Origin of the sequence: Streptomyces sp. 2A115 (assembly GCF_052245575.1) — a bacterium.
Lineage (GTDB): Bacteria > Actinomycetota > Actinomycetes > Streptomycetales > Streptomycetaceae > Streptomyces.
On sequence record NZ_JBQQCG010000087.1, the window covers coordinates 1 to 50,292 of the forward strand.

Sequence of the window (50,292 nt, forward strand, 5' to 3'; positions counted from 1 at the left end):
ATCCAGGCGGTCATCGCGCTGGCCCGGCGACGGGCGAGCGTTCTGTGGGCACTGCTGCGTGACGGACGGGTCTTCACCTCCACCCCGCCGGTCACACAAGCGGCTTGACTTCGTCATTGAGACTCCTGTGACGGCGAACGGACGATCGGCAGTGCTCGACCGGATAGCGGCGCCGTTTGTGACAGCCCGGAGCATTTCTCGGCGTGAGGTCCGTCACAGCTGTTGAGATGCCAGGCTGTCTGCATGTTTTGTGGTGACTCATTAATGGATCGCCTGAAAGGCCAACCAATGAGGCATACGGGCAGGTAGCGGGAGAGATTGTGTACTTTCGTCGGCTGGGGCGGGTGAGCCGCGCACCCGTTACTCGACGAATCTGTCCGACGCAGAGTGGGAAATCCCGCGATCGCGTACTGGCTACCGGACGACGACATGCAGGCCCTGCAGCAGCTGTGTGCGCCGTTCCTGAGCCTGCTCGAAGAGCTGCCGGGACCCCAGCACGATGCCCTCCGCGTGGCGTTCGGGATGTCGGCCGGAGACCCGCCCGACCGGTTCCTGGTCGGCCTCGCCGTGCTGACTCTGCTCACCCGGGCCTCGGAGATCCGGCCGGTGCTCGTTCTGGTCGACGACGCCCAGTGGCTGGTCCAGGTGTCCCTGCAGACACTGGAGTTCGTGGCTCGGCGACTGCTCGCCGAGGCAGTCGCGATGGCGTTCGCGGTACGCGACCCCGAGGGGGAGGCCGCACTCGGCGGTCTGCCGGCGCTGCGGATCGGCGGTCTTGACACCCCTGCGGCCGGAGAGCTCCTTGAGGCCGCCGTCGGCGGGCGGCTGGAGAAACGGATCCGGGACCGGTTCGTGGCCGAGATGCACGGCAACCCACTCGCGCTGCTCGAGTTCTCCCGCGGCCGTAGCGCCGCCGAGCTGGCATACGGCCTGGACTCGAGTTTCCCGAGTGTCCAGGGGACGGTGTCGAGCCGTCTCGAACGGGACTTCGCCAGCCGGCTCGGTTCGCTGCCGGCGCCGACCCGGACGCTGCTGCTGATCGCCGCGGCGGAACCGGTCGGTGACGCACGCCTGTTGGTCCGCGCGGCCGCCACTCTGAAGATCACTCCCGATGCCGCACCGGCCAAGGCGGCCGGCCTGATCGAGTTCGGTGAGTCCGTTCGATTCCGACACCCGCTGGTCCGCTCTGCGGTCTACCATCAGGCCGACCTCGAAGAACGCCGAGCGGTGCACCGGGCGCTGGCCGCGGCCACGGACCCGGTCCTGGATTATCAGCCCACACACCGTGGAGTGGCACCTGCGGAAGGTGTACACGAAGCTCGGGATCAACTCACGTCGCGCGCTGCCGGGTGCCCTCGCGAGCGCCCCGGCCACGGATACCAGGGGCGCGGGCACGGGGCAATCCGGCTGAGAGCCGGAGCCGTACCTCGGGGGTCCCCGGAGCCGTACCCCCGGGGTCCCCTGGGCGGTACCCCCCGGGGTCCCTACGGCCTCGACTACGGGCTTTGAGGGCGCGGTGAGCGGTCCCGCGGACCGAGGGTGGAGCCATCGCCCTCGATGGGCGCCGTCCACGCAGAGGAGTCCCCGATGTCCGCGCCCAGCCTGGAGATGACGACGCCGACCGAACCCCCGGTCGCCCGGTCGACCAAGGACGACCTGGACCTCGCCCTCGACATCTTCCTGGCCCAGCGGAGACGACTGTTCCGCATCGCCTACCGGGTAATCGGCGACGTCTCGGGAGCCGAAGACGTGGTCCAGGAGATTTGGCTGCGCTGGCAACTCACCCACCGCGCGGAGATCGAAAATCCAGAGGCGTTCCTGACCACGGCCACCACTCGTCTGGCGATCAACGTCATCCGGTCCGCGCGACACCACCGCGAAACCCCGACCGAGTTGCAGTTGGTCGAACTCGTCGACCGGGCCGCCCAGGATCCCATGCTTCGTGCCGAGCAAGCCGCGGCGATCGAGGAGGCCTTGGCCCTGCTCATGGCGAGGCTGACGCCGGATGGACTGGCCGCCTACGTGCTGCGGAAGGGCTTCGGCTACGCCTACGCCGATCTTGCGGGGTTGCTTCGGATCAGCGTCTCGAACGCACGGGTGCTGGTCCACCGCGCGCAGGCCCGCCTCAAGAGTGGCCGCGAGCGGCCGGTTCCCGCTGAGTCACACCGTCGCCTCGTCGCCGCGTTCCAGGCCGCGGCCGACACCGGTGACCTCGAAGGCCTTACGCAGCTGCTCGCCGCCGACGGCCCTGTGCACCGCTTGCCATCGCCGGCCCCTCGATCGTCTCGTCCGGGCCACCAACTGGCCCGACACGCCGCGTGAGAGTAGGCGGCGAGGCGGACAGGACGCCGCGGAACCCTTCTCGATCACGCTGAAAACGTCTCGCACGAAGCGAACCCGGCACCGCTGCCCGGCCGCGCCGAGGAAGACCGTACGGATCGCGGCCACCAGGCCGCTGTTGCTGTCGGAGATGACCAGTTGGACGTTGTCCAGGCCGTGGGCCCGTAAGGAGCGCAGGAACTTCGTCCAGAACGGCTTCGACTCGCTGTCGCCGACCATCAACCCGAGAATCTCGCTGTGTCCGGTCGCGGAGATGCCGGTGGCGGTGAACACGCGGCCTGGGAGACAATCCGTTGGTTGACTTCGGCCTTGCAGTAGGTGGCGTCCCGGCAGACGTAGGGGAAGACGGTGTGGTCCAGCGGCCATTCCTTGAACGTGTCGAGTTCGGCGTCGAGCTCGCCGCAGATCCGCGACACCTCCGATTTCGAAATCCCGCTGTCCGCGCCGAGGGCTTTGACGAGGTAATCCACACTGCGGGTGGAGACGCAGTGCACGTATGGCTCCACCACGGCGAACAGGGCCCAGTCGATGCGTCGGCGCCTCTCACGCAGCGGGGGAAAGGTCGGAGTTCACAACCTTTTGCCGGCCGACAGTGTCAAGTTGGTCCTGGCAGCAGCCCCACCACCCCCGTCCTCACCGCAACCCCCACTTCACCGCGCCGCCCTCCACGTGCACCTACCCCCGTTGAAGCAGCTCTGCCCTGTGGTGTGACAACATGCGGGGCGATCACACTTACCGCCACCATCAAACACTGAAGAATTGCACGCGATTGTCCTAAGTGTCCCTGTAGTGGTACCCGGCGCGAGGCCCGCTCTGGCGCATGTCAACACCACACCTATACACAACATGTATACATCGCATGTATAGTCCCCAGGCATGTCAATCAGCAAAGCCCTTCTCGGACTGCTGGAGCCCTGCCCCTGCGCCTGCGCCTGCGCCTGCGCCTGCGCCTGCGCCTGCCACAGCCTCCAGCGCGCCTTCGACGAGAAGCTCGGCCACGACAGGCCCGCCGCCCACGGCCAGGTCTACTCGACGATGTCACACCTTGTGAAGAACGGACTTGGCGAGACCGACGGCTTGGAGTCCGGCGCCAGGCCCGAGCACGAGCGGTCCGCGATCACCAAGGCCGGTGTCACCGTCGTGCCCCAGACGGCTCTCGACACCCGAGAAATCGCAATCGTATCTCCAGCCGACCCTCACGAAGATCGTCCTGGCCTTTCTCGCCGCGACCGCAAGCGCCGCGGCGACCTCGCCGATCAACTCGTCCGCGCCCACGGGCTGTTCCGCTGCGGAGCCGATCCGTGCCGGCTGGAGTCGACCGCGGCCCTCAACGGTACGAAACGCAAGGACGCCGAGCGCACCGCCCTGCAGTGGATGAAGTGCCTGGAGGTCGCCGGCCTCGCCACCAAGCGCCCGGGGGAGGTCTCCGGCGGCCAAGGCCAGCGCGTCGCCATTGCCCGCGCCCTGGTCGCGAGCCCCCCTGTGATCTTCGCCGACGAGCCGACCGGCGCGCTCGACTCGGTCAACGGGGAGCGTGTGATGCACCTGATCACCGAGGCCGCCCGGTCCGCCAACGCCGCCGTCGTCCTCGTCACCCACGAGGCCCGCGTCGCCGCCTACGCGGACCGTGAGATCGTCGTACGCGACGGACGGTCCCAGGACAGGGAGCGCGTCGCATGACCCTCGACGCCCGAGCACACAGCACCGGTGCTCCCTCCTGCGCACCGAGCCGCTCCGCGGAGGGTTCCGGCGGAGCGAGAGCGTGGATCCGTGAACTCGGCATGGGCATACGCTTCGCCACGGCCGGGGGCCGCGGAGGCTGGGCAAGGGCCGCACTCACCGCAGCCGGGGTGGCGCTCGGCGTGGCGTTGCTGCTGCTCGCCGCGTCCGCACCCAACGTCCTGTCCGTCCGAACCGAGCGCGGCAACGCCCGCCAGCCCTCGAACGTCATGTCGTCGTCCTCGGTACCTCGGTCGGATTCCTCCTTCCTCTGGCTCTCGGGCGACACCGACTTCCGGTCCGACCGCGTGGGCGGGCTGCTGTTGCGCGCCGACGGCCCGCGTGCGCCTGCCCCGCCCGGCGTCGCGAAGACCCCTGCTCCCGGTGAGATGGTCGTCTCGCCGGCACTGAGGAAGCTGCTGGACACGCCGGAGGGCGCCTTGCTGAGAGAGCGTCTGGACTACCGGATCGTGGGCACCATCGCACCTTCGGGTCTGATCGAGCCGAGCGAGCTTCACTACTACGCGGGCAGCGACAGCATCAGCGTCGACGGCGAGGCCGTACGCGCCGCGCACTTCGGGTACGTCCCCCGCCACGCCCCCCTCAATGCGTTCCTGTACGTGCTGGTGGTGATGATCTGCGTCGTGCTCCTGGTACCGGTCGGCATCTTCATCGCCACTGCGGTGCGCTTCGGCGGCGACAGCAGGGACCGCAGGCTGGCAGCGCTGAGACTCATCGGCGCGGATCGACGCATGGTGGCCCGGATCGCCGCGGGCGAGGCCCTCTTCGGCTCGGTCGTCGGGGTCGTCCTCGGCGCGGCGCTCTTCCTGGTGGCGCGTCAGGCAGCGGGTTACATCACGCTGTGGGGCGTCAGCGCCCACCCGAGCGACATCGTCCCGAGCCTGGGGCTGGCCGTACTCGTCGCCGTCGCGGTGCCGCTCGCCTCGGTCGTGGTCACACTCTCCGCGATGCGCTCGGTATCCGTCGAGCCGCTCGGCGTCGTCCGAAACGCCCGCCTGCGGCGAAGGCGACTGTGGTGGCGACTGGTTCTGCCGGCCGGGGGCCTGGCGATCCTCCTGCTCTCCGACCAGGTCACCTCCGAGTCCCGGGGAGTCAGCCCGGTCCCTGTCGCCACCGGGGCGGGGCTGGTGCTGGTCGGCCTGGCCGGGCTGCTGCCCTGGCTGGTCGAGGGAGCGGTGGCCCGGCTGCGGGGCGGCCCCGTGCCGTGGCAGCTCGCGATTCGCCGTCTCCAGCTGTCCAGCGGGTCCGCGGCACGCGCCGTCAGCGGCATCATGGTGGCCGCGGCGGGAGCGATGGTCCTCCAGCTGATGTTCGGCGCGATGCAACGGGACTTCATGGCCCCCTCCAGCAGCGGTGGCGGCGCTCGGACGCCAGACCTCACCCTCGTGTCGCCGAACGGGAACCCTGCCCTCACCGCGCGGTTGGAGGAGGACTTGCGCCGCACGCCGGGCGTGACAGCGGCGTTCGCCATCACCGAGACGTACGTGTCCGGTCCCGAGCGGTCGGTGACGTCCCTGACCGTCGGCGACTGCGCCCAGCTGCGGAAATTGGCACGCCTGCCCTCGTGCCGCGACGGCGACACATTCGTGGCGCACAACCCTGGTGATGCCGCGGGCAGTCGGTACGTGGACGAGACGGCCAGGCCCGGCAAGGCCCTCACCCTCAACGACTACGGCTCCGACAACACAGGTCGCGGTAAGGCGCGGTGGACGCTGCCGGCAGACAGTCCAGTGGTCCTGACCGTGCCCGACCCGATGGGTGAGAGACACGACGGGATCCTGGCCACCCCAGGTGCACTCCCGGCCGGTCCTTTGCCAGGAGGCCAGACGTGGGCGGGAATTCACACGAAGCCCCGCGTGACCGACATGCCGGATGAGGTCCGCAACACGGCTGCCAGGCTGGATCCGGCCATCGAAGTGCGGGAACGACAGAACCGGCAGCGCGACAAGGACTACGAGACGGTCCAGACAGGCCTGCTGGTCGGCGGCACACTGACGATGGTCCTGATCGCCGCGAGCATGCTGGTGTCCCAGATCGAGCAACTGCGGGAGCGCAGGCGTTTGCTGTCGGTCCTCGTGGCGTTCGGTACACGACGCTCCACGCTGGCCTGGTCGGTGCTGTGGCAGACGGCCGTCCCGGTCTTCGTCGGCACTCTGCTCGCCTCAGCCGGCGGCCTGGCCCTGGGCCGTGTGATGCTCGACATGGTGCAAAAACCGGCCAAGGACTGGTGGGTCTCCCTGCCCTACGCGGGACTGGCCGGAGGGCTGGTCCTACTCGTCACCCTGGTGAGCCTGCCACCACTGTGGAGGATGATGCGACCGGAGGGACTGCGTACGGAGTGACAGTGCCGTGCCCCGCCGGTTCCGCACAGGGGAACGGCGGGGCGTGTCGATCAGCCAGTCGTTGGTCCGTAGGTGTCCGTGGCTGATACCCAGTCGGCGGGGATCGAGCCATACCCACGGACCGGACACTGAAGCGGGGCAGCCGACGGCGGTTCACCGTGAAGGAGTGCTTCGGCGTCGTCCTGATCACCCCAGTCCCGCTGAACAGCTCGCCCCAAGCGCGCCGGCGCCGGATTCGGCCGCACCGCATTCACCATCGACTGGGACGAGCGGCAGGCCACCTGCCCGCGCGGGAACACCAGCACCTGGTGGAGCCCCGCCAGCCAGCGCGGCACCAAGGCGATCGTGGTGAAGTCCGACAAGGAGACCTGCCGCCCTTGCCCGGTCCGTGACCAGTGCACCCGCTCGAAAACCGGCGGCCGGTCTCTCTCCCTGCAAGCATGAGACGCGCCCGCTACCGCGACCTGCGAAAGACCCACCTCGAGCACGTCTTCACCGCTGTCGCGCTCAACCTGATCCGCCTCGACGCCTGGTGGAGCGGGCATCCTCTGGACCGCACCCGCGTCAGCCACCTCGCCCGGCTCGACCTCTCCCTCGCCGCGTGACCCCCTGGTTCCGCTCACGAAGTCCGAACCGTCACACGGCATCATGAAGGCATGATCACCATTCATCTGAAGTACGAGGTCGACGCTGACAAGCTTGAGGATTTCGAGGAATACGGTCGCCGCTGGGTCCGGCTCGTCAACCGTTTCGGCGGGACGCACCACGGCTACTTCCTGCCGAGTGAGGGCGACAGCGACATCGCCTACGCCCTCTTCTCTTTTCCCAGCTTGGCTGCCTACGAGCAGTACCGCACGGACAGCATGTCCGACGCGGAGTGCCAGGAAGCGTTCGAACTGGCTCGTGTCACCCGCTGCATCAGGCGGTACGAGCGCCGCTTCCTCCGGCCGCTCGACGGCCTGTCCTAGGCCGCCGGGAGGCGCGTGGCGCGCCCCTGCCGCGCGGCGGTGCGCAGCGCTGCGATGACGGCCGTGGTCGTCGGGGTCGCTGTCTCGGTGTGACGCGTCGCGGCGAACAGCAGGCGCAGGATCGGGTGATCCTCGATGGGCGCCGTGCGGATTCCGGGTGTGGCCGGGTCGATGGCCGTTCGGGGGACGAGCGCGGTGGCGAGGCCGGCCCGTGCGAGGGCGAGTTGGGCAGCGATGTCGGCGGTGATGTAGCGCGTCGTGGGTGTGAATCCGGCCTGGTTGCAGGCGTGCAGGATGGCCTGTCCGCAGTCCGTGGTCGGCGGCGGCACGGCGAGGCTGTGCGTGGCCAGTTCCCGCAGGGCGACGGGCCGCTCGTCGGCTTGGTCGGCCGCGGTGACGACGAGCAGCGGATCGTCGAGCAGTGGCGAGACCTCGATGCCCCGGGGTGCGGTATCGGGCAGGTGAAGATACCGCTGTCCCAGCACCACATCGACGGTGCCGAGGGTGAGTTCCCGCAGTTGCGCCTGGTCGGTGACGAGGCAGGTCACGGTGAGCTGCGGGTGGTGTGAGCCCAGTGCGGTCAGCGCGGGGGCCACGATCCTGGCGACGGTCGACGGCAACGCGGCGAGGGTGGCGGTGGCGCCGACCGTGCCTTTGACTGCCGCGAGGGCGCTCTCGGCCTCCTGCACGGCGGCGAGGATCCGGTCGGCGTGGTCGAGGAGTACCCGGCCCGCCTCGGTCAGTGCCACGGTTCGCCCGTCGGGGCGCAGCAGATCGACTCCCACGTCGTGCCGCAGCGCGGACAGCTGCTGGGACACGGCACCGGCGGACAGCGCCAGTGACTGGGCGGCCGCCGCGATGGAGCCTCGGGCGGCGACGGTCCTGAGCATGTGCAGACGGCGGATATCCAGCATGCTCGATAGATTACCTAAAGCATCACGTGAGAAATCATCCCCTTGACCTATTGAGTCATGGTGAGCGACCTTCAGCGCATGGAAATCTTCGACTGTGTCGCCGCAGTTGCCCGGCCCATCCACGATTTCGGTGACGAGTTCATGTCCGACAAGGCGACCGCCGCCGTCGGTCTGCGTGCCGGGTTTCCGCCAGGGCGCGGCTTCTACTGCCGCGGACGGTTCGGGGTGCTCGGTGAGGCACCGGCCTCGGTGGTCCAGGCGGTACAGGGCTTCCTCGGCCCTCACCTGGTTACCGCGGGCTGGCTGGCTGGACGGTCCGTGATGCCGGCGGAGGAAGCCGCTGCCTGCTATGCGCAGGCCGTCCGGACGTGGGGCCGCGCCAGCATCCCTGCCGACGTCGACGTGGAGCACTTCAACCGCTTGGCTCAACAGCTGATCGACGCCGCCGACGGCGACGCACTGCCTCTGTTCGCCGGCTGGCGCGCGCAATCCTGCCCCGGCAACGACCCGGTCGGTGCGGCGATGCAGCGCATCCACATACTGCGGGAACACCGGGGGGCCTGCCATCTGGCGGCGGTGCGCCTGTGCGGGCTGAGCGCCCGAGCGGCAATGGTCATCAATCTCGGCGTCGAGCAGGCAACCCGCTACGGCTGGCAAGAGCCACATCCCGTTGCCGCAACCCTGATCCCCCGATGGCAGCGTGCCGAGCAGCTCACCGATGAGCTGCAGGCGCCGCTCTACGCCACACTGACCGACCGGCAACGCACCGAATTCGCCCAGCTCGTCAACGCGTTGACCGCCTCCCCGCCCCTGTGACCGGGCGTCGAGAACACCAACAGGAGCACGAAGCCCAGCCGGCGGCACCGTCGGCGGACGCCGATCCAAGCCAAATCTGACGAAAACCAGCAGAACACCCGCTCGCAGGTACTCAGCCAGGCCCGGCGCGGGACTTGCCTGGTGAAATGGTGTGCGCCAGCGCCCCAGGGCGCAGCATGATCGCGGCCATGCCGATCGCTCGTGAACAGAGCCACCCCCGAACAAGCCAGCAGGATCGCCAACGCGTTCAAACGGGAGTACGGCGTGACGCCGGGACGGTTCCGCCGCGCGGCGGTCACCGTGTGATGTACGCCGGGACATGACCCGAGACCTGCTTCGAGAGACGAGGTTTTCCGGCAGAGGAACCGGTCATGCCGCGGTCGGCGTAGTAGCGGGTGCGAAGGTGCTGTGCACGGCGCAACGCCCGCGGACCCTGACTTCGGACGCGTGCCCGCGGCTAGGGTGAACGGCATTCGAGGGGTATGCGGGCTCGGGACGGGCGCGCGTCGGCGCTGGTGAGGGAGGGGCTGCGGTGGACGGCGGCACGGTGGGGCTGCGGATCGCGTCGGCAGTGGTCGTGCCGGTGCTCAAACGACTGCTGCTGCCGCCCGCGAGTGTGCCTGGGGCGGAGTTCGGCGACCGTCCTGTTCCGATCCGCCGACTTGTGTCCTTCGCCAAGGAGCAGCGCACCCTCACCGAGGACGACCTGCACAAACTCGCCCGCGAGCTGGTCCGTCGCGCGGTGCGGGCCGCCGGTCCGCACGATCCACCGATCGGCGCCGACGAGCACGACGCCGTGGGGCAGGCGCTGACCCGCACCCTGCACGCTCTCGGCGATCTCGACATGGACGACGTCCACGCCTTCGCGCTCGGCCCCGAGAGACTGGCCGCGGAACTGTCCAGGAGGGCGGGCCCCAGCACGCGAAGGCTCCTCAGCGACGACGCCGCCCGTTTCCACGACCGGCTCCTCGAGACCGCTTGCGTACATCTCATGCGCCTCTTCAGCCAGCGGCCCGGATTCGCGGCCCGTGCCCAGATCGAGCAGAGCCGCGAGATCCGGGAGCAGAGCGAGAAATTGGACAGAATCCTGCAGCGACTCCCGGACATCAGCGGCCAGGACGCACAGTTCGAAGAGGAGTACGCGCGCTACATCGTCGAGTGCCACGGCAGGCTCACGATCTACGGCGTCGACCTGCGCGAACCGGACGGCCAGGACTGGCCTTTGGAGACCGCGTATCTGAGCCTGGAGGCCATGCCGTACCGTGACGGAGCCGATCCGGTTCGGGTGGTGAACGGCGAGCCGGGAGCCGACCAGGACACGGAGGCCGAGCGGGCCTCGGGTCCGGCCGAGGCGGTCCTCGCCAGCCATGAGCGCGTACTCCTTCGCGGCGTCGCGGGCACCGGCAAGACGACCCTGGTTCAGTGGCTGGCCCTCGCCACGGCGCAGCAGGAGCAACTGCCCGGCCGGTTGTCGCACCTGTTCGGACGCGTCCCCTTCGTCCTTCCCTTGCGCACCCTGGCGCGCAAGGACGCCGAGCTGCCCATGCCCGAGGACTTCCTGCGCGGAATCGGCTGCCCGTTGGTGGGCACGGAGCCCGACGGATGGGCGGCGCGCGTACTGCAGCACGGGCGCGGCGTACTCCTGATCGACGGGGCCGATGAGATCCCGAAGGACGAGCGGATCCGCGCGCGGGCCTGGCTCAAGAAGCTGCTCGCCGTCTTCCCCGGCAACCTGTGGCTGCTCACCTCCCGCCCCTCGGCCCTCGAACAGGGCTGGCTGGCGCGCGAGGACTTCCAGGAGTTCGCGCTGGCCGCGCTGCGTCCCGCCGACATGAAGCAGTTCATCCGGCGCTGGCACACGGCGGCGGGGGCCTCGGAGGAGCTCGGCGAGTCGCTCACGTTGTCGCTGCGCGGCAGCCCCGAGTTGAGCCGCCTGGCGACCAATCCGCTGATGTGCGGCCTGATCTGCGCCCTGCACCGGGAACGCCGCGGCTTCCTGCCACAGGGCCGCGCCTCCCTGTACGAGGCGGCGCTCTCCATGCTCCTGGAACGGCGCGACCTGGAGCGCGAGGTGTACGGCCGCTCCCGCATGCCGGCACTGGACCAGAGGTCGGCGACGGAACCGCTCCAGAGACTCGCGTACTGGCTGATCCGCAACGAGCGGACGCAGCTGGACCGGCTGGACGCGGTGGACGTGGTGCGGCGGCTGCAGCCCTCGGTGCCCCGCCTCGCGGAGGCCGGGACGGCGGAAGAAGCCTTGCAGCACCTCCTGGAGCGCTCCGGCCTGCTGCGCGAACCTGCCCCGGGCACCGTGAACTTCATCCACCGGACCTTTCAGGACTTCCTGGGCGCCAGGGCGGTGCTCGAAGAGCGTGACATAGGCATGTTGGTGAACAACGCACACCTGGACCAGTGGGAGGACGTGGTTCAGATGGCCGTCGCGCAGGCTCGTCACCAAGAGCGCGCCGACCTGCTGACACGTCTGCGGGAACGGGGCGACCGGGAGCAGGACGCGGCGGTGCAGGCGCGGTTACGACTCCTCGCGCTCGCCTCCCTCGAACAGGCCACCCGCCTTGAGCCGACGGTGCGCGAAGCCATCGAGGACCGGGCCGCGCGGATGCTCCCGCCGCGCAGTCTGCGAGAGGCCAGGTCACTGGCGCAGCAGACGGGCCCGCTGCTCCTGCGCCTGCTGCCCAGGGCGGAGGACCTGGAGGGTGACGAGGAGCTGGCCACCGCCCACGCGATATGCCAGATCGGTGGGGACGCCGCCATCTCCAGGCTCCGGGAGTTCCTGCGGACCGGCCAGTCGGCGGTACGCGCTCAACTCCTCGACCACTGGGACCGGTTCGATACGGCGGTGTACGCCGAGGAGATTGTGCGGCCGCTCCTCGAAACCAGTCCCGACGAGACCGTCACGGTGCGCTCGCCCGCTGAGCTGGACGCCCTGCGCACGATGTCCGGGTACCAACGCGTGGGTCTCCACGGCGACTTCAGCCCCGAGGAGATCCGTACCTCGCTCGACCCGCGGCGGCTGCGCGAGCTGCGCCTGCGGGGCACCCTGCAACTGGAGGATCTCGACCTGCTCTCCGTCTACCCCGGGCTCGAAACACTCGTCCTGCAGGGCTGCCGGAACGTCAAAGACCCCACGCCATTGACGCGGCTGCCGCGCCTGCGGAGGCTGGAACTGCGGGATCTCCCCCGGTTCGAACCCCTGCTGAAGCTGGCGGACTGCCCACGTCTGGAGGGACTCCTGGTAGGACCGGACGTGCCCTGGCGCGGCCTGCCCGACCTCCCGCGCGCCGCCGAGCTGCGCTTGCTGTCACTGCCGTCGGCGGCGGCACAGCTCGGCGGCATTGTGGCGTGCCGGAGCCTTGAGGAACTGCGTCTGCAGGACGCGAGCGAGCGCCTGACCCCGGACGAATGGGGTTCCCTCATCGGCGAGTTGCCGAATCTGCGCAAGCTGGCCCTCTCCCCGCAGCAGCTGAGCATGCTGCTGTTCGCCCCGCGCACCGAGATCCCCCAGGTCACCCACCTGGAGGTGAGGGCCAGGGCTGGTTCCGCGGTTCCGCTGCGGCGGATCGCCCGGCGCCTTCCGGGACTTGAGGAGATCCACCTCTCGCAGGTCGCGGAGCTTGATCTCGGATCCCTCGCCGGACTGCGCCGGCTGCGCCGGGTACGGCTCGCATATCCCGGCGAGATCCGCGGGGCGGACTCGCTGCCGAAGAGCGTCGAGCTTGACATCTATCCGCACCCGTGAAGCCCGCCCGGGCGGGAGGTTTGCGGGAACGGTGAATTCTACGCCTGAGGCGTAGGCGGCGTGTTTACGGGAACGGTAAGTTCTACGCCTCCAGGCGTAGTTGGTACGGATGTCAGCGGCTGTTGTCGGGGGACGGTGCCGCCCGCCTCCGAGATCGTGGCTGCCGGGCAGCAATGGACGACGGAGGCGGGACGCAGCCAGATGCACCTATCGGAAGGGTCACCGCTGCGCGGCCGGGACCCGCTGCTGCGCTCGCTCGTTCCTCGGCTCACGGGTCTGGCCTACGACGAGAGGGCCCGTGCGCCCCGGGAGCACCACGGCGACCTGCCTGTGGTGCTGGTGACGGGACACCACGGTATGGGGCGCAGCGCCGTTCTCCGGGAACTGGCGGCGCGCTACGAAGACCGGCTGCCCCTCGCCCACGTTCGCGCCGTGGCAACCGAATCAGGCACCTTCCCGTCCGCCCCGGCCGACGCCCCGGTCCCCGTCGCCTCGACCTTCGTCGAGATCCTGGCGGAGCTGGTGTGCGGGCTCGCACCCGAGCTACGCCGACGCTTCCCCGTCCTGGTGCCCGGCCTGTTCGCCGTCTCCGGCTGGTATCGCGACAACGCCGAGCAGCGGGACGCGGTGTGTCTGCGCTACGCCCGGCTGCTGCTCGCCTGCCGCCTCGCCGACGGTGCCGAGAACGCGCTGCGGCATGCCTGGGCGACCGCGGTGGACGCTCGCCTGGAGACCGTCGACGCGGATGCCGACGCGCGGCAGAGCCCGGACGCGGTCACCGCCGCCGTGGTGGCGGAGTACGTCGACCGGTATCAGCCGACAGCTGCACAGGAGTGGTACCGGCGCCGCTTTCCGCGGGGCGTGGAGGGCCAGGATCCGCTGGTGCTGCTCGGGGAATGGTTTCAGCAGGGCGGCGACTACCGACACGCGGCCGAGCAGAACCTGATGGCCGCCTTCCTCCACGATGTCGCCGCCTCCTACGGCAGGCTGCAGCGGTGGAACCGTGAACCCTGGCCGCTCATCCTGCTCGACGACGCACACCAGGAGGCGGGACAGGACTTCCTCGATCTGCTCCTTGAGCACCGCGCGATGCCCGAACGCCCCGACCACGAGGAACTCGTCGTGGTGGCCACCCGGCTCGGCGACCTACCCGAGAACGCGCCCGCCGCGATCCGCCGCGACCTCGCCGAGCTGGTGAAGTCCTCCGGCTGGGAGCGTAAGGGCCTCGCCCCGTCCGCCGGCCTGCTCGCCGTCCCCCTCACGCCACTGAGCCGGGACGACATCCTGCCGCTGCTGGTTCCGGACCGGCCCGCCCGACCGCTCCACCCTCATCTGGCCTCCGCCGTGCATTCCCTGACCGGCGGGCATCCCACGGTGACCACCGTGCTGTGCGCGGCGGTCCTGGACGCCACCGAGAAGGGCAGCAGCGTGAGCCCGCGAGACCTCCTCGAACTGAACGCGAAGGACGGCCGCCCCGTCACCGAAACGCTCCTCGAGCGGCTGCTTCCTGACCGGCGCCAGCGCGACCGGCTGACGTTGCTCTCGCTCGCCCGCGACAGCACCGCGGCGGAGGCGCTGGCCGACCATCTGCGTCTACAGGGTCCCGATCAGCTGCCCGCCAACTCCGCCACCGACTACCTCGAAGAGCAGCAGTGGCAGCAACTCACCAGTCCGGACCAGCCTTTGGTCACCGACGCCCTGCTGCGGACACTGCTCGTGCACGAGGCGCGCCGCACCTCGCGGGAGGCCGACGACGGCCGCGGCTGGCAGGAGATCCACCGCTTTCTGTGGTCACATCACATCCAGCGCGGCGAGAGCGGGGAGGCGGACGCTTGGCGGCACATGCTCGCGGCCGGGGACGCCGAGGCGGTGGTGGACGCGCTGGCGGAGGAGTTCCAGTCGGAACAGGACGAACAGGCCGCCACGCACTGGCTGCTGTGCCTGCAGTACGCCGCCACAGCACCCACACCACCCGCCGGAGAGTGGACCGACGAACGGATGCAGGTCGCACTCGGCGCGCACGACCGCCGGTACTCGACACGACACGAGATCGAGCGCTGCGTCAACCGGCTGCTGCACGCCCTGTGGTACCTGTCCGAGCCGCACGGCGAGCCGGACTCCGAAATGTGCAAGGCCGTCGGCGAGGAGCTGGCGTACCTCTCACCGCGGCACCCGTCCTGGCACGCCGTCCTGGGCCAGGCCGCCCGCAGCTGGCCTGCGGCGGCACGGAAGAAGCGCCCCTTCCCCATCCCCGGTCAGTGAGGAAGCATGCTGGTCCATCTGTTCCGTCGTCATCCTCGCGAGTGGGGGCCGGTCACGTGGCTGGCCGCCTTCGGACTCGGTGCTCTGGTCGCCGCCGTGATCACCGTCATCGTCAGCTTCGCGCGGGGCCCCGGCAGGTGCGGTGACGATCTGCGGGAAATCGGCGGAGACTGCGTGGGGGTCACCGCGGACGCCTTCGAGGCGGACCCGGGCATCGCGAGTCTCATCGAGGCGGTGGCGAAGGAGAACGCCCGGGTGAAGCAGGGCTGGGAGTCCCCGCCGAGCGGTCCCAGGATCCCGTACGTGCGTATCGCGCTGATGATGCCGTTCACCTCGGACGAGCACAGCGCGATGACAACGGACATGATCCGCCGCGGACTTGCCGGTGCCCTCGCCGCGCAGCGCCAGGCCAACAGCTCCGGCGGACCGCACTACCAGCTGCTGCTCGCCCCCGACGGCAGGAGCCTCGACGAGTGGAAGCCCGTCGTCGAGCGGCTTGCCGAGCTGGCCAAGGACACCCGGGCGCCGCTGGTCGGGGTGACCGGCATCCCGAGCAGTACGCCGGAGACGCGGAAGGCGATCGCCGCGCTCAGCGAGCACAAGATCCCCGCCGTCGGTCCTGTCATCACCGCGGCCAACATGAACTCCCGGTATTTCTTCAAGATCTCGCCGAACAACGAGGAGTTCGCCCGCGCCCTCAAGCTCTACCTGGACAACAAGCCTGCGCAACGCAAGGGTTTCCTGGTCTGGGACAACCGCAGTGACGACGTCTACTCGCAGAATCTGCGCAGCGTCTTCGAGGATCGCTTCGACGACGCGTACGACCTGAAGAACCACAGCTCGAACTTCACCGGCTCGTCCGGAACCGACGAGGGCATCCCCCAGCGGTTCGACGATGCCGCGACGAGGATCTGCAACGAGAAGTCCGACACCGTCTTCTTCGCCGGCCGCGACCAGGACCTGCCGGCGTTCGTCGAGCGCCTGGCCGAGGAGGGCGACTGCGGGCGCACCACGCAGCTGCGCATCCTGAAGGTCGGTATCGGCCTGGAGCCCACCCTCACCGCGGACGCACCCACGCGATGGTTGAAGGAGGCGCGGGCCACGATCGTCGACGCGTCCGCCGTCGATCGCGCCTGGTGGGACGGGAAGGACAAGCCGGGGACGGCGCTCGGCCGCTTCCTCGACCGTTTCGAGGAGATCGAGCAGCAGCACAAACTGGGCACGAAGCCGCGCGACGACGGCTATGCCGTCATGTACCACGACGCCTTCACGCTGCTCACCGACGCCGTGGACCGCACCTTCACCGAGCTCAACAAGGGCAGCGAACAGACCACGGAGGACCTGCGCATGCCCAACAAGGCCGACGTGTACAACACCCTCATCCTGCCGAGCATCGCAGGCGAGACGTGCACCTCCTGCCTGCGCGGCGCAGCGGGAACCTACGGCTTCGAGGGCCCGGGCAAGAACGACCAGTGGGCCGTCTGCAAACCCGTACCCGTCGTCGAGTACCCGGGCAGCCAGAGCTCGCTCCCCCTTTACCGCACCTACCGAAACGACTCCGAGAACGCCTGCCCTTCGTGACGACAGAGCACAGCTTCCGCCTCGTGGTGAAGGAATGTCCCCGACTTCCCGTCACTCTGGAGGGGTACAGCGTGGCACTCGAACCATCACCAACGATCCGGCGAGCGTCGGCGGCTTCGGCACCCCGCCGCCCGACACTGACCACGACGGCATGCCGGACGCCTGGGAGCGCGGGCAGGGGACTGAACCCCGGCGAAACAGCGCAGCCGCCATGCAGCGCGTCGGCCGCCGCACCGTCAGCGACACGCGTCTGACCTGGGTCACGGCGCCCGGCCGAAGACCTGGCCGACCATGTCCCTGCCGGTGGCGTCGACGCCGTGGTGTGCAATTCCGCGACTGGAAGACCCACGTGCCGGGCGTGTTCGCCGCTGATCGCCAGGTCCTGCGGCCGGGCGGGCTCTTCGTGTTCAACGTGGGTGGGCGGTTCGCCGGAGTCCGTCACGACGACGAGAAGGCCGCGCGCACCAGGCCGTCGCTGAACGGCTTGATCGAACAGGTCGCCGCCCGGGATTATGGCTACACGCGCCCCCGTCCCGGCATCCAGGACGCGGTGAATCTCGGCTGGAAGCTCGGCTTCGCGGTCAGCTGTTCCGGGAGTAGGTCTGCGGGCGGGAAGGGTGCGGAGGTGCTGCTCGACTCCTACGACACGGAGCGCAGGCCGGCTGCCCGCCGACGTCTGGTCCTCACGCATACGGCGTTCTGGGCTGAGGCGTCGACCGGCCGGATCCCCTCATGGCTGCGCGCGGTGGCTGCCGCGCGCGCCGCCCCCGCCGTGCCGGTCCTCCTGGACCGGCGGCGGCTGGTCGCCGAGGGCATGCGGCTCATCTCCCAGCTACGGGTGAACTACCGGCGCAGCCCCCTGTCAGTGGAGGGAACGCCGCACCTCCGTCTCGGCTGGACGCGATGCTCGGTCCCCACGTCACCGTCCTCCGGCTGACGAACAGCCCAGGCCACGGGCTGGTGGCCGTCCGCCCGGACGGACATGTCGGCTTCCGCTGCGGGACCGCCGACGCGGACGGACTGAACGGCTGGCTGTCACTGATCGGCGCAACGGCATCGTCACCAAGTCGGCCACGACCGCCGGGCAACACCGGATGAACGGCTGCGAGGGCGAGGAGTCGTTGGCCGGTTCGGGCAAGACTCCGGCAAGGGTTCTGCCGCCGCACTGTTCCAGGCCCGAATGGCCTTTGAGGCCCAGCTCAGCGGCGTGCCACCCCGGGAGTTCAAGCCCGACATCTGAGGAGTCCGACAGTCCCGGTTTTCCCAGTTGCCTGGACATGCTGTGGGGGTGACGGTGGAGGAGAGGCAGCCGAGGTAGCCAGGGAGTGGGTGACCATGCGAGCACTCGTCTACCCACGGCCCTGGACAGACCTCCTGGGACACGGTCACGGATCCGGCGATCGAGCACCGGACCGACGCGATCGTACGCGTCGACGCCACCACTGTCTGCGGCACCGATCTGCACATCCTGCGCGGAGAACTGCCCGAGGTGAAGCCAGGAACGATCCTCGGTCACGAGGCCGTCGGCGAGGTGACGGACGTAGGCCACGAGGTCCACTCGATCGCCCCGGGGGATCAGGTGATCGTGTCGTCCATCTCGGCCTGCGGCCGGTTTCAGTTCTGCCGGGACAACATGTTCGGGCAGTGCCAGACGATCAGCACTGGCCAAGTCGACACCTCCTCCACGCCTTGGCTGCTCGACCTGGTGACATCCGGACGCCTGCACATCTCCCAGCTCGTCACCCACACCTTCGGCCTCGGCCGGATGGAGGACGGATACGAGGTCTTCTCCCACGGCACCGAAACCGGCGCCCTGAAGGTCGTACTGCACCGCGAATGGAGCGCCTGGAGACGCTCAGCGAACGCACTGGTATCCGCGTCGGCTCCGCGCATTTCCCGTTGCCGGTGATGGCCGTTTCTGAGGACTGACGACGTCGGAGCCAACCGGAGGCAACGGACCGGCCGCGTACACGTGGTGCGGCTCAGCGGGCACTCGCGCTCAGAGGTTCCCGCACCGGGATGGTCCCAGCGCCCGTCTTCGTCTCCACCACCGGCATGGTGATGGTCAGGACACCGTGCTTGTACTGCGCCGTCGCCTCGTCGCCCCTCGCCCCAGCCGGCAGTGGGGTGAAGTGGCCGTAGCGGATTGTGGTGTCGTGCTTCTCGGTGGTCGTCTCCACGCTGCGCCCGGCACCCAGGGTCAGAAACCGTTCCGTGACGGTGACCTCGATGTCCTTGGCGGGGTCCATTCCCGGCAGCTCGGCCCGCACCACCCACGTCCCGTCTGTCAGCCGTTCCTCGACGTGGATACCGTACGTTTCCGGAACTGTGTCCATCACGGGGAATCCCGCCTCCGCCCAGTCGGACAGGTCGGGCGGTGTGAGCCGACTGGGGAGCCACTCTCTCGTGCTGCTCATGACTCGCTCCTCTACTTCTCGCCTTCCAGCGTCATCCGCCGGAGCCTGGAAGCGCATGGGCCGACCGGCCCCCTGCAGACCCGGTCGGCCCTGCCCGACGGTGATCATCTTCTTCCTCCGCCGCGGGCCACTGCGGGCCGATCCACGTCCACTCGGCGTCACAACCCTCCATGCGTTGGTCCAACCGCCCCCACACCAGCGCTGCGACGCCGACTCTGAGCGCGACCAGGATGCCGACCACCGCCGACAAGAACCGCGTCTCCCTCCGGGCGGCTGACTTGGAGACCAGCTCACCCGGCGGCCGGTCCACCAGTGACAGGGTGCCCGCCGCGGTACGAGACCCGGCCTTCGCCGGTCGCGAAATTGCGGACGCCCGTCAGACGGCTCGTCGCCAGCCACCGATCAAGAACTGGGACGCCAGGACCGAGGTTGCGGCCCGAGCCACGCCGCCGGAGCCTGGAGGTGTCCCGCCGCCGCGGGATGGCCTGGCTGATTCCTCACCGATCGAGAGGAGGCAGGCCGCTATGACCAGCATCGCCCACCGCATAGCCACCCTGTTCCGGATGAAGGCGAACAAAGCCCTGGACAAGGCGGAAGACCCGCGCGAGGTCCTAGATTACTCCTATGCCCAGCAGCAGGAAATGCTGCAGAAGGTACGACGTGGTGTGGCGGACGTGGCCACCAGCCGCAAGCGCATCGAGCTGCAGATCAACCAGTTGCGACAGTCCAGCGGCAAGCTGGAGGGACAGGCCCAGCAGGCGCTCGCCGCCGGACGAGAGGACCTCGCCCGCGAAGCCCTGAGCCGGCGCACCGCCGTGGCATCCCAGCTCACGGACCTCCAGACCCAGCAGGCATCGCTGCAGGCCGAGGAGGAGAAACTCACCCTCGCCTCACAGCGCCTGCAAGCCAAGGTGGACACCTTCCGCACCAGCAAGGAGACCATCAAGGCCCGCTACACCGCGGCCGAGGCCCAGACCCGCATCACCGAGGCGGTCACCGGCATCGGCGAGGAGCTGGGCGATGTCGGCCTGGCGATGCAGCGCGCTGAGGACAAGACCGAGCAGTTGCAGGCCCGCGCCGGAGCACTGGACGAACTGCTCGCCTCCGGCGCCCTGGAGGACGCCACCCTCCCGGCCGGCCGTGACGACATCCAGGCCGAACTCGAGCGCGTCACCGCAGGCCAGGACGTGGACAAGGAACTGGCAATGATGAAGGAGCAGCTCCCGGCGGCTTCCACCCCTCCGGCCGTGGAGAGCGGCAGGACCAGGCAGGCACCGCCGGAGCAGGAGACGACATTATGATCATGCGGATTCTCGGCGAGGGACAGTACGAGATCACCGAAGAGCACCTTGGCCGGCTGAACGAACTGGACTCCGCCCTGCAATCGGCCGCCGACGCGGAGGACGAGACGGCTTTCACCACCGCCCTGTCGGCCCTGCTGGACGCGGTACGCAGCCTCGGCACGCCGCTGCCGGCCGAAAGGATCACACCGTCCGATCTGGTGCTGCCCGATGCGGACACCAGCCTCACGCAGGTGCGCGAACTGCTCTCCGACGAGGGCCTGGTCCCGGGCTGATGACGACGCGCAGCCGTTTCGAGCCCGACCGGTACCTGACCGCCCGCATGGCGGTCAGGTACCGGTCGGGCTGGTATACGTGGCGTTCATCGCCGAGAGATCGTGCTGCTCAAGTTCGTCGTCGTGGTGGTCGTTGTCGCCGCCGCCCTGCTGGGCGCGCAGTTCTTGTGGGTCGCTTACCGGCCTTGTGCTTCCGGGGTGTCGTAAATTGACATAGCCGGGAGAGTTCCAGTCTTTTGAGGGCCTTTCTCGCCTGCCGTGGGAGAAATGCTGCGTCGGCCTGATGGCACGGGAGAAGTCGCCTTGCCGGCCAGCCTCGTCCGGGCCGCTCCTCTCCGCCAGGCACCCGCAGAGGCGCCGACACCCCCGGGATGAGGCAGGGGCTCGTCGGCCTGGCTGGCCGTCAGGACGAAGGCCAGCGGATGTCACGGCACCGCGGTCAAGTAATGCTCCTGCGCGGTCCACGCGTTCAGGCGCCAAGCGCCACGCGGATCGGGCGGTGAAAAGGGCGGCTCGGAGAGCGGCATTCGACAGGAGGTGCTCCTGGGGGCGGGGCGCCTCAGCGAGGAAGCCGAGCAGCATCAGGTACCGGCTGCCGGTGCAACAAGGCGGTTGCCGCACGAGGCTCGGCACGCGTGCCAAGGACGGCGGCGGGTCCGTCCGGTCTCGATGGTGGGCCCTCTGCCAGGGGACCCGCTCAGGGCGCCAGCTGAGCGCGGCGTGACGCGCCCGTCTCCGGCGTCGCGGAGGTGTCGTCCAGCCGGTAGTCCAGTTCGGCAGAGACGTCGACCACTCCGTCCACGCCCCGGCACAGGCGTACGACGACCGGGATCAGGGACTTGCGCTCGACGAAGCCCTTCAGCGAGATCCGGCCGTCGACCACGTGCACGGTGACGGCGGAGGGTGCGATGCCGAGCGTGCGGACGAGGACGTCCCGGGAGATCTCCTCGCGGATGGCGCGGTCGCCGCGCAGGAAGACGCGGAGCAGATCGGCCCGGCTGATCACGCCGACCAGCCGGCCGGCCTCGTCGACGACGGGCAGCCGCTTAACCCGGTGGCGCTCCATGACCTGGGCGGCCTCCACCACCGTCCATTGTGGCCTGGCGGTCACGGCCGGGCTGTTCATCAGCCCCTCGGCCGTCGATGCCTCCGCCTTCGCCCGGGCGGCGGGCTTCGGGTGCAGGACCGGCAGCAGACCGGCCGGGTCCAGTTGTGCCGCCTCCTTGCGCAACAGGTCCGCCTCCGATACCACGCCTACGGGACGGTCTTCCTCGTCCACGACCGGTACGGCCGTGATGTCGTACTCGGCGAGCAGCTGTGCAATCTCCTTGAAGCCAGTGTCCCGGCGTACCGATACGACCGGTGTCGTCATGAGGTCGCTCACCATCCGGTGCTGCATGGCTCCAGCCTCCTGAAGTCGGCGGGTTGCTCGTTCCAGTGTCCGCCGCGGTGGGGCCCCGCTCCATGGGCCAACAGGCCCCCGACCGTGGCCCGACCAGACCGAACGGCCCCGAGGAGCCGAAGCGCGGTCATGCCGGCAGGACGAGACTCCGACCGCGGAACGACACGGTGCCCGCCGCGACGAGGGCCAGGGAGAGCACGGTCAGGACGGCGATCGGGCCGGCCGTGACCTCCGCCGCCGACGCCCTGGCCGCGTGGGTGAACACAGAGAGGTTCTGCGCCCACTGCGGCATGTTCAGGGTCGGGCCGAAGAGTGGGCCCAGCAGGATGGAGGCGAGGAGCACCGACCAGGAGACCGGGACCGACCACCCCGGCAGCATTCCGACGGCGGCCGTCACGCAGCCGCTGATGACCATGATCCCCGGCAGCTGCGCCAGGACCGCTCCGGTCAGGCCCCGAAGCTGTCCGGCGGTGTCCCCCAGCACCTGCCCGGTGGTCAAACCCATGCCCAGCGCGAAGAGCAGGAGGAGGCCCGCCGCTGTGAGCCAGGTGCTCAGGACCTGGCTCACAGCCCAGCGTGGCCAGCGAACCGCGGGCGCGGCAACCGATTTGGTCACTCCGGCAGCGGCCGCATCTACCGCTGCTTCTACACGCGGAGGGACTCTCGGCACCTGACCGGGGCCGGCGGCACCATCGCCATCCGCGTCGAACCCGCCCCGGCCGGCCCCCGCGCCCGTGTCGAGCCGGTCGTCCGTCCTTCTTCGGCCGGCCCGCCCTGTCCGATGCGTTTGCGGACACGGCGGCCGACGAGGACCGGAAGCGTCGCGCGCGGGCGACGACCTCTGACGTGGCGCCGCTCAGCGCAGCGCGACTGAGCGGTGAGCCGCTCGACCGGCACGCGAACCAGGCGTTCAATCTCGGTGTTGGTCGATGGCCTGCTCGACGGGATGAAGCCCGGTGCGTCCCACGGGAGCGCTGCGGTGCCGAGAGCCCCGATCCACGGAGTGAAGAGGACGGTCGGCCCGTGCCGTGACCCCAACGACCCCAGCGTCGGAAGGCCTGTGGGGCGCAGGCTGACAGTGACCGTCCGCATCAGGTGGAGCCGCTTCTCACGAGGGGAGTGCCGTGGTTGCCGCAGCCGTGTTACTCCAACTGCTCATCGTCATCGGCGCGTTGTACGACACGGCCCGCCTGCTGGCGCCCGCCGCCGATCGCCGGTCACCCTGCTCTCCGCTCTGGCGGACCGCACTACGGAGTCAGCCGCGAGCCCGGCCTCCGCGGCGCCGCGCGGAACTTGAGGCGGCCGAACGGCGGTTGGTGGCACAGCGAATGCGCGGGGAGATCGACGCCGACCCGTACCGCGCGGGGATGCGCTCCCTTGCCGACGGCCACCGCATCCCTGCGTCCGGGTGTGACGGCTGACCGTCGCCGTGCATCACCGGTCGGCTCGCCCCGTGCACGACGGGGCACTGCTCCGACCATGCCACGCAGCCGACTTCGCCCTCCTCGGCCTGTTCGCGGAGAGACCGCAGACCATGGTGTCCATCGTCGAGTACGCCGTGCACGAACCTGCCGGTCCTGGTTCGGCGATGGCCGCGCTCAATGGCTCGACATCTTGGATGTGCGACGGCAGCCGACTGCGTCGTCCTGGTCCGCAGTCTGGGGCCACTCGGGTCCTGGGCCGTGACGAACGGCGTTGCGCTGTGCTGTGTACTGCCGGGACCGTCTGCCCGGGGACTCGTCGGCGCCATCCCGAGGCCAACGGCTCCCATCGCGGACGGGGCCGCCATGGCCTCGGCAACCAGTGTCGTCACCGTCTTCCGGTCGAGTCGGCGCAGAACCGTCGCACCGTCCTCGCACACCCGCCGACCGCCCCGGGGCGCATTACCGGACACACCCCCGAGGCGGCCTCTCGGCATCCCGGCACGCAACTGAGCAGAACACTGTGCGCATGGCCCCCACTGTCCCTCAGGCCGCCCGCGGACTGATGTTCCGGGTCGGCACACTGCCACGGGAAGTGTGCGGAGGGAGGAGGGTCCGCGCAGGTTCACCCGGTCCTGTGCCCCCACCGAGGTCCCACCAGATCCCACTCGCGCCCCCACTGCTCGATGCGACGCCGGTCGAGCCGCCACCGTGCGATGGCTCCAACGCCGAACGCCAGGCCGCCGAAGGAGAGCGCTGCCGTGGTGCCAATGAGTGCCGCGCGAGCGGTGGCCTCGCCGGAGATCGCCGGCCGGGAGGTGAGGTCGCCCTGGCCGTCGGTCCAGACCACAACGTCGGATCCGGCCTTGTGTCCGGCGTCCACCCGGGTCATACCCGTGCGCGTGGAGCCGTCGGCCGCTGTCCAGCGAACCTTTGCCCGGATCTGGTCGCTCGTCACCGCACGCGACACGGTCAGAGGTATGTAGTCGACGAGCACGGCCCGGATGGAACGCTTCTCGGCACGTTGCCGAGCGAAGACGTTGTCGGCGGTGTGCGCGGTCACCGCCCCGACGACCACACCGCCCAGCGTCATGACCGTCACCACGGCGAGCACGATCCACGCCTCGATCACATCGTCGCGCCGTCGCAGCGCATTGCTCCGCCACCGCCACAGTCTCCGCTTGGTGTGCCGCTTCGGGTACGTACGCTCACCACCGGACATGGGTCCGCACCTTCTCGTCGTCATGGTGAGCACCGTGACACCGGGATGTGAGCCCCGGCAGGGGCCGATCAGGCGCCATCGCGGGGCCGAACGGGCCCGACTCCCGTGCGGCAATGGGCCGATCGGCCCTGGTCCGCGGGAACCCGTGCCAGGAGTGGTCCGACCGGACCCCGGCAAGGGACCGTCGGCCCCTCACGCCGTCGTGGCCGGATTCCCACACTCGGAGGACAGCAAGACGACGCAGAATGGTGAGGAGGGCGTCATGCACTTCACGCACTTCGACGCCGGGACCTTGGAGAAGTGCCTCGCGGCTGCCGTCGCCGCACCCTCGATCTTCAACACGCAGCCGTGGCGCTATCGCCTGGACCCCGAGACGGTCACTATCGAGGTACGCGCCGCTCCGGAACGAGGCCTGCGCCACACGGACCCCGTGGGCCGAGCCCTGCACCTCTCCGTGGGGGCGGCCGTCTTCAACCTGCGTGTCACGGTGGCTCACCTCGGCTGGACGCCGGTCACACGTCTGCTGCCGGACCCCGAGGACCCGAGTCTGCTTGCCACTGTTCGGCCGACCGGTCCCGCTGCCCAACGCCCCACGGGTCGCCGCGCCGACCTGTATCCGGCCATCTGGCGGCGGCACAGCAGCCGGTTCCCGTTCTCCGACAGGCCGTTGCCCAGATACGTACGCGCCGAGCTCACCGAGGCCGCGCGTATGGAGGGGGCGGTACTCACCTTCCCCGCGCCCTCCGAAACGGCGCGACTGCTCCGCCTGACCGCCGAAGCCGAGCGGCGCAACCGGAACGACCCCGACCGCGGGGGCGAGAGCCGCCGCTGGGTCCACCGGGACCCGAACGAGTCCAGAGACCTCGGACTCCCCCAGACGGCTCTCGGCCCGCAGGACGCCCACGAGCACATACCCATGCGCGACTTCACCGCCCAGCGGCACCCTGAGCGGCTCCGAGCCCAACCGTTCGAGACGGTCCCCGTCATCGCCCTGCTGACGACGGAACACGATCGCCGCACGGACTGGCTGCGCGCCGGCGAGGCACTGGAACACGCCCTGCTGGTCGCCACGGTCCACGGGCTGCAGGCATCCCTCCTGCACCAGCCGATGGAATGGCCCGAACTGCGCCGCTCCCTGAACCCCGCGCCCGAACACACGGGCCACGCTCAGATGCTGATCCGCTTCGGCTACGGCCCGGGAGGCCCCGTCACCCCGCGCCGCGCCGCGCGTGACGTGCTCGACGGCGGGGGCGACCGACCGCAGTCGGCATGACCTTGCTCGCCGTTTTCCACCCGCACGAGTTCCTCGCTCCCCGTCGCTCTGGGGGTCTGGAGCGCTTGGACGAGGCGACGCTCAGAGTCACCCGGACCCGCCTGGCTGAGTCCCACCTGCGCGTCGACCGGGACGAGCGGCCCCCATGAAGGAGCTCGACCTGATCCAGGGCCTGTCCGGGCTGGGCGCCTACCACCTGAGCCGACAACCGCACCACGAGATCACCCGAGCCGTCCTGTCCTGTCTGGTCCGGTGCGCCTGACCGAGCCTCCGCACGATCCGGCCGGTCTGCCGCCGTGATGGATGAACGTCGCGCCCAACGGTGCACCCAGCACCGCCTACCCTCGGCGGCACGGGAACTTCGGGCTCGCTCACGGCATCGGCTCCACGCTGTCCGTGCTGTCCCTCGCACTGCGTCCGCGAAACTCTCACCGCCGACATCCCGCTCGCCGCCGACCGGGATGTTCTTCACCGACGCGAAGAAGGGACTGTCCGAACTGAAGGCAGCCGTCTGAGAGTTCGTCCGCTGACCGCCGCCATGGCAGCGCTCCCGCGGTAACGGCGAATCCCACTGATCGTCGCGAAACGTCGTCAGGTCGTGTGATGCGGCGAGCCGTCCACGCAAGGCGCTCGGCCGAGTCTCCCGGCCGAGCGCCTTGCGTGGACGGCCGTTGAGTCCGGCGGCGACGGCGGCCCAGGGCCGTGGACCGGGAGGTCGGTGCCCCAGGGGGAAGTGCTTTCGCAGCGGGCCGTTGGTGTCGGTCAGTTCAGGCAGGCAGCGTCGTGCCCGCGAGCGCGTCGCGCACGGGCTCGGTGGCGTGGCCATGCTTCAGGTGGAGGCTTCTTCGGTCGGCAGCCGGAGCTCCGTCTTCGCCGAGAACAGACGCACGGCGGTCGGATTGACGGCGACGCGTAACTCCTCCCCCTTGTCGTACGACTGCCGTCCCGGGGCGCGGACGACCACCTGTGCGGCTTCCGCGCCGACCTTCGCGGTCGTGTGGAGATACGTGACGGCGCCGGTGTCCTCGACCGCGTCGACCACGACATCCAGTCCGGGCGTCTCGCTGTCCTCCCGGGAAACGATGGCGAACTGCTCGGGCCGGACGCCGAGGACGAGCTCCGTTGAGCCCTCCTCATGTGCCGCCCGCAATGCCGACCGGGGCAGTGGCAGGACCAGCCCGCCCAACTCGATCCCGTTCGCGGTGAGCGGGAGACGGAAGAGATTCATCGCGGGCGAGCCGATGAAACCGCCGACGAACGCGTTCGCGGGGCGCTGGAACACCTCCCTGGGCGTGCCCACCTGCTGCAGCACGCCGTCCTTCATGACGGCCACACGGTCTCCCATGGTCAGAGCCTCGACCTGGTCGTGGGTGACGTAGACCATGGTGGTGCCGAGTCGTCGTTGCAGCGAGGCGATCTGCGTGCGGGTCTGGACCCGCAGCTTCGCGTCCAGGTTGGACAGCGGCTCGTCCATGAGGAAGACCTGCGGTTCGCGGACGATGGCCCGCCCCATCGCCACACGCTGACGCTGGCCGCCGGAGAGGGACTTGGGCTTGCGGTCGAGGTAGTCGTCGAGGCCGAGGATGCCGGCGGCCTCGGCGACCCGGCGCCGGACGTCGTCCTTGCGCACGTTCGCGATCTTCAGGGCGAAGCCCATGTTGTCCGCCGTCGTCATGTGCGGGTAGAGGGCGTAGTTCTGGAACACCATCGCGATGTCGCGGTCCTTGGGCGGCAGATGGGTCACGTCCCGGCCGCCGATACGGATCGTCCCGGCGTCGACGTTCTCCAGTCCGGCCAGCATCCGTAGCGTGGTGGACTTGCCGCAACCGGAAGGGCCGACGAGGACCATGAACTCGCCGTCGGCGATCTCCAGATCGAACGCGTCGACGGCCGGATGGTCCATCTTCGGAAACAGCCGCGTTGCCTTGTCGAAGGTGACGGACGCCATGATTTTTCCCCTCCCTGACGGTCCCTCAGCGGTGCGTCGGAGGATCGGACACGGAGCGAGGGGCTTCCTGCCCCTGACGATGCGTTACACCCTCAGGTTCAAACGGCGCCCACTGGCGCGGCAGGTCCTCGACGTCCCCGCGTACGGGCCGATCGGCCCTGCCGGTGTCCGGCACGAAAGACAACCGCTGTGGGCCCTTCGGCACGGTCAGCGGTCGACAAAGATACGCGTCCGGGCAGGAAAGGCCGCCCAGACCCGACCCGGGGACCCATCGGCCCATGGCACGGCACCCATGTCCTCGCAAGCTGGGGAACCACCAAGGCCGTTCGGCCCCGACTCCGAGGAGACCGACGTCATGACCACTGTGGTACCTCGCCCGACGGCTCGGCCGGAAACGCACCCCCGGCCCGCACTGCTCACGTTCCTGGGCGGCGTGGGAACGGTCACCGGCAGCAAGTTCCTCGTCGAGAGCGACCACGCCCGCGTACTCGTCGACTGCGGGCTCTTCCAGGGCCTCGCCGACCTGCGCAGGCGCAACTGGCGTGGCCTGCCCTGCGACGCCGCGGACATCGAGGCCGTGGTCGTCACCCACGCCCACCTCGACCACTGCGGATACCTGCCCCGACTCGTCCGTCACGGCTTCCGGGGACGGATCGTGACGACGGAGTCCAGCGCCCGGCTCATGGAGATCGTGCTGCGGGACAGCGCCAAGCTGCAGACAGAGACCGCCCGGCATGCCAACGAGCACGGCTGGTCCAAACACCGGCCGGCACAGCCGCTGTACGACGACTCAGACGTTGACCGCACCCTCGAACTCGTCGCCCCGGTACCGACCTGCACATCGACCGACATCGCCGCCGGAACCAGGCTCACGCTGCACCCCGCCGGCCACATCCTCGGATCGGCCTGGGCCCGGTTGACCTTCGAGGACGGTCACACGCTGGCTGTCAGCGGCGACCTGGGCCGCCCCGGCCATCCGCTGCTGCGCCCTGCGGAGCCGTTCTCCGGAGCGGATGTGCTGCTCATGGAGTCGACGTACGGCAACCGTCGCCACGAAGACGAGGCGGGGCGGACACACTTCGCCGAGGTGCTGAGCCGTACCCTCGCCCGCGGCGGCACCGTCGTCATCCCGGCCTTCGCCCTCGATCGCACCGAGGTCGTCCTGCATGAACTCGCCGAACTCCGCCGGGCGGGCAGGATCCCGGCAGCCGTTCCCGTCTACGTCGACAGCCCGATGGCCCTCGCCGCCCTCGACGTCTACCGGAACGCCATCCTCACCCGGGATCCCGAGTTGCGCCCGGAGGTGACGGCGGCGGGCACGGCCGCGCTGAGTCCCGAGCCGTTCCTCGCCGTGCGGTCGATCCAGGAGTCAGTCGACATCAGCCGTGCGGGCGGACCCGCCATCATCGTCTCGGCGTCCGGCATGGCCACCGGAGGCCGCGTCCTGCACCACCTCCGGCGTCTGCTGCCCGACCCGCGCAACGCCGTCGTCGTGGTGGGCTTCGCCGCTCAGGGCACGCGTGCCCGGGACCTGATCGACGGCGCCAAGGCGATCAAGATGTTCGGCGAGTACGTCCCGGTGCGCGCGCAGGTCGCCGACGTACCGCACTTCTCGGCCCACGCCGACGCCACCCAGGTCATCGACTGGCTGCGCGGCGCCCCCGCCCCGCACACCACCTACCTGGTGCACGGCGAGCCCGACGCGGCCGGCGCGCTGCGTGACCGCATCGACCGGACCCTGGGCTGGGCCGCCGTCGTACCGCGCTCCGGGGAGCGCGTACTCGTCCGGTGACAGGGCGCTCCCGCCGGCTCCTCGGCGAGTCGCCCGGTCGGTGTGGCGAACTTCGTCCGCGTTCCCGCCGCACGGCGACGAGGCAGCGGTCACGGACCGGCCCGCATGGCCAGGCACAAGGGCCACTCGCGGCCTCTGCCCGGGCCGGTCGGCCCATGTGCCGGAATCCGTATCGGAGTTGGCTGGGGGTGAGAAGAACGACGCCGATCCGAGGGGAGCCAGGACAGTGGGTACGAGTCTGACACCGGAGTTCTGGGAGCGGTCCGCCGTTCTGCTGGTCGTGGCGATCGGATTGACATGCGTCCTCACCGCATCGTTCGACGCGCTGGCGATTCGGCTCCTGCGTCGCCACGTCCGCAGGCAGTCACAGCAGACCGGGACGACGTCGACGGTCGCGGACCACCGCACTTCCATCCGCGCCTGAGGGGGCACGGCCGTGTTCGCCGACCTTGACAGGATTCCCAAACCAGTCGTCGAAGGACCGGAGATGGAGGTGCTGGCCCGCTTCTGCCGGGACATGGCCTGGACCGGCATCGTGGAAGCGGGCGGCATGGGTCCCGGAACACCGGCGATGACCGCCCGTGGCTCGGGCAGGCAGGAGCGCATCCAGGACGGCCGCTGGATCGTGGGGACCTGTGAGCAGGACCAGTTCCTGCTCGACGGCACCCCCATTGGTGCTCCAGGACTGACCGTCACGCCGGGGCGACGACAAGCGGTACTTGCGGGCACTGGTGTGCCACACGACGTCGTACGGCACCCCGGCCCGGTGGACAGTCGCTGCGGATGGGCCGGATGGCCCGGGCGAGGCCCCGGACAGACCCTCCCGGCCCGGCCGCTGTGGTGTGACGCTGGTCATGAGGAACAGACCGAGAATGACCGAGAATGACCGAGAGTGTCGGAGGTGCGCGTCATGCTTCAGCCCGTGATCGCCGGAGTCGACGGATCCGCCGAGAGCCTGGCCGCAGCCGAGTGGGCCGCCCGCGAGGCGGAACGGCGGGACCGGCCGCTGCGGCTGGTGCACGCCTGGAACTGGCACCCCCGCCAGAGCGATGGCGTACCCGCCAACGCCGCCCAGCGGTATCTGGCCGGGCGCTCCCTGCGCCAGGCGGAGGAGCGGATCCGCGGTGCCGTTCCTGGCGTGCGCCTGTACGACGAGCAGGTCGAGGGACCCGCCGCCGTGGCCCTGGTGAAGGCGGCCGAGCAGGCCGACCTGCTGGTGCTGGGCTCGCGTGGGCTGAGCGGCCTCGCCGGTTTCGTCGTGGGCTCGGTCGCGCAGGACGTGGTGGCGAGGGCCACGCGTCCCGTCGTCCTCGTACGGTCGGGCGAGGAGGCGGCGGACGAGCACCTTCCCGCGGACGACGGGAGCGCCTCCACCCGGACCGGATACCGGGACGTGGTGCTGGGCCTCGACCTCGCAGACCGGTGCGACGAGGTGCTCGAGTTCGCCTTCGCTGCGGCCCGGCTGCGTCGCGCCGGACTGCGGGTCGTCCACGCCTGGCGCGCGCCTTCCCCGGTCAGCCTGGGGCCCGGCGACATCGGCCTGGTGAGTGACCCGACGCGCGAGGAGGAGTGGCAGGGCTTCCTGTCCGCCGTGCTCCAGATATGGCGCGACAAGTACCCCGACGTCGAGGTTGCGGAGTCGGTGTCGGAGGGCAAGGCTCCGACCGCGCTGATCCGGGCCGCTTCCGGAGCGAGCCTCCTCGTCGTCGGCCACCGGCTGGCCGAACGGCCGGTGGGTCCACGCACCGGACCCGTCACCCACGCCGTCATCCATCACGTCGCCTGCCCCGTGGCCGTCGTACCCCATGAGTGAGGACGGAGGAGGTGGCAGCCGTGCTCAAACCAGTCGTGGCCGGTCTGGACGGTTCACGCGAGAGCCTCGCGGCAGCCGGCTGGGCCGCCCGGGAAGCACTGCGGCGAGGACTGCCGCTACGTCTGGTGCACGCCCGTGAGGGCCTCCCCTACGCGCCGATGACACGGCCGAGCGGGAACACGTGCCTGACGGATCCGTGAAGCCCTCGGCCCGCACGCCGTACCGCGACCTCGCAGTCGACGTGGGTCGTTCGTGCGATGCCGTGCTGGAATTCGCTTTCCGCGCCGCGCAGTTGCGAAGGACTCCCCTGCGCGTCGTGCACGTCTGGCACGTGCCCTTCGGACGCGGCATCCCCGACGCCGAGGAGCGCGGGCTGATCAGGGAGAACGCGGAAAGGGAGCTCGCGGCGCTGCTTGCCCCCTGGCGCGACAGGTTTCCCGGCGTCTTCGTTCGCGACACCCTGTATGAGGGGCGTCCGGCCCAGGTTCTCGTGAAGGCGAACGGGCGGATCGGGCCTGCTGGTGGTGGGCCGCCGCAGGCGCCGAGCCGCCGTCGGTTCCCACACCGGCCCGGTGGCCCACGCACTGATCCGCCACGTGACCTGCCCCATCGCCGTGACCCCGCACGACTGACCCGGCAGACCGTCTGGTGCGTGACGGCGGCGCTGGGCGCGCCGGCCGCCGGGTGTCGACGCGGCCTCGCTCTGAGGGCCGAGTGGCCGTGACGAGGGCCCAGCGGCCCCTGGGCACGCAGGGCGTGTCCCGCAACGATGAGTCACGAGGGGGCTGCGGCGTGCTCCGGCAGGTCACGCGGAACCGATGAGGCCCTGCCTGGATGCCATGGACCTCCTCACGGCCGGGCGCGTGCGCCGACGGCCTTCGCATCAGGCACGACCTGACACGACCGGATACAGGAGGTACCTCCCATGCTTTCCCCCATCGTCGTCGGCCTCGATGGTTCCCCCGAGAGCCGCGCCGCCGCCGACTGGGCCGCCCGCGAGGCGCGGCGCCGCGGCTTGCCGTTGAGCCTGCTCACCGCCTGGATCTGGCGGCCGGTCGACGTTCCTTCGGCCCAGGAATCGGAATCCCAGAAGCAGTGGGCGCAGCAACTGCTGAACGAGGCCAGGCAGGACCTCGTGGCGAAGTATCCGGGTCTGCCGGTCACCGTCGAGCAGGTGTCCGGTCTGGCGACCGGGGCGCTGCTGGAGGGGGCGGAGGGCGCCGAGATGCTGGTGCTGGGCTCGCGTGGGCACGGCGCGATCGCCGGCTTCCTCCTCGGCTCTGTCGGGCAGCACGTCCTCGCCCGGGTGAACGTCCCCGTGGTGCTCGTGCGGGCGCAGGACCGCTCGGCCGCCGACGCCATGGAGCCGGATGTCGGCGAGGTGGTCGTCGGGATCCAGAACCGCGACGAGCCCTCCGACGAACTGCTCGAGTTCGCCTTCTCCGCCGCGGTGGCTCGCGGGGCCACGCTTCATGCCGTGCACGCCTGGAGCCGTCCGCCGGTGTTCGCGTACAACCCCGCAGCCGTGCGCACGGGCGACGAGGGCGGCGGCATGGAGGCCCGGGTCGAGAAGGAACTCTCGGATTCCCTCAAGCCCTGGCAGAAGCGGTATCCCCAGGTGAAGATCGTCCAGACGATCGATCTCGCGTCGGCCGCGGAGGTCGTTCTCCAGGCCGCCCGCAACGCCGGTCTTGTGGTGGTCGGGCGCGAGACGCACCGGCCGGCACTCGGCATGCGCATCGGTCCGGTCACTCACGGCGTGATCCACCACGCCGTCGCGCCCGTCGCCGTCGTACCGCACGGCTGAGGGCCGAGTGGCCCACACGCCGGGGGTCGTCCGGGACGCGATCGAGGCAGCTTCAGCTGACCGACTCCGTTCCCCGGAACGCCGGCGCGACGGAGCGCGTTTCCGACCGCTGGTCAGTTGCTCCTTCGTGTTCAGGTCGCGCGTGTTCAGGTCGCGGCAGCGGCGTCGTCGGCCTGGTTGCAACGTGGGCGAATTCCGGTTTCGGGCACTGGCTCAGACGTGCGGGACGACAGCGACGGGGCAGCCGGCGTCGACAGCGCGGCGGTCTCCTCCCCAGGAGTTGCCTCGGACTACCGGCGGACGGCACACGGGTGGTGTCCGCCTCGGAGGCTCTGTCGTCCGGGACAACCCGGGCCTGGCTCAGGAGGCAGCCATGGTTCCGCTCATCCTGATCGGCGCGGCCGTGCTGGGCGCGTGCCTGGTGTTCGGCTACAGCTCGTTCGTCGTCGGCTTCGTCCTGATGGCCGCCGGAGCCCTCGCCCTGATCACGTTCATGGCCACGCCGGGCATGGTCCGGCGCCCGGGCGAGCGGGAGGTTGTCATCGACGAGAGGCACTACATCGGCGACCACGACGACCACCGGCACTACCGCTAGTGACCGCATCCGGCTTGGAGGGGATCGACCCACGGCTTCGGGAGCAGTGCGCACGGTGAGGCCCCGGACGGCGATGACCGGAGCGGCAACCGAAAGGGAGGGTCGGCCCTGGTCCATGGGTCGTTCGGCCCCTGGGGGCGTCGCCCGTGGCGGTGCACGGTGAGAGACATGACGACGCGCACGCGGATCGCCGTCATCGGCGTCGGGAACGAGTTCCGTCGCGACGACGGTGTCGGCTGGGCCGTGGTGGCCCGGCTGCGGGAGCTGGCCGAGGAGCGGCCGCTGCCGGCCGGCACCGTGCTCGCCACCTGCGACGGCGACCCAGGTCGGCTGATCGGCCTGTGGGAGGGCGCCGCTCTCGCGGTCGTCGTGGACGCCGCGCACGCCCATCCCGGACACCCCGCGCGTGTGCACCGCATCGAGCTCGACGCCGGGCGCCTGGACCAGCCGCCGGCCACCAGCTCGCACGGGCTGGGCCTCGGGGAGGCCGTCGAACTCGCACGTGTCCTGGGGCGTCTGCCGTCCCGGCTGGTGGTCTACGCGGTGGAGGGCGCCGACGGTTCCCTCGGCACCGGGCTCTCCCCCGCTGTCGCGGCCGTCGTCGAGCCGCTCGCCGGTTCGGTCGAGGACGAGATCGCGCACCATCGAGACGTAACAGCGCGGAGGCTGTCATGACCGTACGACGCTTCCAGGTGGACGGGATCGTCCAGGGGGTCGGCTTCCGGCCCTTCGTGTACCGCACGGCGTCCGCGCTCGGCCTGAACGGCTGGGTGGCCAACGTGAACGGGCATGTGGAGGGCGAAGTCGCGGGACATCCCGACGTCATCGAGCGGTTCGCGACGCGACTGCGGACCGACGCTCCGGTTCTCGCCCGGGTACGCGGGGTCCACCTGGCCCGCAGTACACGGGAGTCGGCGCTCGAAGAGGGCTTCCGCGTGTGGCACAGCGCGCCCGGCCATACGGGCACGGTGCCCCGCGAGATCCCTCCGGACGCGGCGATCTGCGACGCCTGCCTGCGCCAGCTGCGCGATCCTCGCGACCGGCGCCACCGCTACCCGTTCATCAACTGCACCGACTGCGGGCCGCGCGCCACGATCATCGAGGACCTGCCGTACGACCGGATCCGTACGACGATGCGGCGCTTCCCGCTCTGCGCCGACTGCGCGGCCGAATACGCCGACCCCGGCGACCGGCGCTTCCACGCCGAACCTGTGGCCTGCCCGGTCTGCGGCCCTCACCTGGCGTGGGACGAACTGCGCGGCGAGGAAGCGCTGCGTGCGGCGGTCAAGACCATCGCCGGGGGTGGGATCGTCGCGCTGAAGGGGCTCGGCGGCTACCAGCTGGTGTGCGACGCGGGTGATCCGGTGGCCGTGGCCGAGTTGCGGCGCCGCAAGCGCCGCCCAGCCAAGCCGTTCGCCGTCATGGTGCGTGACGTCGACGCCGCCGCCCGGCTGGCGCGAATCGGCAGCGCGGAGTACGCGACCCTGACGTCCCCGGCTCGCCCCGTCGTGCTGCTCGCCCGGCTGCGGACACGCGGCGAGAACCCTCTCGTGGACGGGGTCCATCCGGGGTTGTCCCGCGTCGGCCTGTTCCTCCCCACCACCGGCCTGCACCACCTGCTCCTGGACGAGCTGAACCGACCGCTGGTGGTCACCAGTGGCAACCTCAGCGACGAACCCATCGCCGTCGAGGACGCCGACGCCCGCAGCGCGCTCGCCGCCATCGCCGACGGCTTCCTCACCCACGACCGGCCGATCCGGGCCCGCTACGACGACTCCGTCGTGCAGTTCGCCGGCCGGACCCGGATCACCGTCCGCCGGGCACGCGGCCTGGCCCCGGCCCCGCTGCCGCTCGACGTGGGCGAGCCGATCGCGGGGGCGGGCGCCCAGCTCAAGCACACCTTCACGCTGGCTGCCGACGGTCGGGCCCATCTCGGACCGCACACCGGCGACCTGTCCGACGTGGCGACCTACGACGCGTCCCAGACGTCGTACGACCATCTCAAACGCCTCACCGGCATCGAACCCGTGGCGATCGCGCACGACCTGCACCCCGGCTACCTCTCCACACAGTGGGCCGAGGCGCAGCCGCTGCGCCGGATCCCGGTCCAGCACCACCACGCGCACGTGGCCGCCTGTGCGGCCGAGCACGGGGTGCGGGGCCGCTTCCTCGGCGTCGCGTACGACGGTCTGGGGCTGGGCGACGACGGCACCCTGTGGGGCGGCGAGATCCTCGTCGCCGATCGATGCGGCTACCGCCGCGTGGGCAGGTTCGCGACAGCGCCCCTGCCCGGCGGTGACGCGGCGGTACGCCATCCCTCCCGCACCGCTCTCGGCCACCTGCTGGGCGGGGAGCAGCTGGGCAGCCCGCGCCCCTACCCCTGGCTGACCCGGTCCTTCACGGACCGGCTCGACGCGGGCGAGGTCGCCGCAGTACGCGCCATGGTCGCCCGGGACGTCAACTGCCCGCGGGCGTCCAGCGCCGGACGGCTCTTCGACACGGTCGCCACGCTGCTCGGCCTCACCGACACGGTCAGCTATGAGGGCGAGGCGGCCGTGCTGCTCGAGGCGGCCGCGGGAAGCGAGCACGCGGTACCGCTCGCCCATCGCGTCGTCCGCGCGCAGGGCCTGTGGGTGTACGACTCCGCGCCGACCCTGACCGACCTGCTGGAGCGCCGGCTGAACGGGGAGCCCATGCCCCGGCTGGCCGCGGCCTTCCATCTGACGCTCGCGATCGTCACCGCCGAACTCGTCGCACGGGCCGTCGAGGACGGCGCGCCGCGCATGGTGTGCCTGGGCGGCGGCTGCTTCGTCAACCGGCGGCTGCTGACCGAGGTACGGCGGCGGCTGCGTGCGCAGGGCCTGCGTGTACTGGTCGGCAGCCAGGTCCCGGTCGGTGACGGCGGCATCAGTTACGGCCAGGCGGCGGTCGCGGCCGCACGGCTGGCCAGGGAGAGGTGAGCACTCATGTGCCTGGGCATCCCGGGACGGGTCCTGGAAGTCCACGATGACGCCGGGCTGCGCATGGCCACCGTCGACTTCGGCGGTGTCCGGCGCGAGGTCTGCCTCAGCTGTACGCCCGACGCGGACGTGGGCACGTACGTCATCGTGCACGTCGGATTCGCGATCACCGAGGTGGACGAGGCGGAGGCACGGCGGACGCTCGATGTGCTCCGGGCGATGGCCGGCGCGGTCGAGGGCGAGCTGGGCGAGGCGCTGCCGTGAGGCAACCCGGCCCAGGGCGGCCATGCGCCCCTTGCCCCCTGCCCGACCGGGCCCGTCGAGGGGCCGAACGGCCCCTGCCGTGTCCCGTGACCCGGCTGCACGCTGAAGACGAGGGAGACGGAGCAGCCCCCGGCGAGGAGGACCACGATGACCGGCACCGAAACTCCCGCAGTCCGGGACCGTGACGGGCTCGATGCCCTGGTTGCGGCCCTGCTGGCCGACGGGCGCACCGTGGTCGGGCCGACGGTCCGCGACGGAGCGATCGTGCTGGCGGAGCTGGCCTCGGCGGCCGAGCTGCCGTACGGCTGGGGTGTCGAGCTGGATGCCGGACGCTACCGTCTCGTCCGCCGCGAGGACGGCGCGGCCTTCGCGCACAGCGCGGGCCCCCAGTCCTGGAAGTCCTATCTGCACCCCGCGCGCGAGCGACTGTGGAGCGCCGACCGTACGCCCGAGGGCGACCTGTCCTTCACGGCCGACGAACCCGAGGCACCGTCGTACGCCTTCCTCGGCGTCCGGCCCTGCGATCTGCGGGCCATCGCGATCCAGGACCGGGTACTGACCGGCGGGCGCCACGAGGACACCGGCTACGGGAAACGCAGAAGCCGGGCGTTCCTGATCGCCGCCGAGTGCACGGAGCCCGGCGCGACCTGCTTCTGCGTGTCGACGGGCGGTGGCCCCGCGGTCGACGCCGGGTACGACGCACGCCGAACTCGAGACGGAGAGGGAGACGGAGCGATGACCCCCTCGATCACCCTGCGCATGCCGCAGGCGCTGCCGCCCGAGCACCGGGAGCGGCTCCTGCGCGTCGCCCGCGAGGTCGACTTCCGCCCGGGCGCCCGGCTGTTCGAGGAGGGCGGGCACGCCGACCGCTTCTGGATCGTCCGCGAGGGCACGGTCGCTCTCGACCTGCACGTCCCCGGCCGTCCCACGCCCGTGATCGAGACCCTCGGCGAGGGTGATCTCGTGGGCTGGTCCTGGCTGTTCGATCCGTACGTCTGGCAGCTGGGCGCCCGGGCGCAGACGCCGGTGCGGGCGTACGTGTTCGACGCCGTGGCCGTCCGTCTGATGTGCGACGACGACGCCGCGTTCGGCCGGGCGGTCGGCCGCTGGGTCGGCCAAGTGCTGTCCCATCGACTGAACGCCGCCCGCGCCCGCCTGGTCGACCTGTACGGCGCCTCCACCAGCGGCGGTGTGCGATGACCGCCGTACCGGTTCCGTACCTTGTGATCGACCGCCAGCGGGAGACCGCGGAGTCGGTCACCCTCCAGCTCGAACCGATCGCCGAAGCGCTGGACGACTTCATGCCGGGACAGTTCGCGATGGTGCACTGCTTCGGCCGCGGCGAGATCCCCCTGTCGGTGAGCTCCGTACAGTCCACGGGCGGCCTCGCGCACACCGTCCGCAGCGTGGGCGCGGTCTCCGACGGCCTGTGCGCGGCCCGCGTCGGCGATGTCCTGGGCCTGCGCGGCCCGTACGGCACGAGCTGGGAGCTGCGGCAGGCCCGCGGCCGGGACGTACTGGTTGTAGCGGGCGGCATCGGGCTCGCTCCGCTGCGGCCGCTGATCCTGAGCGCGCTGGCCGAGCCGGAGGTGTACGGCCGGGTCAGCGTGCTCGTCGGGGCACGTACGCCCGGTGACCTGATCGCCCGGAAGGAGGTCGAGAGCTGGCCGACGGCGTACACCGGGGTGATGGTCGACTGGCCCGACAAGGACTGGCGTGGGGACGTCGGCGTGGTCACCCAGCTGATGGGCCGGGCCCCCTTCGACCCGGCCGGCACCTGGGCGTTCGTCTGCGGCCCCGAGCCGATGATCCGCGCCACCGCCCGCGAACTCGCGGACCGCGGTGTGCCCAAGGAGCGGATCCGGGTCTCGCTGGAGCGGAACATGCGCTGCGCCACAGGGCACTGCGGGCACTGCCAGCTCGGTCCCCTGCTGGTGTGCCGGGACGGTCCGGTCGTCGGCTGGGACGTCGCCGAACCCCTGCTGTCCGTAAGGGAGTTGTGAGATGAGCACGCCCACACTCGCCGTGTTCAAACTGGCCTCCTGCGACGGCTGCCAGCTCACCCTGCTCGACTGCGAGGACGAACTCCTCACCCTGGCGGGCCAGGTGGACATCACCCACTTCCTGGAGGCGTCCAGCGCCGTGGCACCCGGACCGTACGACCTCGCCCTCGTCGAGGGCTCGGTCACCACCGACGCGGACGCCGAGCGCGTCCGCGCGATCCGGGCCGCCTCACGCCACCTGGTGACCATCGGCGCGTGCGCGACCGCAGGAGGCATCCAGGCGCTTCGGAACTTCGCGGACGTCGACGAGTACCGGCGCACCGTCTACGCGCACCCCGAGTACATCTCCACCCTGGCCACCTCCACCCCCGTATCGGCCCACGTCGACGTCGACTTCGAACTGCGCGGCTGTCCCATCGACCGCCGCCAGCTCCTCGAAGTCATCACCGCCTTCCTGGCAGGCCGTAAGCCCGACGTCCCGAACCACAGCGTGTGCTTCGAGTGCAAGCGCCGCGGCACGGTCTGCGTCACCGTCGCCCACGGCACCCCCTGCCTCGGCCCGGTGACCCACGCCGGGTGCGGGGCACTGTGCCCGGCGTACGGGCGCGGCTGCTTCGGCTGCTTCGGCCCGTCAGGGTCGGTGAACCTGCCCGCCCTGATCCCGCTGCTGCGCCGGGACGGCCTGGACGAGGCCGCCGTCGAACGGTTCCTGCACACCTTCAACGCCGCCGCTTTCGACAAGATCGACAAAGAGGTGAGGACGTGACCCACCGCGGATCCCGTGTCCTGCACGTCGGCTCGCTCTCCCGGGTCGAGGGCGAAGGCGCGCTGCGCCTGGACGTCCACGACGGTACGGTCACCGAGGCCCGGCTCGACATCTACGAACCGCCGCGCTTCTTCGAGGCGTTCCTGCGCGGCCGCGCCTACACCGAGCCGCCCGACATCACCGCCCGAGTGTGCGGGATCTGCCCGGTGGCCCACCAGATGAGCGCCTGCGCCGCGATCGAGGACGCGTGTGGGATCACCGTCGACCCGGTGGTCCGGGATCTGCGGCGGCTGCTGTACTGCGGCGAGTGGATCGAGAGCCACGCCCTGCACATCTACCTGCTGCACGCGCCGGACTTCCTTGGCCGCGCGAGCGCGATCGAGCTGGCGCGTACGCACCGGGCCGAGGTGGAGCGGGGCCTCAGGCTGAAGAAGGCGGGCAACTCCCTGATGGAGTTGCTCGGCGGGCGAGCCGTCCACCCCGTCAACGTACGGCTCGGAGGTTTCCACCGAACCCCGACCCGTGCCGAACTCCACCCGTTGACCGAGGAGTTGAGGCAGGCACTCGACGACGCCCGGGAGACCGTGCGCTGGGTGGCGGGGTTCGACTTCCCGGACGCCCGCGTCGACGCCGACCTGCTCGCGCTGGCCGACCCGGACACGTACGCGATCGAGGGCGGAACCCCGACCGTTCTGCGCGCCGACGGCACCCTCGGCTCCTTCCCGGTGCGGGACTTCACGGACCGCGTCACCGAGACGCATGTGCCGCACTCCACCGCGCTGCACTCGCGGCTCGACGGGCGCCGCCACCTCACCGGGGCCCTCGCCCGGTTCGCGGTCAGCGGGCGCCACCTGTCGCCCGCGGCCATGGAGGCGGCCCGGGAGGCGGGACTCGGCGATCCGCGCGCCGGCACGGTGTGCCGCAATCCCTTCCGGTCCATCCTCGTACGGGCCGTCGAGGTGGTGTACGCCGTCGACGAGGCGCTGCGGATCATCGAGGCTTACGAGCCGCCGGAGCACCCGTACACCGACGTACCACCCGCCGCCGGTGTCGGACACGGCGCGACCGAGGCGCCGCGCGGGCTGCTCTACCACCGCTACGAACTCGACGCCGACGGCACCGTGACCGACGCCCTGCTCGTGCCGCCCACCGCACAGAACCAGGGCGCCATCGAGGACGACCTGCGCCGCGTCGCGCAGCACGCCATCGCCGAACACGACCCGGACGATGACGAGTTGACGGCGTTGTGCGAGCGGACCATCCGCAATCACGACCCGTGCATCTCCTGTTCCACCCACTTCCTCGACCTGACGGTCGTCCGTACCTCTGGAGGTCGCGATGCCTGAGTCTCCGTACACCGTGAGCGATGTGATGACGCACACCGTCGTCGCCGTCGGACGCGACGCGTCCTTCAAGGAGATCGTCGAGCTGTTCGACCAGTGGAAGGTCAGCGCGCTGCCGGTCCTGGCGGGCGAGGGCCGGGTCATCGGCGTGGTCTCCGAGGCCGATCTGCTGCCCAAGGAGGAGTTCCGCGACGCCGACGCCGCCGACGTCAAGGCGGGTGAGCTCGCCGAGCGGGCAAAGGCGGCTGCGGTGACCGCGGGCGAGCTGATGAGCACCCCCGCCGTCACCGTGCACGCGGACGCCTCGCTGGCCGAGGCCGCCCGCATCATGGCCCGCCGGCGCGTCAAGCGGCTGCCCGTCGTGGACGGCGTGGGCATCCTGCAAGGTGTGGTCAGCCGCGGTGACCTGCTCAAGGTCTTCCTCCGCTCCGACGAGGAGATCGCCGAGGAGATCCGGCACACCGTCCTGAACCAGCTCCCGCTCACCACCACGCTGACGGTGTCGGTGACCGAGGGCGTGGTCACGTTGAGCGGTTCACTGCCTGAACGCGTGCTCGTCCCCGTCGTGGCCCGGGCGGTGCGGGCGGTGGAGGGGGTCGTCGACATCCGACTGGATCTGACGCACCGATGAGGTACCTGGACGAGTATCGCGACCCCGTCCTCGCCCGGCGCCTGCTGGACGAGCTGCGGGACACCGCGACGCGTCCCTGGCGGATCATGGAGGTGTGCGGGGGCCAGACGCACACCCTCGTACGCCAGGGCATCGACGAGCTGCTGCCCGCCGGCATGCGGATGATCCACGGACCCGGCTGTCCCGTCTGTGTGACCCCGCTGGAGACCCTCGACCGGGCGATGGCCATCGCGGCCCGTCCCGGCGTGATCCTCACCAGCTTCGGGGACATGCTGCGCGTACCGGGCAGCGACACGGACCTGCTGTCGCTCCGGGCACGGGGCGCGGACGTACGGGTCGTCTACGCCCCGATGGACGCCGTACGCATCGCTGCCGACCACCCGGAGCGCGAAGTGGTCTTCCTCGCCGTCGGATTCGAGACGACGGCGCCCGCCAACGCGACGGCTGTCCTGCACGCGGCCCGCCTGGGCCTGACGAACTTCTCGATGCTGGTCAGCCACGTCCTGGTGCCCCCGGCGATGACCGCGCTGCTCGACGACCCCGACTGCGAGGTTCAGGCCTTCCTCGCCGCCGGGCACGTCTGCGCGGTGATGGGCTGGCACGAGTACGAGCCGATCGCCGCCCGCTACCAGGTGCCGATCGTGGTCACCGGCTTCGAGCCGCTGGACCTGCTGGAGGGCATCCTCATGTCCGTACGGCAGCTGGAGTCGGGCCGCCACGAGGTGGAGAACCAGTACGCCCGAGCCGTGCGCCGGTCCGGCAACACCCAGGCCCAGCAGGCGGTGCGTACCGTCTTCCGGGTTACCGACCGGGCCTGGCGCGGCATCGGTCCGCTGCCTCGCAGCGGCCTCGAACTCGCCGAGGAGTACGAGCGGTTCGACGCGGCCCGTCGCTTCGCCGTGGACGGACTCCGACCGGTGGAGGACCCGGAGTGCATCGCGGGCGCCATTCTCACCGGGGCCCGCCTGCCCACCGACTGCCCGGCCTACGGCACCCGCTGCACACCCCGCCACCCCCTCGGCGCACCCATGGTGTCGTCCGAGGGCACCTGCGCCGCCTTCCACGCGGCCGGACGCACTCCTGCGAGGAGCACGGCATGAGCATCGAATGCCCCACCCCGACCCACGAGGACGAGGTCGTCCTGCTGGGCCACGGAGCCGGCGGGCGCCTGACCGCGGAACTTCTGGACCAGCTGATCCTGCCCGCCCTGGACGGCGCACCGGGCCCGATGGAGGACGCGGCACTGCTGCCGGGGAGCCCCGACCTGGTGATCAGTACGGACAGCTTCGTCGTCAGCCCGCTGTTCTTCCCCGGCGGGGACATCGGTTCCCTCGCCGTTCACGGCACCGTCAACGACCTCGCCATGCGCGGCGCCCGGCCGCTCGCCCTGTCCGTGGCCCTCATCGTGGAGGAGGGGCTGCCGCTGTCCGAACTCCGGTCCGTCGTCCGCTCGTTGGGGAAGGCCGCGCAGGCCGTCGGCGTGCCCGTCGTCACCGGGGACACCAAGGTCGTGGGCCGTGGCGCGGCCGACAAGCTGTTCATCAACACCACTGGCATCGGGCAGCGATCCGGATCGCTGCGCCCGTCCGCCGTCCTGGCCCGCCCCGGCGACGCGGTGCTGATGTCCGGGCCGATCGGGCTGCACGGCACGACCGTGCTCAGCACGCGGGAGGGCCTCGGCTTCGAGAGCGACATCGCGTCCGACACCCAGCCGCTGCACCGGCTCGTGCGGGCGATGTCGCCGCTCGGCCAGCATGTCCACGTCCTGCGCGACCCGACCCGGGGCGGACTCGCCGCGGCCCTCAACGAGATCGCCCGCGACTCGTCCGTCGCCGTCGAGATCGACGAAAGCGCGGTCCCGGTCCCGGACACTGTCGCCTCCGCCTGTGACCTGCTCGGCCTCGACCCGCTGGTCGTGGCCAACGAGGGCTGCCTGGTCGCCTTCGTCACCGCCGCCGTGGCCGACGAGGCCCTGGCCATCATGCGGTCCGTGCCCGAGGGGGCCCAGGCCGTGCGCATCGGCGAGGTGCTTCCGGAGGGGCGGCGTGGGCGGGTGACGCTGCGAACCCTGGTGGGCGCCCGGCGGATCGTGGAGATGCCGCTGGGTGAGCAGCTACCGCGGATCTGCTGACCCTTGTTCGAGCGAAGGGGACGGGCCCCTGATCCGCCGGCCCGGGGGCGAGCGGCAGATTCCGTCCGGCCGTGCGACCGTCCGCCATCCCGGCATCTCGGGGACGGCCGGACGAGGGCTGAGTGGAATCGGCGAAGCCCGGTGCGACCAGCCGCGGACGGCCCGCAGATCTCGTAGCTCTCGTAGGCCTCGTACGGCACTTCCCGCGGAGCGCCTGGGCGTCAGCCGGTCCTGCGACCCCACTGCTGACCGAACTGGGCCCACTCCCTGTCCCACTGCTCCATGCGTCGGCGGTCGAGGCGTCCGCGCACAACCCATCCGACGGACAGTACGGCCGCGCCGGCGCCCACTGCGGTCGTCGTGCCGAGCGCTACGACCTGAAACTCGGCTTCCGCACTGGGCACGGGCGCGGGCACCAGCTTGCCGTTTCGGTCCAGCCACACCTGCGTCCTGGCTCCGGTCTTCTCACCGGGGTCGACCCGGGCCAGGCTCGTCCGGATCGAACCATCCGCCGCTGTCCAGCGCACCTTGGCCCACACCTGGTCGCCGGCTCCGGCAAGCTGGGACGTGGCCACGGGAGCGTCCTGGGTGAGCACGGCCGGGACGGCGTGCCGCTCGGCTCGTCGGCTGTCCAGGTTCTGCTCCACCGCGTGGGCGGTCGCCGTGCCCGCAGCGGTGCCGGCGGCGGCCGCGAGGCACCAGGCCCCGAGCAGCAGCCAGGCCCCGACTACATCGCTGCGGCGCCTGAGCGGGTTGCGCCGCCAACGCCACAACCGTACCTTCGCCGCCCTCCCGCGACATGTCCGCGCCATCGTTCGGCACCCCCTCTGCTCTCACCGTGGCACAGTCGGCCTGAACACCTTCCGCTTCGAAACTCTCAGCCCGGCCACGGAGACGGGATGGGCCGACCGGGCTCCCTCGGTGGGACCTCCGGGTCCGTTTTCCCGCGTCCACGCATCCTGCGGGCGCCGTTCAGCGTCCTGTCGATGCCGTGGTCGTCATCGCCCTGCCGGGACGGCTCCTGAGGAGCACTGCGGCAGGCGGGCGACGCGGCGTGGTCCAGGTGCGCGCGGGGTGGCCGAGGCGCACAATCAACTGCGGGAAGTGGTCTCCGATGAGCTTCGCCTGCAACTCCGCGCGCAGCTCGGGCAGTTCGAGGGGCTGGGTGTGAAAGGCCGCCATGACCCGATGGGCCGCCGCATACAGCAGCACCCGCTGGAGCGCCTGGCCGGCCCGGAGCCAGTCCAGCCGGGTGTCGTGCGCAGTCGTCAGTACGGCGACGGTGCCCGTCCTCGGAGACCAGCGCCGAGGCCGGGAGTCACACCCTCCTGCGAGGCCCGTGTAGTCGCGTCCGGCGAGGAGCTCGCGGACCGGGTGGCGGTGGCACGCCTCGGCCGGCACCCGCTCCAGCCACGACCGCCGGGCGGCCCCCGAGTAGCCGGTCACCTCCGCGACATGACCGGCATCGGCACGGTGCACCGCTTCCGCCACCCGCACCGTCTCCGCGAGCAGTCTCAGCTGCTCCGGATGGTCGACGATGTGCAGCAGGGCGCCCTCGGCACGGGCGTGGTCGCGCAGCTCGTCGATCAGCGACGGCGGCACGGGCTCGGGCTCGAACTGCCCTCGGTGCGTATGCCGGTGGGCCATGGCGTGCTCCATCAGCATCACCTCACGGGTGGCCGCAAGGAACGCGCCCCAGCCGACGCGGGCCAGGAACGCCGGGTTCCCGGGGTCCGGCAGCAGGGACACGGCCGGCCGGAAGCCGAGATGCCGTACCGCGACCCGGGTGTTGAACAGCGCGGCCCCGCAGCTGATCGCCATCTCCCGGCCGCCGGGATCGGTCAGGGGCAGCCGTCGCCCGGCGTCGGCGTGCACCTCGAATCCGAAGCTCTCGTCATCGGCGACGAACAGCCAGGGCTGGGTGTTGTGCGGCGAAGGCGCAAAGGCGGCGGCGCGGGCGAGGTGGAAGGCCGCGTGGCTGGGACTCTCGTACGACACGGACATGGTGTTCCGCCCTTCGTGAACCATCTGCCCCCAGCGTCCGTGGCCCGCAGGACCCCGAGGTAGGGGCCGACCGTCCCCCGCTCCGGTCTGTGCGGCCCCAGTGCCGGGCACCATGCGCGCGTGCATGCTGGACCTGCGGCGCTTCGTCGACACCGCGGCCGTAAGGCGGACCGGCTTCGGGTGAGGCCCAGGAGGCAGGATGAGTGCGCGTCTCGTGTGGAGCAGGACGGACTCCCTGCTGTTCCTGGTGACCGCGGCGGCACTCGCCGCCGGTTCACTGGCCTGGCTGGCGGATGCCCCTGGTGTGGCGGACCTGTTCTGGGCCGCGGGGACGGTGGCGGCCGTGGTACCGGCGGTGGTCTGGATCCTGCGCGCCCTGCACCGCGGCCACGCGGGCGTCGATGTGATCGCCGTACTGGCTCTGGCCGGCACACTCGCCGTACGGGAGTACCTGGCCGGATCCCTGATCGCCCTGATGCTGGCCACCGGCCGGACACTGGAGGCGGCCGCGCAGCGCCGGGCCTCGCGCGACCTGAGCGCACTGCTGCGGCACGCGCCGCGGTCGGCCCGTCGGCGCACCGGGTCCGAGGTGCGCACGGTACCCCTGGCCGAGGTCTCCGTGGACGACCTGCTGGTGGTCGGGCCGGGTGACGTGGTCCCGGTGAACGGCCGGGTCAGCGCGGACACGGCTCTTCTGGACGAATCGGCGCTCACCGGTGAGTCGCTCCCCGTCGAACACGTTCATGGCGAGCTGGTGCGCAGCGGTGCCGTCAACACGGGCGGTGCCTTCGAGCTGCGGGCCACGGCCACCGAGCAGGACAGCGCGTACGCGGAGATCGTCCGGCTCGCCCGCCAGGCGGGGGCCGAGACCGCCCCCGTGGTGCGCCTCGCCGACCGGTACGCCGCCTGGTTCGTGCCCCTGTCCCTGGTCGTGGCGGGTCTCGCCTGGCTGGTCGGCGGGTCGGCCACATCGGCCGTCGCGGTCCTGGTCGTCGCCACTCCCTGCCCACTGCTGCTCGCCGCTCCGGTGGCGATCGTCTCCGGGCTCTCGCGGGCGGCCCGCCGCGGCGTGGTGATCCGGGACGGCGGCGCCCTGGAGACACTGGGCCGGGCGCGCACCCTCGTTCTGGACAAGACGGGCACGCTCACGACGGGCCGCCCGCGCGTGGTCGACGTGGCCGCCGCGCCGGGCCGCGAGACGGCCGAGGTGCTGCGGCAGGCCGCCTCCGTCGACCAGCTCTCCCCGCACGTCCTGGCCCAGGCCCTCGTCGACGAAGCCCACCGGCGCGGTCTGGAGCTGTCCCTGCCGGCGGACGTGCGCGAGGAGCCCGGCCATGGCGCCACGGGAACCTTGGAGGGCCACCGGCTCTCGGTGGGCCGGATCCGCGTCGGGCCGGACAGCCCCGCGTGGGTCCGCGCGGTCGACAACCGGGCGGTCCTGGACGGCGCGTCCGTCGTCTGGTTGACCGCCGACGGCACGGTCGCCGGAGCCGTCCTGCTGCGCGACCCACTGCGCCCCGACGCCCCCAGGACGCTGCGGCGCCTGCGCTCGGCCGGCGTCCAGCGGCTCCTGATGGTCACCGGGGACCGCGCCGAACCCGCCCGCGAGGTCGCCACCGTCCTCGGCCTCGACGCCGTGCACACCGGACAGAGCCCCGCCGACAAGGTCACGGCGGTGCGCACCGAACGCGACCACGCCGTCACCGTCATGATCGGCGACGGCGTCAACGACGCACCGGCGCTCGCCACCGCCGACATCGGCGTCGCCATGGGTGCCCGCGGCTCGACCGCCTCCTCGGAGGCCGCCGACATCGTGCTCACCACGGACCGCGTGGACCGCCTCGCCGACGCGATGGGCATCGCCGTACGCTCCCGGCACATCGCGGTCCAGAGCGCGCTGGGCGGCATGCTGATGTCCCTCGCCGCGATGGTGGCGGCGGCGTTCGGACTGCTGCCTCCGGCGGCCGGAGCCCTGCTCCAAGAAGGTATCGATGTCGCCGTCATCCTCAACGCCCTGCGCGCCCTGCGCACTGACCGCGCCACCCAGCCCGTACTCACGCCCACCGCGGAGGACCTCGTCCACCGGTTCGCCGCCGAGCACGACGACCTTCGTGAGGTGGTGGAGGCGGTGCGCATGGCCGCCGACCGGCTCTCCGGCTCGTCGGAGGAACAGGCGAGGGCGGCCGTCGAGCACGTACACCGTCTGCTGACCGACCGGCTGCTGCCCCACGAGCACGCCGAGGAGCATCAGCTCTATCCCGCGCTCGCCGACTCCCTCGGCGGACCCGAGACCACGGCCACGATGAGCAGAGCCCACGCCGAGATCGACCGCCTCGCCGGACGCATCGCCACCCACCTCACCCTCACCGACGCCGAAGGCCGGCTACGGCCGGAGAACCTCGACGACCTGCGGGCCTGCCTGTACGGGCTGTACAGCGTCCTGCGCCTGCACTTCACGCAGGAGGAGGAGAACTACTTCTCGCTGGCGCCGTGAGGCGATGCCACGGTGAACACGAGTGAACCGCATACGAACCGAATGCGGGCGAACGGCGAAACACGGCGCGGCAAGCGGTTTCCCGCCCGCCGCATCCGTATCCTCCTCCTCGCCTCCCCGTCAGTTCGTCTCCCCCGGCGTGCCCGCGAGCTCGGTCGCGATGCGCCCCGCCCACTCCTCGATCGCGGTGAAGTCCCGGAAGTCCCCGCCCTTGCCATTGCGGAGGCTCATCCGTGCAACCCATCCCTTCGCGCCCTCCTCCAGGCAGCCTCCAAATGTGACGTGCTCCCTGATGTCGAGCCGGTCCATGGCCTTCTTCACCCCGGGCGCGGGCGGAATGTCCCGCTCCGAAGCCGAGGCGTCGAGCGGACCGCTGCTGAAGGACCACACCGGTCGTTCGGCCAGTGCATGTCGATGACGGCGGACGAACCGGCGGGCGTGCTTCTGCCAACGCCCGGCGTACAGTCCACCTCCGACCACCACGGCGTCGTACGACGCGATGCTCGCCACTGACTGGGCGGGCAGCGCCTCGGCCGTCAGTCCCTCCTTGCTCAGCACCTCGGCGATGGCCTCGGCGATCCGCCCGGTCGATCCGTTCGTCGTCCCGTAGGCGACCAACACGCTTTTGGGCATGTCGTTCCGCCTCCTCTCACAGTTTGTGCAGCCAGTCGTCCGCGACGCCGTGCAGCGCCTGTTCGTCGGGCTGGATACGGGAGTCGTCCAGCCGGTAGGTGAGCTTGTCGACCACCCCGACCACGCCGTCGATCTGACGCGTCATGGAAACGGCGATCTCCGTCTCACTCTTGCGCTCCGTGTGCCCTGAGAGCCTGACCACGCCCTCCACCACGGAGACGTCGAACGTCTGGGGTGCCAACCACAGCGTGCGGACCAGTACTTCCTCGATCACCTCCTGACGGATCTCCTTGTCCGGCCGCAGGAAGACCTGGAGCAGGTCGCGCCGAGTGACGATGCCGACGAGCCGCTCCTCCTCGTCCACCACGGGCAGCCGTTCCACACACCGCTGGGCCATGGTCCGGGCGGCCTCGACGATCGTGACATCGGCGCGCACAGTGACGGGTGGTTCGGTCATCAACTGTCCCGCGGTGCGGGCCTGTGCCTTCGCGGCCTGCTTCCTGGCACTGCGCGTCAGGTCGGCAAGCCGGAAGCGGCGCTTCGGCTCATAGGGGTCGGGAGTTTTGGCCTGCCGGACCATCAGGTCCGTCTCGGAGATGACCCCGATGACCTTCTTGTTCTCGCCCACGACCGGGAGCCCGCTGATCCGGTGCTCGGCCAGCAGCCGCGCCACCTCCTTGAACGGAGTGCCGTACTCGGCGCGGACGACCTCCTCGGTCATCACGGAGCCGACCTTGTTGTGCTTCATGTCTGTTCCCTCCTCAACGGAGCCGACGCGGATACGCGTCATAGGGCCTGCGCGGCGGGACCCAGGTGGCCACCGTTGTGCATACCCATGGCGGGCCGTCCGCGAGCTCACCGTGGACGGTGGGCCGGCTGAACAGGTCGTCCGTCATGGCCGCTCGCCTCCCACCCTGTCGGCACCTTGAGCATCCAGCGGGCCGGAAGGCGGTTCCATGGGCTGTCCGGGCCGGTCCGAGGGCCAGTCGGCCCCAAGTCCTGGGCACCGTCGTCCTGGGCGCGGCCGCCCTTGCCCATCCCGCCGCGTGCGCGTTGGGGGGGGGGGGGGGGGGGAGG

At 70.7% G+C, this 50,292-nt stretch carries 44 protein-coding genes and 3 pseudogenes; 36 read left to right on the forward strand and 11 right to left on the reverse strand.

All coding sequences use genetic code 11. The features are described from left to right. Window positions 1–435: 435 nt before the first annotated feature. Window positions 436–1,279: pseudogene (locus tag ACTWQR_RS45275) on the forward strand (LuxR family transcriptional regulator); the annotation flags it as partial. Window positions 1,280–1,587: 308 nt separating this feature from the next. Beyond that, on the forward strand, window positions 1,588–2,322 hold the full coding sequence (locus ACTWQR_RS45280) for a sigma factor (protein ID WP_443233150.1): 735 nt from the start codon (window positions 1,588–1,590) through the stop codon (window positions 2,320–2,322). A 27-nt stretch (window positions 2,323–2,349) separates the two neighbouring features. Here the strand turns inward: ACTWQR_RS45280 and ACTWQR_RS45285 are convergent. Continuing rightward, window positions 2,350–2,900, reverse strand: a pseudogene (locus ACTWQR_RS45285) (IS256 family transposase); the annotation flags it as partial. Between the two features lie 316 nt (window positions 2,901–3,216). Between ACTWQR_RS45285 and ACTWQR_RS45290 the strand changes: the two are divergent. From ACTWQR_RS45290 to ACTWQR_RS45310, 5 genes are all read left to right on the forward strand, one after another. After that, entirely contained in the window at window positions 3,217–4,020 is an 804-nt protein-coding gene (locus tag ACTWQR_RS45290) for an ATP-binding cassette domain-containing protein (protein ID WP_443233151.1), read from the forward strand. Beyond that, window positions 4,017–6,422 carry an FtsX-like permease family protein gene (locus ACTWQR_RS45295; RefSeq protein ID WP_443233152.1) on the forward strand — a complete coding sequence of 802 codons (2,406 nt, stop codon included), beginning with the start codon at window positions 4,017–4,019 and terminating at the stop codon, window positions 6,420–6,422. Before ACTWQR_RS45290 ends, ACTWQR_RS45295 begins: the two co-directional genes overlap by 4 nt. 255 nt (window positions 6,423–6,677) lie before the next feature. Next, a complete protein-coding gene (locus ACTWQR_RS45300; protein ID WP_443233193.1) occupies window positions 6,678–6,866 on the forward strand; it encodes a transposase in 189 nt (62 codons plus the stop codon). Further along, complete coding sequence (locus tag ACTWQR_RS45305; RefSeq protein WP_443233153.1) at window positions 6,863–7,027, forward strand: hypothetical protein; 165 nt, start codon at window positions 6,863–6,865, stop codon at window positions 7,025–7,027. Before ACTWQR_RS45300 ends, ACTWQR_RS45305 begins: the two co-directional genes overlap by 4 nt. A gap of 51 nt (window positions 7,028–7,078) precedes the next feature. After that, complete coding sequence (locus ACTWQR_RS45310; protein WP_443233154.1) at window positions 7,079–7,390, forward strand: NIPSNAP family protein; 312 nt, start codon at window positions 7,079–7,081, stop codon at window positions 7,388–7,390. On the opposite strand, the gene ACTWQR_RS45315 is transcribed toward ACTWQR_RS45310, so the two are convergent. Further along, complete coding sequence (locus ACTWQR_RS45315; protein WP_443233155.1) at window positions 7,387–8,304, reverse strand: LysR substrate-binding domain-containing protein; 918 nt, start codon at window positions 8,302–8,304, stop codon at window positions 7,387–7,389. The two genes, ACTWQR_RS45310 and ACTWQR_RS45315, sit on opposite strands and share 4 nt — an antisense overlap. A 78-nt stretch (window positions 8,305–8,382) precedes the next feature. On the opposite strand from ACTWQR_RS45315, the gene ACTWQR_RS45320 reads away from it, so the two are divergent. The 6 genes and pseudogenes from ACTWQR_RS45320 to ACTWQR_RS45345 form a co-directional block, all read left to right on the forward strand. Continuing rightward, a complete protein-coding gene (locus ACTWQR_RS45320; protein WP_443233156.1) occupies window positions 8,383–9,120 on the forward strand; it encodes an SCO6745 family protein in 738 nt (245 codons plus the stop codon). Between the two features lie 532 nt (window positions 9,121–9,652). Next, window positions 9,653–12,877 (forward strand): NACHT domain-containing protein, encoded by a 3,225-nt coding sequence (locus tag ACTWQR_RS45325; protein ID WP_443233157.1) that lies wholly within the window; start codon window positions 9,653–9,655, stop codon window positions 12,875–12,877. Window positions 12,878–13,078: 201 nt separating this feature from the next. Continuing rightward, window positions 13,079–15,139 (forward strand): ATP-binding protein, encoded by a 2,061-nt coding sequence (locus tag ACTWQR_RS45330; protein ID WP_443233158.1) that lies wholly within the window; start codon window positions 13,079–13,081, stop codon window positions 15,137–15,139. 6 nt (window positions 15,140–15,145) lie between these two features. Further along, window positions 15,146–16,720 carry an ABC transporter substrate-binding protein gene (locus ACTWQR_RS45335; RefSeq protein ID WP_443233159.1) on the forward strand — a complete coding sequence of 525 codons (1,575 nt, stop codon included), beginning with the start codon at window positions 15,146–15,148 and terminating at the stop codon, window positions 16,718–16,720. A gap of 322 nt (window positions 16,721–17,042) precedes the next feature. Then, window positions 17,043–17,657, forward strand: coding sequence for an FAD-dependent monooxygenase (locus ACTWQR_RS45340; RefSeq protein ID WP_443233160.1), 615 nt, complete (start codon window positions 17,043–17,045; stop codon window positions 17,655–17,657). A gap of 398 nt (window positions 17,658–18,055) precedes the next feature. Then, window positions 18,056–18,371, forward strand: a pseudogene (locus tag ACTWQR_RS45345) (alcohol dehydrogenase catalytic domain-containing protein); the annotation flags it as partial. 331 nt (window positions 18,372–18,702) lie between these two features. Here the strand turns inward: ACTWQR_RS45345 and ACTWQR_RS45350 are convergent. Continuing rightward, window positions 18,703–19,137 (reverse strand): Hsp20/alpha crystallin family protein, encoded by a 435-nt coding sequence (locus ACTWQR_RS45350; protein WP_443233161.1) that lies wholly within the window; start codon window positions 19,135–19,137, stop codon window positions 18,703–18,705. 524 nt (window positions 19,138–19,661) lie between these two features. Between ACTWQR_RS45350 and ACTWQR_RS45355 the strand changes: the two genes are divergently transcribed. Together ACTWQR_RS45355 and pspAA are read left to right on the forward strand one after the other, a co-directional pair. Continuing rightward, window positions 19,662–20,438 (forward strand): PspA/IM30 family protein, encoded by a 777-nt coding sequence (locus tag ACTWQR_RS45355; RefSeq protein WP_443233162.1) that lies wholly within the window; start codon window positions 19,662–19,664, stop codon window positions 20,436–20,438. Next, a complete protein-coding gene (gene pspAA / locus ACTWQR_RS45360; protein WP_443233163.1) occupies window positions 20,435–20,713 on the forward strand; it encodes a PspA-associated protein PspAA in 279 nt (92 codons plus the stop codon). Before ACTWQR_RS45355 ends, pspAA begins: the two co-directional genes overlap by 4 nt. 697 nt (window positions 20,714–21,410) lie before the next feature. Here pspAA and ACTWQR_RS45365 read toward each other — a convergent pair. Both ACTWQR_RS45365 and ACTWQR_RS45370 read right to left on the reverse strand, forming a co-directional pair. After that, window positions 21,411–22,112: a CBS domain-containing protein gene (locus tag ACTWQR_RS45365; protein WP_443233164.1), complete on the reverse strand. Its 702-nt coding sequence runs from the start codon at window positions 22,110–22,112 to the stop codon at window positions 21,411–21,413. 130 nt (window positions 22,113–22,242) lie between these two features. Beyond that, on the reverse strand, window positions 22,243–22,683 hold the full coding sequence (locus tag ACTWQR_RS45370) for a hypothetical protein (protein WP_443233165.1): 441 nt from the start codon (window positions 22,681–22,683) through the stop codon (window positions 22,243–22,245). A gap of 556 nt (window positions 22,684–23,239) precedes the next feature. On the opposite strand from ACTWQR_RS45370, the gene ACTWQR_RS45375 reads away from it, so the two are divergent. Next, window positions 23,240–23,536, forward strand: a complete 297-nt coding sequence (locus ACTWQR_RS45375; RefSeq protein ID WP_443233166.1) for a hypothetical protein — start codon at window positions 23,240–23,242, stop codon at window positions 23,534–23,536. 625 nt (window positions 23,537–24,161) lie between these two features. Here ACTWQR_RS45375 and ACTWQR_RS45380 read toward each other — a convergent pair. Beyond that, window positions 24,162–24,758, reverse strand: coding sequence for an Rv1733c family protein (locus ACTWQR_RS45380; protein WP_443233167.1), 597 nt, complete (start codon window positions 24,756–24,758; stop codon window positions 24,162–24,164). Between the two features lie 262 nt (window positions 24,759–25,020). Here ACTWQR_RS45380 and ACTWQR_RS45385 point away from each other — a divergent pair, with 262 nt between their 5' ends. Continuing rightward, entirely contained in the window at window positions 25,021–26,031 is a 1,011-nt protein-coding gene (locus tag ACTWQR_RS45385; protein WP_443233168.1) for an Acg family FMN-binding oxidoreductase, read from the forward strand. 829 nt (window positions 26,032–26,860) lie between these two features. On the opposite strand, the gene ACTWQR_RS45390 is transcribed toward ACTWQR_RS45385, so the two are convergent. Continuing rightward, window positions 26,861–27,979, reverse strand: a complete 1,119-nt coding sequence (locus ACTWQR_RS45390) for an ABC transporter ATP-binding protein (protein WP_443233169.1) — start codon at window positions 27,977–27,979, stop codon at window positions 26,861–26,863. A 355-nt stretch (window positions 27,980–28,334) separates the two neighbouring features. Between ACTWQR_RS45390 and ACTWQR_RS45395 the strand changes: the two genes are divergently transcribed. From ACTWQR_RS45395 to hypE, 18 genes are all read left to right on the forward strand, one after another. Then, complete coding sequence (locus ACTWQR_RS45395; protein WP_443233170.1) at window positions 28,335–29,771, forward strand: MBL fold metallo-hydrolase RNA specificity domain-containing protein; 1,437 nt, start codon at window positions 28,335–28,337, stop codon at window positions 29,769–29,771. Window positions 29,772–29,997: 226 nt separating this feature from the next. Continuing rightward, window positions 29,998–30,195 carry a hypothetical protein gene (locus ACTWQR_RS45400; protein ID WP_443233171.1) on the forward strand — a complete coding sequence of 66 codons (198 nt, stop codon included), beginning with the start codon at window positions 29,998–30,000 and terminating at the stop codon, window positions 30,193–30,195. Between the two features lie 12 nt (window positions 30,196–30,207). Continuing rightward, window positions 30,208–30,657: a hypothetical protein gene (locus tag ACTWQR_RS45405; protein ID WP_443233172.1), complete on the forward strand. Its 450-nt coding sequence runs from the start codon at window positions 30,208–30,210 to the stop codon at window positions 30,655–30,657. Window positions 30,658–30,681: 24 nt separating this feature from the next. Further along, window positions 30,682–31,584 (forward strand): universal stress protein, encoded by a 903-nt coding sequence (locus ACTWQR_RS45410; protein ID WP_443233173.1) that lies wholly within the window; start codon window positions 30,682–30,684, stop codon window positions 31,582–31,584. A 20-nt stretch (window positions 31,585–31,604) separates the two neighbouring features. Further along, on the forward strand, window positions 31,605–31,784 hold the full coding sequence (locus ACTWQR_RS45415) for a universal stress protein (protein WP_443233174.1): 180 nt from the start codon (window positions 31,605–31,607) through the stop codon (window positions 31,782–31,784). After that, complete coding sequence (locus ACTWQR_RS45420) at window positions 31,766–32,308, forward strand: universal stress protein (protein WP_443233175.1); 543 nt, start codon at window positions 31,766–31,768, stop codon at window positions 32,306–32,308. Before ACTWQR_RS45415 ends, ACTWQR_RS45420 begins: the two co-directional genes overlap by 19 nt. A 201-nt stretch (window positions 32,309–32,509) precedes the next feature. After that, window positions 32,510–33,391 carry a universal stress protein gene (locus ACTWQR_RS45425; RefSeq protein WP_443233176.1) on the forward strand — a complete coding sequence of 294 codons (882 nt, stop codon included), beginning with the start codon at window positions 32,510–32,512 and terminating at the stop codon, window positions 33,389–33,391. A 373-nt stretch (window positions 33,392–33,764) separates the two neighbouring features. Next, entirely contained in the window at window positions 33,765–33,986 is a 222-nt protein-coding gene (locus ACTWQR_RS45430) for a hypothetical protein (protein WP_443233177.1), read from the forward strand. Window positions 33,987–34,154: 168 nt separating this feature from the next. Next, the gene (locus tag ACTWQR_RS45435) at window positions 34,155–34,661 is read left to right on the forward strand and encodes a hydrogenase maturation protease (protein ID WP_443233178.1); all 507 of its coding nucleotides are present in this window, start codon (window positions 34,155–34,157) and stop codon (window positions 34,659–34,661) included. Continuing rightward, entirely contained in the window at window positions 34,658–36,946 is a 2,289-nt protein-coding gene (gene hypF, locus ACTWQR_RS45440; protein ID WP_443233179.1) for a carbamoyltransferase HypF, read from the forward strand. The genes ACTWQR_RS45435 and hypF overlap by 4 nt, the downstream gene beginning before the upstream one ends. Window positions 36,947–36,952: 6 nt before the next feature. Then, window positions 36,953–37,210, forward strand: a complete 258-nt coding sequence (locus ACTWQR_RS45445) for a HypC/HybG/HupF family hydrogenase formation chaperone (RefSeq protein ID WP_443233180.1) — start codon at window positions 36,953–36,955, stop codon at window positions 37,208–37,210. Between the two features lie 147 nt (window positions 37,211–37,357). Beyond that, window positions 37,358–38,410, forward strand: a complete 1,053-nt coding sequence (locus ACTWQR_RS45450; RefSeq protein ID WP_443233181.1) for a Crp/Fnr family transcriptional regulator — start codon at window positions 37,358–37,360, stop codon at window positions 38,408–38,410. Then, window positions 38,407–39,213 (forward strand): FAD/NAD(P)-binding protein, encoded by an 807-nt coding sequence (locus ACTWQR_RS45455; protein ID WP_443233182.1) that lies wholly within the window; start codon window positions 38,407–38,409, stop codon window positions 39,211–39,213. The genes ACTWQR_RS45450 and ACTWQR_RS45455 overlap by 4 nt, the downstream gene beginning before the upstream one ends. A 1-nt stretch (window position 39,214) precedes the next feature. Continuing rightward, the gene (locus ACTWQR_RS45460; protein ID WP_443233183.1) at window positions 39,215–39,979 is read left to right on the forward strand and encodes an oxidoreductase; all 765 of its coding nucleotides are present in this window, start codon (window positions 39,215–39,217) and stop codon (window positions 39,977–39,979) included. Next, window positions 39,976–41,325, forward strand: a complete 1,350-nt coding sequence (locus ACTWQR_RS45465; protein WP_443233184.1) for a Ni/Fe hydrogenase subunit alpha — start codon at window positions 39,976–39,978, stop codon at window positions 41,323–41,325. Before ACTWQR_RS45460 ends, ACTWQR_RS45465 begins: the two co-directional genes overlap by 4 nt. Further along, complete coding sequence (locus ACTWQR_RS45470; protein WP_443233185.1) at window positions 41,318–41,953, forward strand: CBS domain-containing protein; 636 nt, start codon at window positions 41,318–41,320, stop codon at window positions 41,951–41,953. Before ACTWQR_RS45465 ends, ACTWQR_RS45470 begins: the two co-directional genes overlap by 8 nt. Then, entirely contained in the window at window positions 41,950–43,053 is a 1,104-nt protein-coding gene (gene hypD, locus ACTWQR_RS45475; protein WP_443233186.1) for a hydrogenase formation protein HypD, read from the forward strand. Before ACTWQR_RS45470 ends, hypD begins: the two co-directional genes overlap by 4 nt. Further along, a complete protein-coding gene (hypE, locus tag ACTWQR_RS45480) occupies window positions 43,050–44,084 on the forward strand; it encodes a hydrogenase expression/formation protein HypE (protein ID WP_443233187.1) in 1,035 nt (344 codons plus the stop codon). The genes hypD and hypE overlap by 4 nt, the downstream gene beginning before the upstream one ends. A gap of 221 nt (window positions 44,085–44,305) precedes the next feature. Here the strand turns inward: hypE and ACTWQR_RS45485 are convergent, their stop codons facing one another. Both ACTWQR_RS45485 and ACTWQR_RS45490 read right to left on the reverse strand, forming a co-directional pair. After that, window positions 44,306–44,896, reverse strand: a complete 591-nt coding sequence (locus ACTWQR_RS45485) for an Rv1733c family protein (RefSeq protein WP_443233188.1) — start codon at window positions 44,894–44,896, stop codon at window positions 44,306–44,308. 160 nt (window positions 44,897–45,056) lie between these two features. Further along, window positions 45,057–46,088, reverse strand: a complete 1,032-nt coding sequence (locus ACTWQR_RS45490; protein ID WP_443233189.1) for an Acg family FMN-binding oxidoreductase — start codon at window positions 46,086–46,088, stop codon at window positions 45,057–45,059. Between the two features lie 199 nt (window positions 46,089–46,287). On the opposite strand from ACTWQR_RS45490, the gene ACTWQR_RS45495 reads away from it, so the two are divergent. Beyond that, the gene (locus ACTWQR_RS45495; protein WP_443233190.1) at window positions 46,288–48,582 is read left to right on the forward strand and encodes a heavy metal translocating P-type ATPase; all 2,295 of its coding nucleotides are present in this window, start codon (window positions 46,288–46,290) and stop codon (window positions 48,580–48,582) included. A gap of 120 nt (window positions 48,583–48,702) precedes the next feature. On the opposite strand, the gene ACTWQR_RS45500 is transcribed toward ACTWQR_RS45495, so the two are convergent. Together ACTWQR_RS45500 and ACTWQR_RS45505 are read right to left on the reverse strand one after the other, a co-directional pair. Beyond that, a complete protein-coding gene (locus tag ACTWQR_RS45500) occupies window positions 48,703–49,215 on the reverse strand; it encodes a flavodoxin domain-containing protein (protein WP_443233191.1) in 513 nt (170 codons plus the stop codon). Between the two features lie 16 nt (window positions 49,216–49,231). Beyond that, window positions 49,232–49,963 (reverse strand): CBS domain-containing protein, encoded by a 732-nt coding sequence (locus tag ACTWQR_RS45505; RefSeq protein WP_443233192.1) that lies wholly within the window; start codon window positions 49,961–49,963, stop codon window positions 49,232–49,234. Window positions 49,964–50,292: the final 329 nt, after the last annotated feature.

Coding starts and splice junctions, on each gene's coding strand:
- ACTWQR_RS45410 (WP_443233173.1), top strand. CDS start 30,682: ATGCTTCAGCCCGTGATCGCCGGAGTCGACGGATCCGCCGAGAGCCTG.
- ACTWQR_RS45460 (WP_443233183.1), top strand. CDS start 39,215: ATGAGCACGCCCACACTCGCCGTGTTCAAACTGGCCTCCTGCGACGGC.
- ACTWQR_RS45445 (WP_443233180.1), top strand. CDS start 36,953: ATGTGCCTGGGCATCCCGGGACGGGTCCTGGAAGTCCACGATGACGCC.
- ACTWQR_RS45365 (WP_443233164.1), bottom strand. CDS start 22,112: ATGCAGCACCGGATGGTGAGCGACCTCATGACGACACCGGTCGTATCG.
- hypE (WP_443233187.1), top strand. CDS start 43,050: ATGAGCATCGAATGCCCCACCCCGACCCACGAGGACGAGGTCGTCCTG.
- ACTWQR_RS45490 (WP_443233189.1), bottom strand. CDS start 46,088: ATGTCCGTGTCGTACGAGAGTCCCAGCCACGCGGCCTTCCACCTCGCC.
- ACTWQR_RS45430 (WP_443233177.1), top strand. CDS start 33,765: ATGGTTCCGCTCATCCTGATCGGCGCGGCCGTGCTGGGCGCGTGCCTG.
- ACTWQR_RS45295 (WP_443233152.1), top strand. CDS start 4,017: ATGACCCTCGACGCCCGAGCACACAGCACCGGTGCTCCCTCCTGCGCA.
- ACTWQR_RS45500 (WP_443233191.1), bottom strand. CDS start 49,215: ATGCCCAAAAGCGTGTTGGTCGCCTACGGGACGACGAACGGATCGACC.
- ACTWQR_RS45380 (WP_443233167.1), bottom strand. CDS start 24,758: ATGTCCGGTGGTGAGCGTACGTACCCGAAGCGGCACACCAAGCGGAGA.
- ACTWQR_RS45485 (WP_443233188.1), bottom strand. CDS start 44,896: ATGGCGCGGACATGTCGCGGGAGGGCGGCGAAGGTACGGTTGTGGCGT.
- ACTWQR_RS45450 (WP_443233181.1), top strand. CDS start 37,358: ATGACCGGCACCGAAACTCCCGCAGTCCGGGACCGTGACGGGCTCGAT.
- ACTWQR_RS45425 (WP_443233176.1), top strand. CDS start 32,510: ATGCTTTCCCCCATCGTCGTCGGCCTCGATGGTTCCCCCGAGAGCCGC.
- ACTWQR_RS45350 (WP_443233161.1), bottom strand. CDS start 19,137: ATGAGCAGCACGAGAGAGTGGCTCCCCAGTCGGCTCACACCGCCCGAC.
- ACTWQR_RS45330 (WP_443233158.1), top strand. CDS start 13,079: ATGCACCTATCGGAAGGGTCACCGCTGCGCGGCCGGGACCCGCTGCTG.
- ACTWQR_RS45320 (WP_443233156.1), top strand. CDS start 8,383: ATGGAAATCTTCGACTGTGTCGCCGCAGTTGCCCGGCCCATCCACGAT.
- ACTWQR_RS45505 (WP_443233192.1), bottom strand. CDS start 49,963: ATGAAGCACAACAAGGTCGGCTCCGTGATGACCGAGGAGGTCGTCCGC.
- ACTWQR_RS45395 (WP_443233170.1), top strand. CDS start 28,335: ATGACCACTGTGGTACCTCGCCCGACGGCTCGGCCGGAAACGCACCCC.
- ACTWQR_RS45470 (WP_443233185.1), top strand. CDS start 41,318: ATGCCTGAGTCTCCGTACACCGTGAGCGATGTGATGACGCACACCGTC.
- pspAA (WP_443233163.1), top strand. CDS start 20,435: ATGATCATGCGGATTCTCGGCGAGGGACAGTACGAGATCACCGAAGAG.
- hypD (WP_443233186.1), top strand. CDS start 41,950: ATGAGGTACCTGGACGAGTATCGCGACCCCGTCCTCGCCCGGCGCCTG.
- hypF (WP_443233179.1), top strand. CDS start 34,658: ATGACCGTACGACGCTTCCAGGTGGACGGGATCGTCCAGGGGGTCGGC.
- ACTWQR_RS45305 (WP_443233153.1), top strand. CDS start 6,863: ATGAGACGCGCCCGCTACCGCGACCTGCGAAAGACCCACCTCGAGCAC.
- ACTWQR_RS45310 (WP_443233154.1), top strand. CDS start 7,079: ATGATCACCATTCATCTGAAGTACGAGGTCGACGCTGACAAGCTTGAG.
- ACTWQR_RS45435 (WP_443233178.1), top strand. CDS start 34,155: ATGACGACGCGCACGCGGATCGCCGTCATCGGCGTCGGGAACGAGTTC.
- ACTWQR_RS45495 (WP_443233190.1), top strand. CDS start 46,288: ATGAGTGCGCGTCTCGTGTGGAGCAGGACGGACTCCCTGCTGTTCCTG.
- ACTWQR_RS45455 (WP_443233182.1), top strand. CDS start 38,407: ATGACCGCCGTACCGGTTCCGTACCTTGTGATCGACCGCCAGCGGGAG.
- ACTWQR_RS45385 (WP_443233168.1), top strand. CDS start 25,021: ATGCACTTCACGCACTTCGACGCCGGGACCTTGGAGAAGTGCCTCGCG.
- ACTWQR_RS45335 (WP_443233159.1), top strand. CDS start 15,146: ATGCTGGTCCATCTGTTCCGTCGTCATCCTCGCGAGTGGGGGCCGGTC.
- ACTWQR_RS45280 (WP_443233150.1), top strand. CDS start 1,588: ATGTCCGCGCCCAGCCTGGAGATGACGACGCCGACCGAACCCCCGGTC.
- ACTWQR_RS45290 (WP_443233151.1), top strand. CDS start 3,217: ATGTCAATCAGCAAAGCCCTTCTCGGACTGCTGGAGCCCTGCCCCTGC.
- ACTWQR_RS45390 (WP_443233169.1), bottom strand. CDS start 27,979: ATGGCGTCCGTCACCTTCGACAAGGCAACGCGGCTGTTTCCGAAGATG.
- ACTWQR_RS45355 (WP_443233162.1), top strand. CDS start 19,662: ATGACCAGCATCGCCCACCGCATAGCCACCCTGTTCCGGATGAAGGCG.
- ACTWQR_RS45315 (WP_443233155.1), bottom strand. CDS start 8,304: ATGCTGGATATCCGCCGTCTGCACATGCTCAGGACCGTCGCCGCCCGA.